Genomic DNA, 56,039 nt, shown 5'->3' on the forward strand with positions numbered 1-56,039 from the left:
CGTCCGCGAGGTGGTGCACGGGGCGCTGGAGATCGGCCTGCGCCATCTGACGCTCTATACGTTCTCCACCGAGAACTGGCGTCGCGACCCTGAGGAGGTCGACGCGATCCTCGACCTCCTGCGCGGCGAACTGACGGAGAACCCCTTCGGGGAACTCGACGTCCGGCTGCGCTGGCACGGCCGCGCCGGACGTCTGCCTCCGGATCTCGTCGATCTCCTGCATCTGCGGGAGCGCACCACCCGCGCCCGGACCGGCCTGACGCTGACGATGTGCATCGACTACGGCGGCCGGGACGAACTCACCCGCACGGCCGCCGCCCTGGCCCACCGGGCCCGCGCCGGCCATCTGGAGCCCGATCTGATCGCCGAGGACGACTTCGCACGCCATCTGCCCCTCGGGGACATGCCGGACGTGGACCTGCTCTGGCGCACCGGCGGCGAACAGCGCGTCTCGAACTTCCTGCCCTGGCACACGGCCTACGCCGAGCTCCACTTCACTCCGGGACTGTGGCCCGACGCCGACCGCCGCGACCTGTGGCAGGCGATCACCGCCTACACCCACCGCCAACGCCACCACGGCGCGACACCGGCCGCGACGGCGCCGGCCTCCGGCACTCCGGCCGCCTCTGCCGACGGACCGTCAACAGCCCGCCGTTCGGCGGCTCCTGCCGCGGGGCCGGGCGAGTGAACCGGGTGCGGGCCGCGGAGTTGCGGCGTCGTTCTCGCGCGCTCGCGAGTAGAAACGGTTCTGCGCGTGTAGCGCGCGGTGGGGCGGGTGGGACTCGAACCCACGGCCGACGGATTATGAGTCCGCTGCTCTAACCGGCTGAGCTACCGCCCCATAGCGGCGTGTCGCGTACATGTGTGCGCGCCGTCTGCCGCAGCATAGCCGCTCATACGATCTCCTGCTTCGGCTGGGCGGCTGCGCACGGCCTACGTGACCTTGAGGACTGCGCCGGGCGCCGCGCGGTTCCCGGGGCAGCGGATCGGACATGAAAAAGGACCCCTGAGAGGGGCCCTCGTTCAACCTGCTCCCCCGACTGGACTCGAACCAGTAACCTGCCGGTTAACAGCCGGCTGCTCTGCCAATTGAGCTACGGAGGAACGAGCTCCCCGGACTGGACTCGAACCAGTAACCTGCCGGTTAACAGCCGGCTGCTCTGCCAATTGAGCTACCGAGGAAGGTCTCGTTGTGCATCGAACGCACCTACCTGGGTATTCGCCAGGGGGCGCGCGTCCGCTGCGACACATACATTAGCGCAAGCAGGGGGGTGCTTCGCCAATCGGTACTCCCCGGCACCGACGCCGCACTGGAGACCTACGCAAGGAAAGGGTGGCCGCCATGCGTTACCGGCTCACGTTCGTCGCCGGAGTCGTCCTGGGTTACGTGCTGGGCACGAGGGCCGGGCGCGAGCGCTACGAGCAGCTGAAGAAGTCAGCCCGGCAGTTCGCGCAGAACCCCGCCGTGCGCAACACCGCGGAGACCGCGGCCCACCAGGGCCGGGAATTCGCGGGCAAGGCGTACCACGTGGTGAGCGACAAGGTGGGCGACCGCGTCCCCGAGTCGGTGGCGGACCGGGTCCGCCAGCTCCGCGACCGCGCCACCCACAACGGTGGCGAGGACGACTGGGGCACCAGCAATACCTGATCTTCTCGAGGCTGAGATCGGCGACGTCCTTCAAGGGGCGCGGGGAACTGCGCGACCAGCCACAACGAGCCCGCACCCGGAACCCGGCGACACCCCCCACGGCGCCCACGGCTCCAGCCGGCGCAGCGGTACGGCAGAATTTTGGCCATGGGGATAGTCGCCGGGTTGGACAGTTCACCCGATTTCACTCGTATCGTCGTCTGTGACACGGACTCCGGAGCCGTGCTCAGGCAGGGATATGCGCAGCATCCGGTGGAGGTTCCCGAGAGCGGCGGCCGGCCGTCGGACGTCGATCCGCAGGCCTGGCTGCTCTCCCTGGGCGAGGCCGCGGGCGGCGGGCTGCTGGAGGGCGTGCAGGCGATCGGCGTCTCGGCACAGCAGAACGCCGTCGTGCCGCTGGACGCGCAGGGCAACACCGTGCGGCCGGCGATGGTCGGGGGTGACAAGCGGACGCAGGTCGCCGCGGCCGACCTGGTCGACGCGCTCGGCGGGCGCGAGGCGTGGGCGCACGCGGTGGGCTGTGTGCCGCAGGCCGCGCAGCCGATCACGAAGCTGCGCTGGATGGCCCGGACCGAGCCGGAGAACGCGCGGCGCACGGCGGTCCTCCTCCAGGCGCACGACTGGCTGGTGTGGCAGCTGCTGGGCCGCCCGGTCCGCAGGACCACCGACCGCGGCGGGGCGTCCGGCACCGGCTACTGGTCCGCGGCGACCGGTGCCTACCGGCCCGATCTGGTCGAGCTGGCGCTCGGGCACCAGGTGATGCTGCCGGAGGTGATCGGCCCGGCGGACGCGGCCGGTACGACGCCGGAAGGGCTGATGATCTCCGTGGGGACCGGGGAGACCATGGCGGCGGCGTTCGGGCTGGGCATCGGCCTCGGGGACGCGGTGGTGTCGCTGGGCGCGTCCGGGTCCGTGATGGCCGTGCACCCCGAGGCGCTGGTCGACGGGTCCGGGATGATCACCGCGCTCGCGGACGCGACCGGCATGCACCTGCCCGTCGTCACCACGCTGAACGCCGTACGGGCGCTGCGCGGGGCCGCGGAGCTGCTGGGGCTGCCCGATCTGGAGAGCCTGTCCGACCTGGCGATGAAGTCGACGCCCGGGTCGCACGGACTGGTGCTGCTGCCCTATCTGGAGGGTGAGCGGACGCCGAATCTTCCGCACACCGCCGGGACCCTGGCCGGGCTCCGGCGCGAGTCGATGAAGGCGGAGCATCTGGCGCGGGCCGCGTTCGAGGGCATGCTGTGCGGGCTCGCGGACGCGCTGGACGTACTGCGCGGCCGTGGTGTGGAGGTGCGGCGGGTGTTCCTGCTCGGGCCGGCCGCCGAACTGCCCGCCGTGCAGGCGGCGGCGCCCATGCTGTTCGGGACGCAGGTCGTGGTGCCGCAGCCCGCGGACTACGCGGCGATCGGCGCCGCCCGCCAGGCGGCCTGGGCGCTCGGGGCGTCACAGGGCACGCTCGACGTGCGCAATCCGCCGGCCTGGCAGGGAGCGGTGGCGCAGGTGCTGGAGCCCGGGGACGAGCTGGCCGTGGGGCAGGCGGTGCGGCAGCAGTACGTGGCGGTGCGGGAGCAGACACACCCCGGAGCCCTCTGACCTTTGACCGCCTGTCGGGTTAATTCGGTTGAGGTAACGCGGGTGGAGTGTTCGACGATAGGGGCCAGGGGCAACCACTCGCCCCCGTCGCCCACTCCGAGAGAAGCAGCGTGCTCATACGACTTCTGCGCACCTACCTCAGGCCCTACAAGAGACCCATCGCCCTGCTGGTGCTGCTGCAGTTCCTTCAGACCTGCGCCACGCTCTACCTGCCCACGCTGAACGCGGACATCATCGACCAAGGCGTCGTGAACGGCGACACCGGCTACATCCTGGGCTACGGCGCCCTGATGATCGGCATCTCGCTGGTCCAGGTCGTGTGCAACATCGGCGCCGTGTACTACGGCGCCCGTACGGCCGCGGCACTCGGGCGGGACGTGCGCGCGGCCGTGTTCGACCGGGTGCAGTCCTTCTCCGCGCGTGAGGTCGGTCAGTTCGGGGCACCGTCGCTGATCACCCGGACGACCAACGATGTCCAGCAGGTGCAGATGCTGGCGCTGATGACGTTCACCCTGCTGGTGTCGGCGCCGATCATGTGCGTGGGCGGCATCGTGCTGGCGCTCGGTCTGGACGTGCCGCTGTCCGGGGTGCTGGTGGCGGTCGTGCCGGTGCTGGGCATCTGCGTGACGCTGATCGTGCGGCGGCTGCGGCCGCTGTTCCGGTTGATGCAGGAGCGGCTGGACTCGGTCAACCGGGTGCTGCGCGAGCAGATCACCGGCAACCGTGTGATCCGGGCCTTCGTCCGCGACGAGTACGAGCAGCAGCGCTTCCGCAAGGCCAACACCGACCTCACCGACGTCGCACTGGGCACCGGCAATCTGCTCGCGCTGATGTTCCCGATCGTCATGACGGTGGTGAACCTGTCGTCGATCGCCGTGGTCTGGTTCGGCGCGCACCGGATCGACAGCGGCGAGATGCAGATCGGTGACCTGACGGCGTTCCTGGCCTACCTGATGCAGATCGTCATGTCCGTGATGATGGCCACCTTCATGTTCATGATGGTGCCGCGCGCGGAGGTGTGCGCCGAGCGCGTCCAGGAGGTGCTGGACACCTCCTCCAGCGTCGTGCCGCCGACGTCGCCGGTGCGGGAGCTGCGCCGGCACGGGCATCTGGAGGTCCGCGGGGCGGGCTTCCGCTATCCGGGTGCCGAGGAGCCGGTGCTGCGCTCCGTGGACCTGGTGGCCCGGCCGGGCGAGACGACCGCCGTCATCGGCTCGACCGGCAGCGGCAAGTCCACCCTGCTCGGGCTGGTCCCGCGGTTGTTCGACGCGACCGACGGGCAGGTGCTCGTGGACGGCGTCGAGGTGGCGCGGATCGAACCGAAGCTGCTCGCCAAGACGGTCGGCATGGTGCCGCAGAAGCCGTATCTGTTCGCGGGGACCGTGGCGACCAACCTGCGCTACGGCAATCCGGACGCCACCGACGAGGAGCTGTGGCACGCGCTGGAGGTGGCGCAGGCCAAGGAGTTCGTGGAGCGGCTGGAGGGCGGGCTCGACGCCCCGATCGCGCAGGGCGGGACGAACGTCTCCGGTGGTCAGCGCCAGCGGCTCGCGATCGCCCGGACGCTGGTGCAGCGGCCCGAGATCTATCTCTTCGACGACTCCTTCTCCGCGCTCGACTACGCCACGGACGCCGCCCTGCGGGCCGCGCTCGCGCGGGAGACCGCCGAGGCGACCGTGGTGATCGTCGCCCAGCGGGTGTCGACCATCCGGGACGCCGACCGGATCGTGGTCCTCGACGAGGGCCGGGTCGTCGGCACCGGACGGCACCACGAGCTGATGGCGGACAACGAGACCTACCGGGAGATCGTGCTCTCCCAGCTCACGGAAGCGGAGGCTGCCTGATGGCGGGGCCCATGGGGCGGATGATGGCCGGGGGCGGCCCCGACCAGCGCTCGCTGGACTTCAAGGGATCGGGCAAACGGCTCCTCGCAGGCTTCCGGCCGGAGCGCGTGACCATCTGGGTGCTGCTGCTGTGCGTGGTGCTCAGCGTCGGCCTCAACGTCGTCGGGCCGAAGATCCTCGGCAAGGCCACCGACCTGGTCTTCGCGGGCATCGTCGGACGGGGCATGCCCGAGGGGGCGACCAAGGAGCAGGTCCTCGACTCCATGCGGCAGCGCGGGGACGGTGACGTCGCCGACATGCTGCGCGGCACCGACTTCACCCCGGGCGAGGGCATCGACTTCACGGCCGTCGGGCATGTGCTGCTGCTCGCGCTGGGCGTGTTCACGGTGGCCGGGCTGCTGATGGCGGTCGCCACGCGGATGGTGAACCGGGCCGTGAACCGGACCATGTTCCGGATGCGCGAGGACGTGCAGACGAAGCTGTCGCGGCTGCCGCTGTCGTACTTCGACCAGCGTCAACGCGGTGAGGTGCTGTCGCGGGCGACGAACGACATCGACAACATCGGGCAGACACTCCAGCAGTCGATGGGTCAGCTCATCAACTCGGTGCTGACCATCATCGGCGTGCTCGCGATGATGTTCTACGTCTCCTGGATCCTGGCCCTGGTCGCGCTGGTGACGGTGCCGCTGTCGTTCGTCGTGGCCACGCGCGTGGGCAAGCGGTCGCAGCCGCACTTCGTACAGCAGTGGCGTTCCACGGGCACGCTGAACGCGCACATCGAGGAGATGTACACCGGGCACGCCCTGGTGAAGGTGTTCGGGCGGCAGGAGGAGTCGGCGCGGCAGTTCGCCGAGCAGAACGACGCGCTGTACGAGGCGGGGTTCAAGGCGCAGTTCAACAGCGGGGTCATGCAGCCGCTGATGATGTTCGTGTCGAACCTCAACTACGTGCTGGTCGCGGTCGTCGGCGGGCTGCGGGTGGCCTCGGGCTCGCTGTCGATCGGTGATGTGCAGGCGTTCATCCAGTACTCGCGGCAGTTCTCCATGCCGCTGACGCAGGTGGCGTCCATGGCGAACCTGGTGCAGTCGGGTGTCGCCTCGGCGGAGCGGGTCTTCGAACTGCTCGACGCCGAGGAGCAGGACGCCGACCCGGTGCCGGGTGTGCGGCCCGAGGAGCTGCGCGGGCACGTGGCGCTGGAGCACGTGTCGTTCCGCTACGACCCGGACAAGCCGCTGATCGAGGACCTGTCGCTGAAGGTCGAGCCGGGGCAGACGGTCGCCATCGTCGGCCCGACGGGCGCCGGAAAGACGACGCTGGTGAACCTGCTGATGCGGTTCTACGACGTGACCGGCGGGCGCATCACCCTCGACGGTGTCGACGTCGCGCGGATGTCCCGGGACGAACTGCGGGCCGGGATCGGCATGGTGCTCCAGGACACCTGGCTGTTCGGCGGCACGATCGCGGAGAACATCGCGTACGGCGCGTCCCGGGAGGTGACCCGGGGCGAGGTCGAGGAGGCGGCCCGGGCGGCGCACGCGGACCGGTTCGTCCGGACCCTGCCGGACGGGTACGACACGGTGATCGACGACGAGGGGACGGGGGTCAGCGCGGGTGAGAAACAACTGATCACCATCGCCCGGGCGTTCCTGTCCGACCCGGTGATCCTGGTGCTGGACGAGGCGACCAGCTCGGTCGACACCCGCACCGAGGTGCTGATCCAGAAGGCGATGGCCAAACTGGCGCACGGGCGCACGTCGTTCGTCATCGCCCACCGGCTGTCGACGATCCGGGACGCGGACACGATCCTGGTCATGGAGAACGGGGCGATCGTGGAGCAGGGCGCGCACGGGGAGCTGCTCGCCGCGGACGGGGCCTACGCCCGGCTGTACCAGGCGCAGTTCGCGCAGGCGGTGGCTGAAGTGGACTGAGTCGCGTTCGAGGGGTGCCCCTGTGGTGCAGTGGGCGGCTGCGGGCCCGTTGCGGCTGGTCGCGCAGTTCCCCGCGCCCCTGGGCCCCTTCTGATGGATCTCCGTGGGAGTGCGTGCCGGGCGTCGCGACGCCGCGGAGATCCATCAGAAGGGGCCTGGGTACGTGCGGCTGACGCCCTTCACTCCAGATAGCCCCTCAGTTGGTCCGCGAAGGCGTGGTCCCGCAGCTTGTTGAGGGTCTTGGACTCGATCTGCCGTATCCGCTCCCGGGTCACGCCGAAGATGCGGCCGATCTCCTCCAGGGTGCGCGGGCGGCCGTCGGCGAGGCCGTAGCGGAGCTGGACGACCTTGCGCTCCCGCTCTCCCAGGGTCGACAGGACCGCTTCCAGGTGCTCCCTGAGCAGGAGGAACGCGGCCGACTCGACGGGGCTCGCGGCATCGCCGTCCTCGATGAGGTCGCCGAACGCGACGTCGTCCTCCTCGCCGACGGGCGCGTGCAGCGACACCGGTTCCTGGGCCAGGCGCAGGACTTCGCTGACCCGCTCCGGCGCCAGGTCCAGGTGGGCCGCGACCTCCTCGGGCGTCGGCTCGTAGCCCCGCTCCTGGAGCATGCGGCGCTGGACGCGGACGACCCGGTTGATGAGCTCCACGACGTGGACGGGGACCCGTATCGTGCGGGCCTGGTCGGCCAGGGCGCGGGACATGGCCTGCCGGATCCACCAGGTCGCGTACGTGGAGAACTTGTAGCCGCGGGCGTAGTCGAACTTCTCCACGGCCCGGATGAGGCCGAGGTTGCCCTCCTGGACGAGGTCGAGCATGGTCAGGCCGCGGCCGACGTAGCGCTTGGCGACGGAGACGACGAGCCGCAGGTTCGCCTCGATCAGACGGCGCTTGGCCATGCGGCCCATCACGACGAGCCGGTCCAGGTCGAGGGCGAGCTGACTGTCCAGGTCGGGGGTGAGCCGCAGCTTCTCCTCCGCGAACAGGCCGGCCTCGACGCGACGGGCGAGTTCGACCTCCTCGGCGGCGGTGAGCAGGGGGATACGGCCGATCTCCCGCAGGTACTGGCGGAACAGGTCCGAGGAGGGGCCGCCGGTCTCGGTGCGCACCGGCGGGGGTTCGACGGCTTCGGAGGGCTCCGCCGTCTCGACGGCCTCGGCGGGCGGCTCCTGCGGCTCGGGGTCCGACTCGGGGTGGTGCGCGGCGCGGCTCTGCGCCGGAACCGCGGACAGGGCGTCGGGATCCGTGTCCGGGGCGGTGCCGTCGGCGCCGGGGGCGGCACCGACGTCGGTCTGGGTGAGGGTCTGGGTCTGCACGGGGGCGACCTCCAGGATGATCGCTGCCAAGGAGGACGGCAGCGGTACTTCGGGGGCGGAGTCGACGGCCTCGCCGCTTTCCGTCCCGTACGCGATGAGCGGAACCGCGGGGGTCTTCGACCCGTCGGTGACGGGCAGGCCGCGCTCCGAGGACTCAGGCACCGGAACCCAGTGTGGGGTAAGACACATCACCGCCACGAGGGGCGTGCGATGACTTTTTGCTTCCGGTCCGTGACCGCGCGGTGACCTCAGAGCGCGGCGGCGCCGTGTTCCCGGAGGGTTTGGTCGTACTGCTGGAGGACCCACAGTTCGTTCTGTACGGCGGCGAGCTGGGCCGGGTCGCCGTGGGCGCCGAGGCGGGTGAGCCGGCCCGTGATGTCGCGGATGCGGCGCTCGACGGCCCGGCGGCGGACGGTCACCAACTGGGCGCCCGCGTACACCTCGTCGACTCCCTTCACGCCCTTGTGCAGCATGATCGCCTCGACGGCCAGCTCCGTCACCATCGCGCGGACCGTGTCGTCCGGGGCGGCCTCGCGGACCTTGACCAGGTAGTCCTGGGGGTCGGCGACGCCCAGTTCGGCGCCGCCCGCGTCCTGGATGGCCTGGCGGACGGCGGCGTAGGGCGGGGCGGTGAACTCGTCCACGCCGTACGCGTCGAAGGCCGGGGAGACCAACTCGGGGCGCTGGAGGGCGAGTTTGAGGAGTTCCCGCTCGGTGGCGAAGACCGGGTTGCGCAGGTTCAGGGCCGGGCCGCGCGAGAGGGCCGGCTGGGACGGGCCGGCGTACCGCTGCTCCTGGTGGGGCCGCTCGGGGGCCGGGCCCTTGCCGCCGCGGTCGCGGGCCCAGCGAGCCAGCTGGGCGACGCGCTTGACCACGAACTGGGTGTCGAGGATGCCGAGCATGCCGGCGAGCTGGACGGCGACCTCGTGCTGGGCGCCGCTGTTCTTGATGCGGGCGACGATCGGGGCGGCCTCGTCCAGCGCGGCCGCGCGGCCCGCGGGGGTGTCGAGATCGTAGCGGCCGACGATCTGGCGCAGGGCGAACTCGAAGAGCGGGGTGCGGGGTTCGACGAGGTCGGCGACGGCCTCGTCACCCTTGGCGAGGCGCAGGTCGCAGGGGTCCATGCCGTCCGGGGCGATGGCGATGTACGTCTCGGCGGCGAACTTCTGGTCGTCCTCGAAAGCGCGCAGGGCCGCCTTCTGGCCGGCGGCGTCGCCGTCGAAGGTGAAGATGACGCGGGCCGAGCCGTTGTCCATGAGGAGGCGGCGGAGGATCTTGATGTGGTCACCGCCGAAGGCCGTGCCACAGGTGGCGATGGCCGTCGTGACGCCGGCGAGGTGGCAGGCCATGACGTCCGTGTAGCCCTCGACGACGACCGCGCGGGACGCCTTGGCGATGTCCTTCTTCGCCAGGTCGATGCCGTAAAGGACCTGGGACTTCCGGTAGATCGCCGTGTCGGGCGTGTTGAGGTACTTGGGGCCGTTGTCCGCCTCGTAGAGCTTGCGGGCGCCGAATCCGACGACATCGCCGCCGATGTCGCGGATGGGCCACATCAGGCGGCCCCGGAAGCGGTCGATGGGACCGCGGCGGCCCTCCTGGGAGAGCCCGGAGAGGATCAGCTCCTTGTCGGTGAAGCCCTTGCCGCGCAGGTAGCGGGTGAGGTGGTCCCAGCCCTGGGGGCTGTAGCCGACGGAGAAGTGCTGGGCGGCGGCCTGGTCGAAGCCGCGCTCGGCGAGGAACTGGCGGCCGGTGTCGGCCTCCGGGCCGGTCGCGAGTTGTTCCATGTACCAGTCGGCGGCGATCTTGTGCGCCTCGACCAGGCGGATCCGCTCGCCGCGCTGGTGGGAGGGGTTGTAGCCGCCCTCCTCGTAGCGCAGGGTGATGCCCGCCTGGCCGGCCAGACGCTCGACCGCCTCCGAGAAGGTGAGGTGGTCGATCTTCATCACGAACGTGATGGTGTCGCCGCCCTCCTGGCAGCCGAAGCAGTGGAAGAACCCCTTGCTCGGGCTGACCTGGAAGGAGGGCGACTTCTCGTCGTGGAACGGGCACAGACCCTTCAGGTTGCCGCCGCCCGCGTTGCGCAGCTGGAGGTACTCGGACACCACGGCGTCGATCGGGACCGCGTCCCGTACCGCCTTCACGTCCTCGTCGTTGATCCGTCCTGCCACGCGGTGATTCTACGGGGCCGGACCGACACTCCTGGGGCGAGAGGGCTCTCCGGCCCCGGGGTCCCGGGGCTTGCCCCCGGCAATCGCGGCGCGGGGGCGCGTACCGGCACTCCCGACGGTTATGAGGAGGCGAGGCCGTCCAGCGGCACGTGCGGGTCGGCGAGCGCCTCGGTGTCGACCCGGGATGTCGAACGGATCAGGCGCTGGATCTTGTCTGTGACGTCCCACACGTTCACGTTCATCCCGGCCAGCACCCGGCCTTCCCTCACCCAGAACGCGATGAACCGACGCTTGCCGGCGTCCCCGCGGATCACCACCTGGTCGTAGCTGCCCGCGGGCGCCCAGCCTGAGTACTCCATGCCCAGGTCGTACTGGTCGGAGAAGAAGTAGGGCACCCGGTCGTACGTCACGTCCTGGTCCAGCATGGCGCGGGCGGCGGCCGGGCCGCCGTTGAGCGCGTTGGCCCAGTGCTCCACCCGCAGCCCGGCTCCGAAGAGGGCGTGGTGGAAGGAGGCCACGTCGCCGGCCGCGTAGATGTCGGGGTCGGAGGTGCGCAGCCGCTCGTCGACCACCACGCCACCGCCCCGCGCCCGGTCGGCGATCTCCAGCCCGGCCGCCTCCGCGAGAGCGACCCGCGGGGCGGCTCCGATCGCGGCCAGCACGTCGTGCGCCGGATGCTCCTCACCGTCGTCGGTGCGGGCCGCGAGGACCATGCCGTCCTGGCCGACGATCTCCGTCAGCCGCCTGCCGAAGTGGAACCGCACGCCGTGCTCACGGTGCAGCTCGGCGAAGAGCTGGCCGAGCTCCGGGCCCAGCACGCCGTGCAGCGGGGTCGGCCCGTGTTCGACGACCGTGACCTCCGCGCCGTACTCGCGGGCCGCCGCCGCGACCTCCAGGCCGATCCAGCCGGCGCCGGCGATGACGAGGTGGCCGTTGTCCCGGCCGAGGTTGGTCAGGACGTGCTTGAGGCGCTCGGCGTGGGCGAGGCGGCGCAGGTGGTGCACGCCCGCCAGGTCCGTGCCCGGGACGTCGAGGCGGCGGGGTTCGGCGCCGGTCGCCAGGAGCAGCTTGTCGTAGCGGACGACGGTGCCGTCCTCGCCGAAGCGGACCGTCTTCGCCGTCCGGTCGATCGCGTCGACGGTCTGGCCGAGGTGCAGCTCGATGTCGTGGGCCGCGTACCAGGCGGGCTCGTGCACGAAGACGCTGTCGCGTTCCTCCTTGCCGAGGAGGTAGCCCTTGGACAGGGGCGGGCGCTCGTAGGGGTGGTCGCGTTCGTCGCAGATCAGTATCACGCGGCCGGTGAAGCCCTCCGCGCGGAGCGTCTCGGCCGCCTTGGCGCCGGCCAGTCCGCCTCCGACGATGACGAATGTCTGATCCGCGTCGACCACTTGATGCCTCCTACGGGGATCCGGGGGGTGTCTCCCCGGAAAACACAGCGGGTGTCGCCACTTGCGAGCGTCCCGCACGGAGCGTGATGCGGGAAGAGGGAGTGACCCGATCAGGCCACGCAGGGTCACATTCGAGGGTGCGCGCGTCCCACCCGTCGCGTCAGTCCCGTCCCCACCCCGTCAGACGGGCGTGCAGCGAACGGGCGGAGGGGTCGGTGAGGGAGGCGATCTGGTCGACGATCACCCGCTTGCGCGCCCTGTCGTCGGCCGCCCGGCCGAACAGGGAGCGGAACTGCGGGTCCAGGCCGTCCGGGGCGCGGACGGTGAGCGCCTCGGCCAGTTCGGCGACGATGATCCGCTGGTCGGCGCGCAGCCGCTCCTGCTCGGCGCGCTGCATGACGTAGAGGTCGGCGACGGCCTTGAGGACGGCGCACTCCATGCGGGTCTCGCGCGGGACGACCAGCTCGGCGGCGTACCGGGTGAGCCGTCCGGCGCCGTACGCGGTGCGGGTCGCGGTCTCGGCGGCGAGACAGAAGCGGCCGATGAGCTGGCTGGTGGCGTCCTTGAGGCGGGCCTGGGCGACGGCGCTGCCGTCGTAGCCGTGCGGCCACCACTCCTGGGCGAGGAGCCGGTCCAGGGCCTCGGCGAGTTCGGCGGGGTCGGTGTCGGCGGGGACGTACCGGCCACGGGCGACCTGGAAGACGTCGCGGCGTTCGGGGTCGGCGTGCAGGCAGTTCGGGTCGATGTGGCCGGCGTGCAGGCCGTCCTCCACGTCGTGCACCGAGTAGGCCACGTCGTCGGACCAGTCCATGACCTGCGCCTCGAAGCACGTGCGGGTGCCGGGGGCGTCCTTGCGGAGCCAGTCGAAGACCGGGCGGTCGTCCTCGTAGACGCCGAACTTGTGGGAGGCCGGGTCGGTGGGGTGGGCGCCGCGGGGCCAGGGGTACTTGGTGGCGGCGTCGAGGGTGGCGCGGGTGAGGTTGAGGCCGACGGAGCCCTCCGGGGTGAACCGTTTGGGCTCGATGCGGGTGAGGAGTCTGAGCGACTGGGCGTTGCCCTCGAAGCCGCCGCAGTCGGCCGCGAACTCGTTGAGGGCCTGCTCGCCGTTGTGGCCGAAGGGCGGGTGGCCCAGGTCGTGCGAGAGGCAGGCGGCTTCCACGAGGTCCGGGTCGCAGCCGAGGGCCGCGCCCAGCTCACGGCCGACCTGGGCGCATTCGAGGGAGTGGGTGAGGCGGGTGCGGGGGCTGGCGTCCCAGGCGGGGCCCAGGGTGCCGGGCGTCACCACTTGGGTCTTGCCGGCCAGTCTTCTCAGGGCGGCGCTGTGCAGGACCCTGGCCCGGTCGCGCTGGAAGGCCGTGCGGCCGGGGCGTTTGTCGGGTTCCGGGGCCCAGCGGTCGACTGACGTCGGGTCGTAGGCGGGGGGATGTTGTGCGGTGCCGTCCATGGCTCGACAGTAAGCGCCTGTGCGTCTGCCGGGTTCTCTTTTCGGGCGGGTGCGGCTTGTCTCGGGCTGGTCGCGCAGTTCCCCGCGCCCCTGAGTACGTGCGCCGCCCCGCGTTCTACGCCGAAGCCAATGCGGGTACAGCGGTCGCGGCCGTCAGAGCCTCGTCGTAGCGGTGGAGGAGGAGTTCGGCCATCGCCGGGTGCGTGCCCAGGGGGGCCGCGGCGAGCCATGGGGCCTTCTGGGCGCACTCCGTGGCGAAGCGGCCGGGGGCCGTGAAGTAGGACGCCAGGGCGATGTGGCGGCGGCCGCGGGCGAGGAGGGTGCGGACGGCTGTTTCGACTGTCGGGGTGGCCGCCGAGGCGTAGGCCGGGATGACGGGGACGCCGAGGCGGGCGGCGAGGAGGTGGGCCGTGCGGGCGGTGTCCGTCTTCGCGTGCGGGTCGCGGGAGCCCGCCGCGGCGAGGACCACCGCGCTGGTGCGGCGGGGTGTCGTACCCCAGCCGGCCTCCGTCAGACGGGCCTGGAGCGCGTCGACCAGCAGGGGGTGGGGGCCCAGGGGCGCTGCCAGGTGGGTGCGGGCCGGGGAGGCCGCGGCCATCTCGGGGATGTCCTGCTTGACGTGGTAGCCGCGGCTGAGGAGGAGGGGGACGAGGACCGCCTCCCTGTCGCCGAGGGCGGTGAGCGTGTCGGGGAGCAGGGGTGCGTTGAGTTCGATGTGGCCCAGGTGCACCGGCACGTCGGGGCGCAGGGCCCGGACGCGGTCGAGGAGCGCGCTCACGGTGCTCAGCGCGCGGGGGTCGCGGCTGCCGTGGGCCACGACCACGAGGGCGGGCGGGGCCGGGTGGCGCGTGGCGGGCGGCGGGACGAGGCTGAGCTGACGGGGCATGCACCGATGGTCGCGGCGCCACGTTGCCTTCCCGTTGCGTGGGCGTCACGGGTGTTTTCCGGCGGTTCACGATGCGGGGCTGAGGGTGTGTGAGGTGGTTTCACCTGCGGTTTCCTTGTATCGAGTGAAGCTGGTCACGCGGGTGCGGATGAACCGGGCGGCCCGTGCGGGCGTCCCTGACTGTCGAGGGGCCGACCTGGGGAGGGACCGTCCGATGCGTCGTGTGACGTTCCACGGACCGCGGCTGCCGCGTTCCAGGCGGGGGCAGCGGAGGCTGGTGCAGGCCGTGATGGCCGGGTGCGTGCTCGCGCTGCTTCCGGCGACGTGGATGTACACCGCGGCGGGTGACCGGCTGCGTACGGCGGCGGATGTGCCGCGCACCGATGTGGCCGTCGTGTTCGGTGCCGGGCTGTGGGACGGGGAGCCCTCGCCGTATCTCGCGCACCGGCTGGACGCGGCGGCGAGGCTGTACCGGGAGGGGCGGGTCGAGGTGGTGCTCGTCACCGGGGACAACAGCCGTGCGGACTATGACGAGCCGGACGCGATGCGCGGGTATCTGACGCGGCACGGGGTGCCCGACGGGCGGATCGTCAGCGACTACGCGGGGTTCGACACCTGGGACTCCTGCGTGCGCGCGAAGAAGATCTTCGGAGTGGACGAGGCGGTGCTGATCAGCCAGGGCTTCCACATCCGGCGTGCGGTGGCCCTGTGCGAGGCGGCGGGGGTCACCTCGTACGGGGTCGGGGTGGACGCCGTGCACGACGCGACCTGGTACTACGGGGGCGCCCGGGAGGTCCTCGCCGCCGGGAAGGCCGCTCTGGACGCGGTGTTCCGGCCGGACCCCCGGTTCCTCGGTCCCCGGGAGCCGGGGGTGGAGAGGGCCTTGGCGACAGCCCAAGACCCTCTCGATTGACCGGGCCGGCGTCAGCGTCCGTGGAAGCGCGGGGGGCGTTTGTCCAGGAACGCCGTCATTCCCTCCTTCTGGTCTTCGGTGGCGAACAGGGCGTGGAAGACGCGGCGTTCGAAGCGGACACCGTCGCGCAGGCCGGTTTCGAGGGCCCGGTCGACACATTCTCGGGCCGCCCTGACCGCCGCGCCGCCGTAGGAGGCGATCGCCGCCGCCGCTTCGAGTGCCTCGGGCAGGACCCGGTCGTCCGGGACCACGCGGGAGACAAGACCGCAGCGTCCGGCCTCCCGCGCGTCCATGGTGCGGCCGGTGAGGACCAGGTCCATCGCCTTCGCCCGGCCGACGAGCCGGGTCAGCCGCTGGGTGCCGCCGATACCGGGGATCACGCCCAGTTTGATCTCGGGCTGCCCGAAGACGGCCGACTCCCCCGCGACGATCAGATCGCACATCATCGCCAGCTCGCAACCGCCGCCCAGCGCGTGACCGTTGACGGCGGCGATCTTCGGGGTGCGGAGGTCCGCGAACTCCTCCCAGGCGGCGAAGTAGTCCTCGGCCGCCATGTCGACGGCCGACTTTCCGGCCATCTCCTTGATGTCGGCGCCCGCCGCGAAGACGGTGTCCGAGCCGGTGACGACGAAACAGCCGACTTCGGGGTCCGCGTCCAACGGTCGGGCGAGGTCGAGGAGTTCGGACAGCAGCTCGGAGTTGAGCGCGTTGCGTACGTGCGGGCGGTGCAGACGTACGGTCACCACCCGGCCGTCGCGCTCCAGCTTCAGGTTGTTCATCGGCTTGCCCCTTCTACGAGTCCCAGATCGCTACGAGTCCCAGATCGCGCCGTACGCCGGGATGCCCCGCCGTTCCAGGCCGTGGACGACCTGCCAGGTCAGCTTCTTGTTGGAGATGCAGATGACCGCTTCGGCGCCGAAGTCCCGGTGGGCCTCGTGGGCGAGGCGCACCATGTCGGGTTTGCCGTGCCGGGAGGTGTCCCAGATCAGGGCGTCCGGCTGGACGGCGAGGATCTCGTCGACCAGGGCGTCGCCGTAGGTCGCGCGCGGGTCGCGGGTCGCCCAGACCAGCCGGGAGGGCACCTGGGCGGCGAGCAGATGGGGCAGGCAGGGGCCGATGCCGCTGCCGGTGGCGACGTAGACCACCTTCGTGAAGAGGACCTCGATGTTGGCGACGCCGGCCGTGGTGATGCCCTTGACCCACACCCGCTCGGGCAGGTCGTCGATGAAGGAGCCGGTCCAGTCGCCCGCCCGGGAGACCGTGAGCCGGAAGCCGGGCTCGCCGGGGGTGGGGACGTTGGCGAAGGAGTGCCATTCCCTCAGCGGGCTGCGGCTGATCGCGGTGGAGGAACCGGCGAAGGGGGTCTCGCCGTGGTCGAAGCGGGCCAGCACCACGTGGGAGGAGGGGCGTTCGAGGTGGACGTCCACCTTGCGCAGCCGCAGCCAGGGCAGGGCCACGCTGAAGGTGATCACGGCGAGCACGCCGACCTCCCAGGGACCCGGAGACGACATCAGTGTGTGCGCCCAGAACAGGCCCAGGGCCGTCCAGCCGCCGAAGCGGTGGATCTTCTCGAAGTGGTCGTGGTGGCGGGAGCGGAAGGGCGGCAGGGCGGTGGCGATGACGAGCGCGAGGAGGGCGATCAGCGTCCAGCCGACGGCCATGAGCGGGCCGTTCGGCGTCGTGATCGTCAGCGCCAGGAACCAGGCCGTGCCCGCCAGCGCCCCGCCGACGTGCAGTCCGCCGAAGTGGTACACCTTGCCCAGCGTCCAGCGGACCCGCAGTGGCCAGCTCGTCGGCGCCGACGTCGCCAGCCGGAACAGCAGGTTGATGACGTACTGCTGGCGTACGACGACGGCGAGGGCGAGGTTGGCGAGGGCCGCGTGTCCGAGGGTGGGCGCGTCGAGCGGCCGGGCGGTCGCCGCGAAGGCCCCGTTGACGAGCAGGACCAGGGCCGCCAGGCGGTGGTAGTGCATCAGGCGGGGGTGCTTGAGCAGGCGGCGGGGAGCGGGCAGGAGCGGCGGGAGTGCGTCGGTGGCCGGGTGGGGCCGGGGCGGGGACGTGGTCATCGTGCCACCGCCACGCGCTCCTCGATCAGGTGCAGCAGCGCCTGTTTGTCGATCTTGCCGCGGTCGGTCTCGGGGAGGAAGGCCAGCGGCAGGACCTGCTCGGGGACGCAGTAGTAGGGCAGGGCGTCCGCGACCGCGCGGCGGGCCGCGTCCGGGTCGACGTCCGCCGGGCAGACGAAGGAGACCAGGGTGCGGGCGTCGCGTTTCAGGGTGACGGCCCTGGTGCAGCCTGCGGCCGACTCCAGGACCGAGGAGACGGAGTCGAGCTCGACGCGGAAGCCGCGCACCTTGACCTGGTCGTCGGTGCGGCCGAGGTGCTCCAGCTCGCCGCCGGGGGTCCAGCGGCCGAGGTCGCGGGTGCGGAACATGCGGCGGCCGCCGCCGAGGAACGGGTCGGGGGCGTAGCGCTCGGCGTTGAGGGCGTCGTCGCCGAGGTAGCCGGCGGAGACGCAGTCGCCGCCGGCCCACATCTCGCCCACCTCGCCGATCGGCAGGGGACGGCGGTCGGCGTCGAGGACGTAGACCGTGTTGTTGGGGGTGGGTCGGCCGATGGTGAGCAGGGGGGCGGACGGGTCGTGGCGGCTCATCGTGTTGACGATCGTCGTCTCCGTCGGGCCGCAGCCGTTGAAGAAGGCGGCCTGCCGGGCCCACCGGTCGGCCAGCGGACGCGGGCAGGGCTCCCCCGCGACGGCTACCGTGCGCACCCGCGGGCAGGCGGCCGGGTCGAGGCCGGACAGCACGGTCGGGGTCGCGACGAGCACGTCCGCCGTGCGGGCCGCCGCGGCGAGGTCCCTGCCGCGGATGACGAGCGTGCCGCCCTGGGCGAGGCAGCCGAGGATCTCCCAGGCGGCCATGTCGAAGGCGATGTTGAGGAGCTGGGCGACGCGGTCACCGGGTCGGACGCCGAGACCGCCCGGGGCGGTGAGCAGGAGGTTGGCGACGTTGCGGTGGGTGACCTTCACCCCGTTGGGGCGGCCGGTGGTGCCGGAGGTGAACAGCACGTAGCAGCCGTCGTCGCCGGTGACGCGGACGCGCGGGGCCGGGGCGTGCGGCAGCGGCTCGTCGAGCGGGAGCAGCAGATGACCGTCGGGCAGCGGCACGCGGGGGGCGTGCTCGGCGAGCGTGAGGACGACCCGGGTGCGGGCGGTGCGGATGACGTGGGTGAGCTGGGCCGGGGGCGCGAGGCCGATGTCCTGCGGGACGTAGGCGGCGCCGGCCTTGAGGATGCCGAGCAGGCCGACCAGCATCGGGATCGAGCGGCGGACGAACAGGCCGACGTGGTCGCCGGGGCGGACGCCCTCGTGGACCAGCCGGGCGGCGAGGGCACCGGCGTACCGGTCGAGTTCGCCGTAGGTGATGCGGGCGCCCTGGTGCTCGGCGGCCACGGCGTGCGGGCGGGCCGCGGCGTGCCGGGCGACGGCGTGGTGCAGGAGCGGGTCGGGGACGGGGACGGTGGGGCCCCGGCCGTAGTGCCGGAAGAGCCGCTGGTCGTGGGGGGTCAAGTGGCGCAGAGGCATGGTCGGGTGGCCTCCTGGCTGTTTCGAGGTCGGATGGCCACCCGCGGCGGTGCCGCGGGTGGATGCAGCCGTGTGCGGCGGGCATGCCCGGGTGTCGAACGCGGTGCGGAGTCGTGCGAGCGCTGCGCGTAGCGAGAGCGTAGTGCGGCTGCTTCAACCCTCAACTAGGTCGGACCGGCCAAGAAAGGAACGCAATGAGCCACATGTGGCGTTTCCGGTCCCAGAGGCAACGTCTGCGCCGGTCGGCGACGACTTGAAGGAGGGCACGCCTGTCCTTCGCCGGGCAGCGGGCTCGCGCCTCACGCGGGCGGGGCGGTGGCGGGGAGGTTGCCGTCCCGGCCGCGTAACAGGGAACCGTCCCGGGCGTAACACGGCCGACGCACGCTGAACGGCATGCAGAGCACCGCGACGCCCACGCACTGCCCGTACTGCGCACTGCAGTGCGGGATGAACCTGACGCCCGCGCCGGACGGGACCGTCGAGGTGAGCGAGCGTGCGGATTTCCCGGTGAACCGGGGCGCGCTGTGCGGCAAGGGCCGTACGGCTCCGGCGGTGCTCGCCCGGAACGTCCGGCTGACCTCTCCGCTGGTCCGCGACGAGGGCGGCACGCTGGTGCCCGCCTCCTGGGACCGGGCGCTGCACCGGATCGCCGCGGAGCTGGGCCGCACGCGCGCGGAGCACGGGCCGGACGCGGTCGGGGTGTTCGGCGGGGGCGGGCTGACGAACGAGAAGGCGTACACGCTCGGCAAGTTCGCGCGGGTCGTGCTCGGCACGTCCCAGATCGACTACAACGGGCGTTTCTGCATGTCGTCGGCGGCGGCCGCCGGCATCAAGGCGTTCGGTCTCGACCGGGGGCTGCCCTTCCCGCTGGAGGACATCCCGAAGTCCGGCTGCGTGATCCTCGTCGGGTCGAACCTCGCGGAGACCATGCCGCCGTCGCTGCGGTTCTTCACCGAGCTGAAGGAGAACGGCGGGACGCTCATCGTGATCGACCCGCGCCGCACCAAGACCGCCGAGCAGGCGGACCTGCACCTGGCACCCCGGCCGGGCACGGACCTGGCCCTCGCCCTGGGTCTGCTGCACCTGGTGATCGCCGAGGGGCGGGTGGACGAGGAGTACGTGCGGGAGCGCACGGCCGGCTGGGAGGACGCGCGGGCGGCGGCGATGGCGCACTGGCCGGAGTACGTGGAGCGGATCACGGGGGTGTCCGTTCCCCAACTCCGCCAGGCCGTACGGCTGTTCTGCGATCCGGAGTCGGCGATGGTGCTCACCGCCCGGGGGCCCGAGCAGCAGTCCAAGGGCACGGACACGGTGGGCGCGTGGATCAACCTGTGCCTGGCGACCGGCCGGGCGGGCCGCCCGCTGTCCGGGTACGGCTGCCTGACCGGGCAGGGCAACGGGCAGGGCGGGCGCGAACACGGGCAGAAGGCCGACCAGTTGCCGGGCTACCGCAAGCTCGACGACCCGGCCGCGCGGGCGCATGTCGCCGAGGTGTGGGGGGTCGACCCGGACAGCCTCCCCGGGCCGGGGCGCAGCGCGTACGAACTGCTGGACGCGCTGGGCGGCGACATCCGGTCGCTGCTGCTGATGGCGTCCAACCCGGTGGTGTCGGCGCCGCGGGCCGCGCACATCGAGGAGCGCATCAGGTCGCTGGACTTCCTGGCGGTCTGCGACGTGGTGCTGTCGGAGACGGCGGCGCTCGCGGACGTGGTCCTGCCGGTCACCCAGTGGGCCGAGGAGACGGGCACGACGACCAACCTGGAGGGCAGGGTCCTGCTGCGGCGGCGGGCGATCACCCCGCCCGACGGGGTCCGCAGCGACCTGGAGGTGCTCCACGAACTGGCCGCCCGCCTGGGTGTGGAAAAGGGCTTCCCGACGGACCCCGAGGAGGTCTTCGAGGAACTGCGCCGGGCGTCGGCGGGTGGGGCGGCCGACTACTCGGGGATCACGTACCGCAGGCTGGTGGAGGAGGACGGGGTGTTCTGGCCGTGCCCGGCCGCCGCGGAGGTGGTCGACGCGGGCGACGACCCCGCCCGGGACACACCCACCGCGCACCCCGGCACGCCCCGCCTCTTCCTCGACCGCTTCGCCACGCCGGACGGCCGGGCGCGGTTCGTGCCCGTCTCGCACCGGCCGATCGCCGAGGAACCGGACGACGAGTACCCCGTGCTGCTCACCACCGGGCGGGTCGTGGCGCAGTACCAGTCCGGGGCGCAGACCCGGCGCGTGGCGGAGCTGAACGCCGCCGCGCCGGGGCCGTTCGTGGAGCTGCACCCGCGGCTGGCGGCGCGGCTGGGGGCGGCCGAGGGGGATCCCGTCGCCGTCGTGTCACGGCGGGGCCGGGCCGTGGCGCCCGCCAGGATCACGAACGCCATCCGGCCCGACACCGTCTTCATGCCCTTCCACTGGCCGGGTGAGGGCCGCGCCAACACCCTCACCAACCCCGCGCTCGACCCGACGTCCCGGATGCCGGAGTTCAAGGCGTGCGCGGTGCGGCTGGAGGCCGTCGAGAGGTAGGGGCGGGCAGGGGGCGGCAAGGGTCAGCAGGGGGCGGCTCACCGCGACCGCCTTCCAGGCCGCCGCCACCGGGTGCCGTCCTCGTCGACGGCGACGCCCCGGGCCTTCCGTCTCCTGGGCGGACGTGCGGCGCGGACGTGGGAGGTCCATGGCCCCGCCGTGCAGGGGCGCGAGGGCGCGAGGGCGCGAGGGCGCAGACTCGTTCCTGTGACCCTGCCCTTCTTCGTCTACGGCACCCTCCGCCCGGGGGAGGTCAATCACGACCTCCTGCTGCGCGGCCGCACCCGCTCCGAGGAACCGGCCCGGCTCCCGGACGCGGTGCTCTACCAGGGGCCGGGCTATCCGTACGCGGTCGAGGAACCGAGCGGCGGCCCGGTCGGCGGGGAGCTGGTCACCGCCCTGCCGGAGGCGTACGAGGGGCTGCTCGCCGAGCTGGATCGGCTGGAGGAGTACGCGCCGGGCGATCCGCGCAGTCTGTACGTGCGCGTCGAGCGGAAGGCCGTACGGGAGGCCGACGGAGTGGCCGTCCGGGCCTGGGTGTACGTGGCCGCGCCCGCCGTCGCCACGCGGCTGCGGGCGCGTGGGCGGACGATCGCGAGCGGGGACTGGCGGACGCGGGTGTGAGGGTGCGCGCCTTGGGGAGCGCGCGGGAGTGGAGGCGCGCGCGTTCGGGTGTGAGGGAGGCGCGAGCAGGCGGCCGGCATGCCTGAGGCGGGCTCAGCCGCCGTACGGCCGCCTGTGCCTGGCCTCTCGCAACGCCCTCCCCCACCACACCAGTTGGTCCAGCATGGCCTTCGCCGCCGCGTTCGGCCCGGACGGGTCGCGCAGAACGCCCCGGTCGTCGAAGGCGGCGCCTGCGTTGTGGAAGGAGACGGTGTCGCGGACGGTCACGGCGTGGAGCTCGGCGAAGACCTGCCGCAGGTGCTCGGCGGCACGCAGACCGCCGGACAGTCCGCCGTAGGAGACGAGGGCGACAGGCTTGGCCTGCCACTCGGTGAAGTGCCAGTCGACGAGGTTCTTCAAGCCTGCCGGGAAGGAGTGGTTGTACTCGGGGGTGAGGATCACGAAGGCGTCCGCGCGGGCCAGTTTCGGGGTGATGCCGGACAGCGCGGCGGTCGCCTCCGGGGTCGGTTCGAGGGACATCGGCAGCGCGGTCTCGGCGACGTCCACGACCTCGGCGACCAGGTCGTCCCGGTCCCGGACGCGGCCGAGGAGCCAGTCGGCGACGACCGGGCCGAAGCGGCCGTGCCGGTTGCTGCCCACGACGAGGGCCAGTCGGAGCGGATCGGTCGCGCTCTGTTGGGCGGCTGAGTCGGTCGTGGTCTGCAGGGTGGTTGAGTCGGTCACGGTCTGACGGGCGGTCGAGCCGGTCGCGGCCTCCAGGGCGGCTGAGTCGGTCGCGGTCTGCAGGGCGGCTGAGTCGGTCGCGGTCTGCAGGGCGGTCGAACCGGTCACGGCCTGACGGGCGGCCGAGCCGGTCACGGCCTCCAGGGCGGCTGAGTCGGTCGTGGTCTGCAGGGCGGTCGAGCCGGTCACGGTCTGACGGGCGGCTGAGCCGGTAGCGGTTGTGTTCATGCGGCACAGCCTCGTACCTCAACCATTCTTGAGGTCAAGCGCCGGTGCGCGCATCCGGGTCACCCGTTCACACGCGCTCCCCGCGCTTTTCCGCAACCCCACCCGCCGAACACCCGTGACCTGCCGAAACGAGAGCGAGCACGGCCCGGCGCCACAGCCCCTGACACCCATTCATCCCAATTCTGACGCCCCCTCAGCAAGCGCGTCCGTGCCGCTGCCCGTTACCTCGGAAGGGCAGGCGCACGACCGAACCGCCTCGAAGGGGAGCACCGATGCGACGTACCGCCCGGCCGTTGACCGCCACCGCGTTCGCCGTCGCCGCCGCGGCTCTCGCCGCGGCCCCCGCGCACGGCGCGTCCGCCGATGGCCTGGAGGTGTCCCCGGCCTCGGTCGTGCCGGGCGGTCAGGTCACGGTGCGCACGGCGGCCTGCGGCGACGGCGGCCCGGCGACGGGCGACGCCCGCGCGGTCGGGGCCGGTTCCCTCGTCCTGGCACCGGACGCGCACGGGCGGGACGCGACCGGGCGGTTCAGGGTGCCGCCGAGTGCGCAGCCGGGCACGTACGAGATCACCGCGACCTGTTCCCGCAGCGGTCGGCGGATCACCGGAGACCTGGTGGTCACGCTGACGTCGGTGCGCGGTCAGGTGCATCCCCGGGGGAGTGTGAAGACGGGGGTCGGCGGCGCCTTGGGCCCCGACCCCGTGCAGACCGCGGCCGGTGTGGCGGCTCTCGCCGTCGCCGCCGCGGGCGGTACCTGGCTCCTGCACCGCCGGGCGAGAGGCGACGGGATCTGACGGACACCCTCCGCTGTCCGTCGCCGGTACCGCATGTCCCCTCCCCCTCCGGGTCCGACGCCCCTCGCGGCCCGGAGGGGGGCACGGGGTGGGGCTCCCGGACCACCGAGGGAGATCAGGAAAGGGGTCGGGTATGCGCAGGTTCCCGCACGGCATCAGGTTCGGCGGCCCGGCCGACGCCGCCATGGCGGCCGTGACGGTGTTCGCCCTGTGCTCGGGGGCGTGGCTGCTGCGCGACGGAGCCGGGGCGCACGCCCCGCCGCAGCCGTCCGCCGCGCAGGCCCGGGCCGGGCTCGACGGCCGGGCCGGTGAGCGGCCCGCCGCGCCCGCGCTGCCGCCCTCGCCGCCCGACCGCATCCGCATCCCGGCGATCCGGGTGAACGCGCCGCTGACCGGGCTCGGCCTGACGAGGACCGGCAGTCTCGACGTACCGCCCGCCGCGGACGAGAACCTCGCCGGCTGGTACGAGGCCGGCACCACCCCCGGCGAGCGGGGCACCGCGATCGTCGCCGGCCACGTCGACACCGCCGACGGGCCCGCCGTCTTCTACCACCTCGGCGCCCTGACCAAGGGCAGCACGATCGAGGTGGACCGGCGGGACGGCGGCGTCGCGGTGTTCACCGTGGACGCCGTCGAGGTGTACGCCGCGAGGGACTTCCCCGACGAGAAGGTTTACGGCGCCGCCTCCCGGCCCGAGTTGCGGGTCATCACCTGCGGCGGCGGCTGGTCACGCGGCACCGGTTACCAGGGGAACGTCGTCGTCTTCGCTCACCTGACCGGCAGCCGGTGAGGCTCCCAGGACGTTGGCCCTCCCCCAGGCCCCCAGCGGCTCCAGCGCCTCGTTCAGGGACACGCCCCTCGGCGTCAGCGAGTACTCCACGCGGGGCGGAACCTCGTCGTACGCCTCGCGGTGCACCAGGCCGTCGGCCTCCATCTCCCGCAGGTGCGCGGCGAGCACCTTCTCGGTGACGCCCGGCAGCTCGCGGCGCAGCTCCCCGAAGCGGCACGGCCGCTCGTTCAGCGCCCAGAGGATCAGCACCTTCCACTTGCCGCCGATCACCTCCATCGCCGCGTCGATCCCGCACACGTACGCCCCCGGCCGCCGTCCTGTCGTCCCCATGCCCACCCTCGCCCTCCCGCTGCCTGGACCCTTCCCCCGGGGTAACCACCCACTTCGAAGTGCGTACTTGAGCAGGCGCTCCCCCTACGACGAGCCTAAACGCCATGACCGACACCGCAGTTGCCTTCTCCCGTACCCCTCTCACTCTGCTCGGCACCGGGGCCATGGGCACCGCCCTCGCCCGCGTCTGGCTGGCCGCCGGGCACGAGGTGACCGTCTGGAACCGCACCGCCGCCCGCGCCGAGCCCCTCGCCGCCGAGGGCGCCACGGTCGTCCGGACCGCCGCGGAGGCGGTGGCCGCGCACCGCCTCGTGATCGCCTGCCTGCTCGACGACGCCTCCGTGGGCGAGGCCCTCGACGGGGTCGATCTGGCCGGGCGGGACCTGGTGAACCTCACCACCGGCACCCCGGCCCAGGGCCGTGCGCGCGCCGCCTGGGCCGAGGCGCGCGGCGCGCGGTATCTGGACGCGGGGATCATGGCCGTTCCGCCGATGATCGGCGTGCCGGACTCCGGGGGCTACGTCTTCTACAGCGGTTCCCCCGAGCTGTTCGAGGAGCACCGCGACACCCTCGCCGTCCCGGCCGGCACCCGCTACGTCGGGGCCGATCCGGGCTTCGCCGCGCTGCACGACGTGGCGCTGCTGAGCGCGATGAGCGGCATGTTCGCGGGCATCACCCACGCGTTCGCGCTGATCCGCCCGGAGGACATCGCACCGAAGGACTTCGCACCGCTGCTGGTGGACTGGCTGACGGCGATGGCCCCGGCCGTGCACCAGAGCGCCGATCAGATCCAGAACGGCGACTACACCCGCAACGTCGTCTCCAACCTCGCGATGCAGGTCGCGGGCAACACCACCCTGCTGCGCACGGCCGAGGAGCAGCGGGTCAGCCCGGAGCTGCTGACGCCGTACACGGAGCTGATGGAGCGGCGGCTCGCGCAGGGGCACGGCGACGAGGACGGGACAGGCCTGGTCGAACTGCTGGACCTGCGAAGGGCCTAGGCCAGCCACTGCTCGTACGCCAGGTTCGCCACCAGGGCGAAGACGACCGTCAGCAGCACGATCCGGACGAAGCCGCTGCCCCGCTTCAGGGCGGTGTGGGCGCCGAGGGTGCCACCCGCGAGGTTGAAGAGGGCCATCAGGGCGGCCAGTTGCCACAGGACCGCGCCCTGCCAGGCGAAGGTGGCCAGCGCGCCGGCGTTGGTGCAGCAGTTGACGACCTTCGCGGTGGCGGAGGCGGTGACGAGGTCGAGGTGGAGGACGGCGGTGAGCGCGAGGACCAGGAAGGTGCCGGTGCCGGGGCCGATCAGACCGTCGTAGAAGCCGATGCCGAGGCCGGCGAGGCCGATCGCGGCGAGGATCCGGCGGCGGGTGGCCGGTCCGGTCGCGGGGGCCGTGCCGAAGGCGGGTCGCAGGATCACGAAGGCGGCGACCCCGAGCAGCACCACCATGATCACCGGCTTGAGGACGTCGGTGCTCATGCCGGCCGCGAAGAACGCCCCGGCGGAGGATCCGGCGAGGGCGGCCAGTCCGATGCGGACGGCGGTGCGGACGTCCACGGGCGCCTTTCGGGCGTATGTCACGGCCGCGCCCGTGGTGCCGACGATAGCGACGGCCTTGTTGGTGCCCAGCGCGTGCGCGGCGGGTGTGTTCGCCGGCAGTCCGAGCAGCAGCACCGGCAGCAGCAGGAGGCCGCCCCCGCCGACCACGGCGTCGATCCAGCCGGCGGCGAGGGCCGCGACGCAGAGCAGGACGATCATGGTCAGCGATATGTCGGGCATGATCACGACCCTATGCGGGCCGTCGCGACGCCGGTACGACGCACCTCACAGTCCGCCGTCACCGCACTTCAGGAACCCTCACACCCACCGCCCCGCCCCGCTGAGGGCAGCGTTCCCCGCGGGAAACAGAGATGAGGCTGCCGGGTAACACCGGCACCGCAAGGTCGAGGACATGACCTCGAATGAGCGTGTGGTGGTGATCGGCACCGGCCTCGCGGGCGTACGGCTCGCCCGGCGGCTCGGCGAGCTCGGCACGCCCGCGCTGCTGATCGGCGAGGAGGAGCACCTGCCCTACAACCGGGTGCTGCTCGCCGAGGTGCTGGCCGGACGGTACAGCCCCGAGGTGATCGCCCTCCCGGCACCGGCGCGGATCATGCGCGGCCGGGTCGTCGGTGTCGACCGCGGCCAGCGGACCGTCACCTGCGCCGACGGGACGGTGATCGGATACGACCGGCTCGTTCTCGCGACCGGCTCCAACCCCGTACTGCCGCCGCTGCGCGGGCTGTTCACCGAGCATCACGAACTGCCCGAGGGCGTCCACGCGTTCCGCACCATGGACGACTGCCTGGGCCTGTCGAAGGCGGTCCGGCCGGGGGCCAGGGCCGTCGTGGTCGGCGGCGGGCTCCTCGGGGTCTCCGCGGCCCGGGCGCTCGCCCTGCGCGGCGCCCAGGTGGTGCTCGCCCAGCAGTCCGAACGGCTGATGGAGCGCCAGCTCGACCCGTCGGCGTCGAAGCTCGTCACACGGCACCTGACCGACCTCGGCGTCGAGGTGCACACCGAGTGCCGCGTGCGGGACGTGCGCTGCGTCGGCGGCGCGGTCCGCTCCGTGGAGATGGCCGACGGCTACGCGCTCGACGCCGATCTGGTGGTCGTCGCCTGCGGTGTCCGCCCCCGGGCCGGTCTCGCGCAGGCCGCGGGGCTCGACGTCCGCAAGGGCGTGGTCGTCGACGACGAACTGCGCACCTCCGACCCGTACATCCACGCCGTCGGCGACTGTGCCCAGCACGCCGGTGTGCTCTACGGACTCGCCACTCCCGCGCTCGAACAGGCCGACGCGCTCGCCGCGCTGCTGGCCGGTGACACGACCGCCCGGTACACCGGCACCCGGTCACTGACGCGGCTCACGCTCACGGGGCACGACGGTCCCTTCGACCTCGCCGCGTTCGGCGAGACCGAGGCGCTCCCGGGCGACGACGTCGTCCAGCTCGCCGACGCCACCCGCGGCACCTACCGCAAGGTCGTCGTCCGCGACGACCGCCTGGTCGGCGGGGTCCTCGTCGGCGAACTCGGCACCGTCGGCGCGCTCGCCCGCGCCTGGGAGGGAGCAGAGCCGCTCCCCTCCGACGGCGGTCCGCTGCTCCACCTGCTCACCAACGATGGAGGCTCCTGATGACGGCCACCCTGGGGGCGAACCCCACGATCGTGCTCGTCGGCCACGGCATGGTCGGCCAGCGCTTCCTCGAAGCGCTGGCCGAGCGCGGCCTGACCGCCACGCACCGCGTGGTCGTGCTCTGCGAGGAGCCGCGCCCTGCCTACGACCGCGTCCAGCTGACGTCGTACTTCTCGGGCCGGACGCCCGAGGACCTGTCCATGACGGACATGGGGTTCATCAAGGACCACGGCATCGAACTGCACGTGGGCGACCCGGCGGAGAGCGTCGACCGGGAGGCCCGCCGGGTCACCGCCCGCTCCGGTCTCGTCGTCGACTACGACGTGCTGGTCCTGGCCACCGGCTCGTACCCCTTCGTGCCGCCGGTCCCGGGCAAGGACGCCGAGGGCTGTTTCGTCTACCGCACGATCGAGGACCTGCTCGCGATCGAGGAGTACGCGAAGAAGGCCCGGGTGGGTGCCGTGGTCGGTGGCGGTCTGCTCGGCCTGGAGGCGGCCGGCGCCCTCAAGGGTCTCGGACTCACTTCGCACATCGTGGAGTTCGCGCCCCGGCTGATGCCCGTCCAGGTGGACGACGGCGGCGGTGCCGCGCTGCTGCGCACCATCGAGGACATGGGCCTGAGCGTCCACACGGGTGTGGGCACACAGGAGGTGGTGGTCGGCGAGGACGGCTCGGTCACCGGCATGAAGCTGTCCGACGGTTCCGAACTCGCCACCGACCTGGTGGTGTTCTCCGCCGGTGTGCGCCCCCGCGACCAGCTGGCCCGCGACTGCGGTCTGACGGTCGGCGAGCGCGGCGGCATCACGGTCGACGAGCAGTGCCGTACGGTCTCCGACCCGCACGTCTTCGCGATCGGCGAGTGCGCGCTGGCGGCGGACGGCCGGGTGTACGGCCTGGTCGCCCCCGGCTACGAGCAGGCCGAGACGGCGGCGGCCACGATCGCCTCGGACGAGGCGTCCTTCACCGGCGCCGACCTCTCCACCAAGCTGAAGCTGCTCGGCGTGGACGTGGCGTCCTTCGGTGACGCGCACGGCACCGCCGAGGACTGCCTGGACGTCGTCTACTCCGACTCCCGTGCGGGCCTGTACAAGAAGCTGGTCATCGGCCGTGACGGCACGCTGCTGGGCGGCATCCTCGTCGGCGACGCGGAGGCGTACGGCACGCTGAAGGCGTTCACCGGCTCGGTCCCGCCCGTCGCCCCCGAGTCGCTCGTGCTGCCGGCCGGCGCCGGGGAGTCCGTCCGGCTCGGCCCCTCCGCCCTGCCGGACGACGCGATCATCTGCTCCTGCCACAACGTCTCCAAGGGCGCGATCCGCGGCGCGGTCACCGACCACCGGTGCACGACCGTGCCCGAGGTGAAGAAGTGCACCAAGGCCGGCACCGGCTGCGGCTCCTGCGTCAAGGTCCTCGGCCAGCTCGTCAACGCCGAGCTGGAGGCGAGCGGCGTCGAGGTCGACAAGGGCCTGTGCGGCTGCTTCTCGCAGACCCGTGAGGAGCTGTACGAGATCGTCCTCGCCCTGCGCATCAACTCCTACCAGGACCTGCTGGACCGCTACGGCCGCGAGCAGGCCCGGGGCGGTGACGGCTGCGAGGTCTGCAAGCCGACCGTCGGTTCGATCATCGCCTCCCTCGCCCCGGCGATCGGCGCGAGCGGCTACGTCCTGGACGGCGAGCAGGCGGCGCTGCAGGACACCAACGACCACTTCCTGGCCAACCTGCAGAAGAACGGCTCCTACTCGGTCGTGCCGCGGATCCCGGGCGGCGAGATCGCCCCGGAGAAGCTCATCGTGATCGGCGAGATCGCCCGCGACTTCGGCCTCTACACGAAGATCACCGGCGGCCAGCGGATCGATATGTTCGGCGCCCGCGTCGAGCAGCTGCCGCTGATCTGGGCCCGGCTGGTGGACGCCGGTTTCGAGTCCGGCCACGCCTACGGCAAGTCGCTGCGCACGGTGAAGTCCTGCGTCGGGCAGACCTGGTGCCGCTACGGTGTCCAGGACTCCGTCCGGATGGCGATCGACCTGGAGCTGCGCTACCGGGGCCTGCGTTCCCCGCACAAGCTGAAGTCGGCGGTCTCCGGCTGCCAGCGCGAGTGCGCCGAGGCCCAGTCGAAGGACTTCGGCGTGATCGCCACCGCGAGCGGCTGGAACCTCTACGTCGGCGGCAACGGCGGCGCGACCCCCCGTCACGCGGATCTGCTCGCGCAGGACCTGTCGGACGCCGAACTGGTGCGGCTGATCGACCGGTTCCTGATGTTCTACATCCGCACGGCCGACCGCCTGGAGCGCACGTCGACCTGGCTGGAGCGGATCCCCGGCGGCCTGGACCACGTCCGGGACGTCGTCGTGCACGACTCGCTCGGCATCTGCGACGAGCTGGAGCAACTCATGCGGGCGCATGTCGCGCACTACCGCGACGAGTGGGCCGAGACCGTCAACGACCCCGAGAAGCTCGCCCGGTTCGTGTCCTTCGTGAACGCCCCGGACACCCCGGACCCGGTCGTCGCCTTCGTGCCCGAGCGCGACCAGATGAAGCCCGACCTGCCGCTGCTGTCCATCGGCATGCGACCCGCCGCTGACGTACTGGAAGGAAGCGCCCAGCGATGACCCTGGCACCCGAGACCACTGATCTGAAGGTCGAACTGGCTCTGGACGGCGACTGGTTCGCGGTCTGCGACCTGAGCATGCTGCTCCCGGGCCGCGGGGTGGCGGCACTGCTTCCGGACGGCCGTCAGGCGGCGATCTTCCGGGACCGTTCCGGTGAGCTGTTCGCCGTCGACAACCGCGACCCGTTCACCGGCGCGGCGGTCCTCTCCCGCGGCCTGACCGGCACCCACCAGGGCCGCCCCTTCGTGGCCTCCCCCCTCCTGAAGCAGCGCTTCGACCTGATGTCCGGCCAGTGCCTGGACGACGAGACGGTACGGGTGACGGCCTACGAGGCGCGCGCGGCGTAGGGAGACCGGGCCTGAGAAACCGGCGTGCGAACACCCCTCTCCGGAGGGGTGTTCCGCCGTGCGCCGGGCGGAACTCGGGAGACGGCGTTCCACGCGGAGGCCGGTCGTCGCCTCAGCACGGTGACCGTGTAGTCGCCTTCCGCGGCGGCCGTGTCGTCGTCTTCAGCGCGGTGACCATGTCGTCGCGCACAGGGGAGTGTCCGTGTCGTCGCGTTCAGCGCGGCGGCCGAGTCGTCGCCTTCAGCGCGGCGGCCGAGTCGTCGCCTTCAGCGCGGCGGCCGTGTCGTCGCGGGTGAGTGCCGGGGCGTCGGGGAGCGGGGAGCGTCGGCGGCGCGTTCGCAGTGCGGCCAGTCACCGAAGTCGCGGTCACGGCTCCACAGCTTCCGGGCCGCCTGGATGTTCCACTCCGGCTCCAGCGCCTCGCGCGGTGTGCCGCCCAGCTCGCGCAGTCGGGCGTCGGAGATCTGGAACACGCCCCAGTTCCGGGTGCCGTTGGTGTTGGGGAGGATGTGCAGCGGATCGAGGAAGGACTGGCAGTCGGCGATGGCCACCGCCTTGTCCGGCACCTCGGGGAACACCTCCCGGACCCGCTGCCGCACCTTCCGCGGCGACCACACGTCCATCCGGACGCGCGAGGTGTACAGCGCCTTCTTCGTCGGCTCCCCGACGACTCCGTTGGGCTGTAGTCCGGCGAGCACCTGGAAGGCGGTGACGCGGCGCAGGGTCTGCGGCCCGAAGTTCCCGTCCACGCCGATGTCCGCGCCCTTGGCGTGCAGCAGGCGCTGCACCTCGCGCACGCACCCGTCGTGCTCACCCATCGCGATCACGGGCGGGCAGTTGACCGAGAACAACGGCCGGTCATCACCGGTGCCCCGTCCGCCGCCGACGGGTGCCCGGCCGTTCGACAGGGCCCAGGCGCAGACGCTGACGGCGGCGATGAGCGCGGCCGTGACGACGGAGGTACGCAGCCGGCGTCGGCGTGACCATCCGGCGGGGCGGGGGCCCGGCGCGGCGTCCGGCTCCCCGACCGGGTCCGCCCCCGGCTCCCCTACCCGGGTCGGGCCCGGCTCCCCTGCCCGGTCCGTACCCGGCTCCCCTACCCGGGTCGGGCCCGGCTCCCCTGCCCGGGTCGGGCCCGGCTCCCCTGCCCGGTCCGTACCCGGCTCCCCTCCCCGGGTCGGGCCCGGCTCCCCTGCCCGGGTCGGGCCCGGCTCCCCTGCCGGGTCGGCGTTCGAGCCCGTGCCCGTGCCGGTGCCCGTGGCCGGGCTCGCGGCCGGGCCCGTGTCTTCAGTCCGCTCCGCCGTTTCGTCGTCCGCTGTGTGTTCCTCGGCTTCCCCCGCACCGGCCGCTGCCGCCCGCGCCGCGTCCGCCAGCGCCCACAGGCGGTGCAGGGTGCGCAGTTCGTCCGGGGTCGCGCCGCAGACCGTGGCCAGCCGGTGCGCGCTCCCGTAGTCCTGCGGCACCGACGTGCCCCGGCAGTAGCGGTGCAACGTCGAACCGGCCAGCCCGGACTTCCTGGCGAGTGCCTCGTAGCTCAACCCGGACCGGCTCTTCAGCGAACGCAGGAGCGCGGCGAACCGCTCCGTTTCTGGGCACGCGGACAAAGCCTCTCCCCCCTCGGAATCCCCAACAGAACGCTGGTCGGGCGTCTTGTGCCGACACTGTGCCACCAAAGGCGTCCCATGGCCGTCCCAACGGTGTCGGAACGCGCCAGGCGGGCGCCGGGACGCCGTCCCGGCATCCCAGCAGGCCCTTTCGTCCTTGCCCGGCCCGGTCCTGCCTTGCCAGCGTCGGGCCGTCCGCTCCACCGTCCCACGACCTCCGAGGAGACCAGGCCCATGCGCCTTTCCGTACGCCGGAACTCTCGTACGAACTCGCTGCTCGCGGTTCTCACCGTCAGCGCCGCCGCCGTCACCGCCCTGGCCGTGCCGAGCTCCGCGTCGGCGGCCCCGGCCGCGCCCGCCGCGGTGGACTGCGCGTCCGGGCACGTCTGTTTCTGGACCGGCGCCAACTTCACCGGCAGCAAGTGCGCGTGGGATGTGGCCGACCCCGACTGGCGGAACGGTGCCATCAGGTGCTCCTGGGCCGCCACGACCAACGTGAAGTCGGTGTGGAACGCCGGCACCAGCAGCTCCAGCGGTGTCGCGTACTACCGGGGCGCCGACTACTCCGACCGCGTCGGCTGCACCCGCCAGCAGCACGGCGGCAACCTGGCCGGTACGTACAAGGTCCGCTCCCACCGGTGGATCTCGGGCAGCTGCGGATGATCCGGCCCCGCACGAACGCGGTGGCGTGCGCACCCGAGCGGGTGCGCACGCCACCGCGGCATGTCCGGCCGGGCGTCCACCTGCTCTCCAACGCCTCGCGCGTCCCCGTCGGACAGCACCGTCACGATCGAGCTGCGGCTGCGGACCCCGCCCCCGCGGGCGTTGCGCGACAGCCGCCCCCCGGCTGAGTCGATCCGCACGTCACCGACGAGGGCCCGGGCATGACGGAGGAGCAGCGGGCACGCGCGGGCCGGGCGGGGACCGTCCGAGGAAGCCACACGGTGACGGGCCGTGGGGCTCAGGCGGCACACAGCATGCCGCCCTCCGGCCACAGATTGTCCATGTCCCGTCAATCTAGTCCCCTTAGCGTCCTTTCCGCCTCCCCCCACGCACGACCCTGCCGTCGCCCGGCGGCGGGGCGGTACGGCACCTCTTGGAGTGAGAGTGGAACGTCGTAGCCTCCTGCGTGCGGCCGTCCTCGGCGGCACGTCGGCCGCTCTGGGCGGAACCCTGTGGCGCGGCGCCGCGTACGCGGCCCCGGCCCAGCCCGGCACCGGCCCCTACGGGCCGCTGGGTTCCCCGGACGCCAACGGCATCAGACTCCCCAGCGGCTTCACGAGCCGGGTCATCGCCCGGTCCGGCCGACGGGTCGGCAGCACGTCGTACACCTGGCACAACGCCCCGGACGGCGGCGCGTGTTACGCCGACGGCACGGGCTGGATCTACGTCTCCAACTCCGAGATCAACCCCTCGGGCGGCGCGAGCGCGGTGAGGTTCTCCTCGACCGGCACGATCACCGGCGCGTACCGCATCCTGTCCAACACGCGGCAGAACTGCGCCGGCGGCAAGACGCCGTGGAACACCTGGCTGTCCTGCGAGGAGGTGGACCGGGGCTACGTCTACGAGACGGACCCCTGGGGCGCGAAGGCGGCGGTGCGCCGCGACGCCATGGGCCGCTTCAAGCACGAGGCGGCGGCGGCCGACCCGGTCCGCCGGGTCGTCTACCTGACCGAGGACGTCACCGACGGCTGCTTCTACCGCTTCCGCCCGACGACCTGGGGCGACCTGTCCTCCGGCACACTGGAGGTCATGGTGGCGGGCACCGGCACCAGCGGCCCGGTGACCTGGTCCCGGGTCCCCGATCCCTCCGGCGCGACCGCCACCCGCCGGCAGGTCTCCGGCGCCAAGCGCTTCAACGGCGGCGAGGGCTGCTACTACGCGAACGACACCTGCTGGTTCACCACCAAGGGCGACAACCGCGTCTGGCAGTACGACGCCGCCACCCAGACCATCGAACTCGCCTACGACGACTCCCTGGTGACGAGCGGCACGGCTCCGCTCACGGGAGTCGACAACGTCACCGGCTCCGCCTCCGGCGACCTCTTCGTCGCCGAGGACGGCGGCACCATGGACATCTGCGTCATCACCCCCGCCGACGTGGTCGCCCCCTTCCTGCGCATCGATGGCCAGTCCGGCTCGGAGATCACGGGCCCGGCCTTCTCCCCGGACGGCACCCGCCTGTACTTCTCCAGCCAGCGCGGCACGAGCGGTTCGTCCTCGGGTGGCATCACGTACGAGGTGACGGGCCCGTTCCGCTCGTAGCCAACCGATCCGACTTCACACGAGCATCACGAGTTGGTCACCTTTCCCGCACGCGGGACCCCCCGGCTCTACGGTCATCCCCTCACGTATCAGCCTTGGGGGGATGACCATGAGCAATCCGTACACCGGCCCGCACAACACCCCGTACCCCGCACCGCCCCCGCGGCGGCCAGGCGGACCCGCGCCCCGCTGGGCCAGGAAGCGCTACGTGCTGCCCGCGCTCGGGCTGGCCCTGTTCATCGGCATCGGCATGGGCGCGAGCGGCGGGGAGACCGCGAAGGACGCGAAGCCCGCGTCCGCCGAGCCCCGGCCGACCGTCACCGTCACCGCGACGGCGACCACCACCGCGACGCCGCCCGCGAAGGAGCCTGAGCCCGCTCCCACCGTCACCGCCACGAAGACCGTCAAGGTCACCACCACAGTCACCGCACAACCGGCAGCGGGCGGCGGGGCCGACGACAGCGGCTCGGAGGGCGGCGGGGACGTGTACTACGCCAACTGCAGCGCCGTGCGCGCCGCGGGCGCGGCCCCCATCCACCGGGGTGAGCCCGGGTACGCCTCCCGTCTGGACCGGGACGGCGACGGGGTCGCGTGCGACACCTGAGCCCGATGCGCCGGTGACCATCGGCGGGTCCGGCCGTTCCACCGTTCGGGCAGCTCGATCCCGGCTGCCCAGCCGACGGAAGGAACACCACCGTGGACACGACCGTGCCCGCCCCGAACGCGCCGCGTGTGCTGCCCCGTGCCGAGTGGGTCAGGACACTGCCGCAGACCATCGTCGCGTCCTGCGTCCTGCTCCTCGACGCCGAGGACCGGATCCTGCTGCTGCGCTACGCCGGGGGCCAGCCCGCGGCGGGGCTCTGGGGACTGCCGGGCGGCATGCTCGACCCCGGCGAGGACCCCGTCGGTGCCGCGCGCCGGGAGCTGCACGAGGAGACCGGTATCGCCCTCCGGGGGGACCTGCGGTTCATCGGGTACGACCACCGGGCCGATGTGCTGGGCACCGGGCCGGTGATCGACTTCTACTTCCACGGCGGCCGGCTCCCGGCCGGGCAGCGCGTCCAGCGCAGCTCGGAGCACGACCAGCACGGCCTCTTCGCCCTCGCCGACCTGGAAGCCACCCCGCTGGCGACCCGGCTGCCCACCCTCGGCGCCCTGCTGACCGCGGCCCGCACCGGCACCGTCGTATGCCTGCGCGACGGCCTGCCGCGGTAAGCGTTCTCCAGGGGTCCTCAGGCATTCGTCAGGCGTTCCTCAGGCTCTGGACGGAAACGCGCGAGAGCGGGGCGGCACCTCCGCACAAGGTGCCGCCCCGCTCTCCTCCGTGCGCCGGAGCCGCCGCGATCGGTGAGGGTCGGGGACCGTCGACGGCTCCGGGTCCTGAGCGGCCCCGCACGGGCCGCGGTTGGCCTCGCGCGGGCCGCGGGGGTCTACCGGTGGTCGCTGCCCTGGGACTGGACCGCCGCCCGGCCCGCTTCCAGGCGGGCCACGGGGATGCGGAACGGGGAGCAGGAAACGTAGTCGAGTCCGACCTCGTGGAAGAAGTGGACCGACTCGGGGTCGCCGCCGTGCTCGCCGCAGACGCCGAGCTTGAGGTCGGGGCGGGTCTCGCGGCCGGCCTTGGCGGCCAGTTTCACGAGGGAGCCGACCCCGTCCTTGTCGATCGTCTCGAACGGGGAGACACCGAAGATGCCCTTCTCCAGGTAGGCGGTGAAGAAGCTCGCCTCCACGTCGTCCCGGGAGAAGCCCCACACCGTCTGGGTCAGGTCGTTCGTGCCGAAGGAGAAGAACTGCGCGGCCTCGGCGATCTGGCCGGCGGTCAGCGCGGCGCGCGGCAGCTCGATCATCGTGCCGATGGACAGCTTCAGCTGGGCGCCCGAGGCCGCCTCGACCTCCGCGATGACCTGGTCGGCCTCCTCGCGCACGATCTCCAGCTCCTGGACCGTGCCGACGAGGGGGATCATGATCTCGGCGCGCGGGTCGCCCTTGGCGGCCTTGCGCTCGGCCGCCGCCTCGGCGATCGCGCGGACCTGCATGGTGAACAGGCCGGGGATGACCAGACCGAGACGGACACCGCGCAGACCCAGCATCGGGTTCTGCTCGTGCAGCCGGTGCACGGCCTGGAGGAGGCGCAGCTCGTTCTCGTGCGGCTCCTGGCGGGACTCGGCGAGCGCGACGCGGACGGACAGCTCGGTGATGTCGGGCAGGAACTCGTGCAGTGGCGGGTCCAGGAGGCGGACGGTGACCGGGAGGCCGTCCATCGACTCGAAGAGCTGGACGAAGTCCTGCTTCTGGAGCGGGAGCAGCTGCTTGAGGGACTCCTCGCGCTCGGCGTCCGTGTCGGCCAGGATCAGCCGCTCCACCAGCTCGCGCCGGTCGCCGAGGAACATGTGCTCGGTGCGGCACAGGCCGATGCCCTGGGCGCCGAAGCGGCGGGCGCGCAGCGCGTCCTCGGCGTTGTCGGCGTTGGCGCGCACACGCAGGCGGCGCTTGCGGTCGGCGAAGGCCATCATCCGGTGGACGGCCTCGACCAGCTCGTCGGCGTCGTCGGCACCGGGGTGCATCCGGCCCTCGAAGTACTCCACGACCGGGGAGGGCACGACCGGGACCTCACCGAGGTAGACCTTGCCCGAGGAGCCGTCGATGGAGACGACGTCGCCCTCCTCGACGACGTGCCCGCCCGGCACGGTCATCCGGCGGCGCTTGGTGTCGACCTCCAGCTCCTCGGCGCCGCAGACACAGGTCTTGCCCATGCCGCGGGCCACGACGGCAGCGTGGGAGGTCTTGCCGCCGCGGGAGGTCAGGATGCCCTCGGCGGCGATCATGCCGTCCAGGTCGTCGGGGTTGGTCTCGCGGCGGATCAGGATGACCTTCTCGCCCGAGCGGGACCACTTCACGGCCGTGTAGGAGTCGAAGACGGCCTTGCCGACGGCCGCGCCCGGGGAGGCGGCGATGCCCCGGCCGACCTGCTGGACCTTCGCGTCCTCGTCGAAGCGCGGGAACATCAGCTGGGCGAGCTGGGCGCCGTTGACGCGGGTGAGCGCCTCGGCCTCGTCGATCAGGCCCTGGTCCACGAGCTGCGTCGCGATGCGGAAGGCCGCGCCCGCGGTGCGCTTGCCGACGCGGGTCTGGAGCATCCACAGCACGCCGCGCTCGATGGTGAACTCGATGTCGCAGAGGTCCTTGTAGTGGTTCTCCAGGGTCTGCATGATCTGCATGAGCTGGTCGTACGACTTCTTGTCGATGCGCTCCAGGTCGGCGAGCGGCACGGTGTTGCGGATGCCCGCGACGACGTCCTCGCCCTGCGCGTTCTGGAGGTAGTCGCCGTAGACGCCCTGGTGGCCGGAGGCGGGGTCGCGGGTGAAGGCGACGCCGGTGCCGGAGTCGGGGCCGAGGTTGCCGAAGACCATGGAGCAGACGTTGACGGCCGTGCCCAGGTCGTGCGGGATGCGCTCCTGGCGGCGGTAGAGCTTGGCCCGGTCGGTGTTCCAGGAGTCGAAGACCGCGTGGATGGCGAGGTCCATCTGCTCGCGCGGGTCCTGCGGGAAGTCCCGGCCGGCCTCGGTCTTGACGATCTTCTTGAACTTGGTGACGAGCTTCTTGAGGTCGGCGGCGTCCAGCTCGGTGTCGACCGTGACCTTCTTGGCCGCCTTGGCCGCCTCCAGCGCGTCCTCGAACAGCTCGCCGTCGACACCCAGGACGGTCTTGCCGAACATCTGGATGAGGCGGCGGTAGGAGTCCCACGCGAAGCGGTCGTCGCCGGCCTGCTTGGCCAGGCCCTGCACCGACTTGTCGGAGAGGCCGATGTTGAGGACGGTGTCCATCATGCCGGGCATGGAGAACTTGGCACCCGAGCGCACCGACACCAGCAGCGGGTCGTCGGCCTGGCCTAGCTTCTTGCCCATGCGGGCCTCGAGCGCGTCGAGGTGTGCACTCACCTCGTCACGCAGTGCCGCCGGCTCCTCGCCGCTGTCCAGGTAGACCTTGCAGGCCTCGGTGGTGATCGTGAAGCCGGGAGGGACCGGAAGGCCCAGGTTCGTCATCTCCGCGAGGTTCGCGCCCTTGCCGCCGAGGAGGTCCTTGAGGTCCTTGTTGCCCTCGGTGAAGTCGTAGACGAACTTCACGCCCTCAACGCTGGTGCCGTGCTCAGCTACGTGGGGATCTTTGTTTTCCGACACGGGTCTCGACTCCTCGAGGACGCGGTGGCTGCCCTGACGGCGAGGAACATACCCAGATCAAAGGCGTCTGGGTACGTCCATGCGCGCGTCATGTGCCTGTAACCACTCGTCCGCCAGCGGATCGAAAGTCAAAGCTCGGCAAGCGATCACGGGCATATGTTTTCACTTCTTGAACGCAAGCCCCTTCCCGATCCTCGCCGAACGCTCACATGAGCAGGGTTTCCGCCCATTTGATTTCGCTCGATGAACGATCAAACGGTGGCACTCAGTGCCACCCTTTGGAGAAGTGCAGTCGCCCATGATCCGCTCATCTGAGCGCAACCCTTATCAGGGGTGGCGAGAATCACGCTGCCACAGCCGACGGAATTTCACCATGCGGACGCGTCCCGGGACCGAAACACGGCCGTCACACCCCGAGCGCGCGCAGCCGCTCCTCGACCCGCTCGGGCGCGTAGAGGTGCTCCACGACCATGGCACCGGCCCCCACCAGCGCGGCCCGCTCGCCCAGCCGTGCGGTCACGACGTCCAGGTGCGCGGTGGAGCGGGGCAGGGCCCGCTGGTACAGCAGTTCGCGCACGCCCGTCAGGAAGGGAGTTCCGGCCAGATCCCCGGCGATCATCAGCACGCCGGGGTTGAGCAGCGTCACGACGGTGGCGAGGACGTCCCCCACCCGGCGCCCGGCTTCCCGGGCGAGTCCGATCGCGTCGGGGTGCCCGGACGCCAGCAGATCGCGCACGTCCGAGCCGGAGGCCGCCGGCACCCCGGCCTCCGCCAGCCGCCGCGCCACCGCGCCACCGCTGGCGACGGCGGCCAGACAGCCGTACGCACCGCACCGGCACAGCGCCTCGGCGCCCTCCGGCACCCGGATGTGCCCGATGTCGCCGGCGCCGCCGTCGATGCCCCGGAACACCGAGCCGTCCACCACGACCCCGGCGCCGATGCCGGTGGAGACCTTCACCAGCACGAAGGCCGAGCAGTCCGGGTAACCGGTGCGCTGTTCGCCGTACGCCATGAGGTTGGCGTCGTTGTCCACCAGCACGGGCACCCCGGCGGTGCCCGCCTGCTCGGTGAGCGCCCGGGCCAGCCGGCCCCTTATGTCGTAGCCGTCCCAGCCGGGCATGATCGGCGGCTGGACGACACGGCCGGTCTCGGTGTCGACCGGGCCGGGCACCGCCAGCCCGACCCCGCAGACCGCCTCGGCCCCGCGCCCGGTCTTCTCCACCAACTCGGCGCACCAGCGGCCGAGTTCACCGAGCACCGCGTCCGGTCCGTCCTCGACGGCCAGGGTGCCGGAGTGCTCGGCGAGGATCTCGCCGCTCAGGGACAGCACGGCCGCGCGCGCGTGCCGGGTGTCGAGGTCCGCGGCGAGGACCACCGCGTGCTCGTCGTCGAACTCCAGGGTGATGGAGGGCCGCCCGCCCAGCGGGGAGTCCACCGGCCCGCCGGCGCCCTCGCGCAACCAGCCCGCGCGGAAGAGCCGGTCCAGCCGCTGTCCGACGGTGGCCCGGGACAGTCCGGTCACCTGTTGCAGCGCACCCCGGGTCACAGCGCGGCGACTGCGCACCAGTTCGAGCAGATCGCCCGCGCTTGCCTGAACGCGTCCCGTCATGCGCACCCCCTTGTGTTTCCCAACCCTGCATTACATATTGGGTTTTGCGTGTTAAATAGACGTAACCCTACGGTAGCCCCTGCCGATCCCGGCCAGAGGTACGTCTTTGGGAGAGCCCCGAGTGGACCGCATCGCCCAGCTCAGCACGCGTCCCGCGGGGCGCGACATCGCATACGATCCGGCCGCCGCGCCGCCGTCCCTCCAGGTCAGGGCCACACAGGTCCTGGAGGGCAACTGGACGGGCACGTCCACCGTGCCTTCGCGCGGCCTGTATCCGCACCAGTGGTCGTGGGACTCGGCGTTCATCGCGATCGGCCTGCGGCACCTGTCGCCGTTACGGGCCCAGACGGAGCTGGAGACGCTGCTGGCGGCCCAGTGGGCGGACGGGCGCGTCCCGCACATCGTCTTCAACCCCTCCGTCCCCCACGACGCCTACTTCCCGAGCCCCGACTTCTGGCGCTCGTCGGCCGCCGGGCGCGCCGCGGGCGCCCCGCGCACCGTACAGACCTCCGGGATCGTGCAGCCACCGGTGCACGCGCTGGCCGCGTGGCTGGTGCACCTCGCCGACCCGGGCCTGTCCCGGGCGCGCGGCTTCCTCACCCGGGTGTACCCCCGGCTGGCCGCCTGGCACGGATACCTCCTGCACCGGCGCGACCTCGGCGGAGGCGGACTGGTGTCCGTCGTGCACCCCTGGGAACAGGGCATGGACAACAGCCCCTGCTGGGACCGTCCGCTGTCCCGGGTCACTCCCGCCCCGGCCCGCTCCTTCCGTCGTGCCGACCTCGGCCACGGCGCCCCCGAGGACCGACCGACGGATCTGGACTACGGGCGGTACGTGCGGCTGGCGGCCGACTACCGGGACCGCGGATACGCCGACGGTGGAATCAGCGGGGCGGCCCGCAGGGCAACGGGTGAGGGCGGTGGTGGGAGACGGGCGGGAGAGTTCGCCGTGGAGGACCCGGCGTTCAACGCCCTGCTCATCGCCTCCGAGTACGCCCTGGCCCACATCGCCCACGAGTTGGGGGTGGCCGGCTCGGCCCGGCAGGCCCGTGCGGAGCGCCTGACGGCGGCCCTGACGGAGCGGCTGTGGGAGCCGGCGGCGGGGATGTTCCTGTGCCGGGACGTGCGCGCCGGGGAGCTGATCCCCGAGCGGGGGGTCTCCGGGCTGGTCCCCCTGCTGCTGCCGACGCTGCCGCGCGACCTCGTGGCCACCCTGGTCCGCACGGTCTGCGGCCCGCACTTCGGCCTCGGCGGCACGACCCGCATGGTCCCGAGCTACGACCTGCTCGGCGAGGCCTTCGACCCGCACCGCTACTGGCGCGGCCCGGCCTGGTTCAACACCAACTGGCTGCTGGAGCGCGGGCTGCGGCTGCACGGCGAGCGGGGCCGGGCCGACGCCCTGCGCAGAGGCATGCTGCACACCGCCGGCGCCTCCGGTTTCGCGGAGTACGTCGACCCGTACACGGCACAGGCCTGCGGCGTCACCGGCTTCGGCTGGACCGCCGCGCTCACGCTCGACCTGCTGTACGACCGGCCCGCACGGGGCAGGAACGGCCTCGCGGCGACCAAGGGAGGGGACCGGGAATGACGGACCGGCATCATCTGCTCGTGCACGGCCGGACGTTCGCCGCCGTCGGCGACCGCGGCGACATCAGCGGCTACCGGGGCGGCAGTGCCCCGGACGGCATGTTCGTACGGGACGCCCGGCATCTGAGCCGGTGGCAGCTCACCGTCGACGGGGCGGTGCCCGACACACTGTCACCGGTGGCCGACGGGGACACCGCGCGCTGTGTGCTCGTCCCGCGCGGCGGCCGCGACGAACCGCCCGCGTACACGCTCTTTCGCGAACAGGCCGTCGGAGACTCCTCTTTCGTGGAGTCGCTGCGCGTCACCAGCAACCGCCCGGTGCCGACGACGGTCCACCTCGCGGTCACCGCCGACGCCGACTTCACCGACCAGTTCGAGCTGCGCTCCGACCACCGCACCTACACGAAGGCGGGCGCCGTCCGCTCCCGCCAGGTGCTCAGCCACGGCGTGGAGTTCACCTACCGGCGCGGTGAGTGGTGTTCCGTCACGACCGTGACGGCCGACCCCCGGCCGGACGCCGTGGAGGAGACCGGCACCGGCGCCCGGCGCCTGGCGTGGACCCTCGACCTGGAACCGCACGGCACCACCGAGCTGACCCTGCGGGTCATGGCCCGCCCGCACGGCGACCGGCGCGCCCTGCGCGTACCCCGCTCCCCCTCCGCCGCCCAGGAACAACTCCGTCTGAGGGAAGGTGAGTTCGTCCGGGACGTGGCGGTCCCGAGCGGATGGCCCGAGCTGGCCGCGGCCTGCACCCGGGGGCTCGCCGACCTCGCCGCCCTTCAGGTCCCGGCGAGCGGCCCGGACGGCGAGGACCTGCGCGTCCCGGCGGCCGGCGCCCCCTGGTTCCTGACCCTGCTGGGCCGGGACGCCCTGCTGACCTCGCTGTTCGCCCTGCCCTACCGGCCGGGCCTGGCCGCCGCCACCCTGCCCGCGCTCGCCGCGACCCAGGCCACCGGGACCGGTGCCGACGGCATCGCCCAACCCGGCAAGATCGTGCACGAGGTGCGGCACGGCGAACTGGCCCACTTCGGCCAGGTTCCCTACGGCCGCTACTACGGCTCGGTCGACGCCACCCCGCTCTTCCTCGTGCTGCTCGGCGCCTACACCGAGCACACCGGGGACACCGCCCTGGCCCGCCGCCTCGAATCCCACGCCCGGGCGGCCATCTCCTGGATGCTCGACCACGGCGGCCTCACCTCGCGCGGCTACCTCGTCTACCGGGCCGACCAGGGCGGCCTCGCCAACCAGAACTGGAAGGACTCCCCCGGTGCCATCTGCTCCGCCGAAGGCACCCGCCCGCACGGCCCGGTGACGGCTGCCGGCGCCCAGGGCTACGCCTACGACGCGCTGCGCCGCACGGCGGGGCTCGCCCGCACGGTGTGGCAGGACACGACCTACGCGCACCTGCTGGAACAGGCGGCCGGTGACCTGCGCGAGCGTTTCCAGCGGGACTTCTGGATGCCGGAGCACTCCTTCCCGGCCCTCGCGCTGGACGGCCGGGGTCGTCAGGTCGACGCGCTGGCCTCGGACGCCGGGCATCTGCTGTGGTCGGGGCTGCTGGACAAGGAGTACGGCGAACTCGTCGGCCGGAGGCTCCTCGAAGCGGACTTCTTCTCCGGCTGGGGCGTGCGCACTCTCGCGGCCGGGCAGCCGGCGTACCACCCGCTCTCCTACCACCGCGGCTCGGTCTGGCCGCACGACAACGCGCTGATCGCACTGGGCCTGGCCCGCTACGGACTGCACGACGAGGCACGCGCGATCGCCCGCGGCCTGGTCGACGCGGCGGGCGCGACCGGGCACCGGCTCCCGGAGGTCCTCGCGGGCTACGGCCGCGACACACACCCGGAGCCTGTGCCGTACCCGCACGCGTGCGTACGGGAATCGCGGTCGGCGTCGGCCCCGTTGGCGCTGCTCACGGCGGTCGGCGTGGTCTGAGGGCCGGTGGGTCCGGGGCCTGTCGTTCCGGGTCAGGTCGCGGGGAGACGGCGGCATCCTCACCATGCCGGTGAGCGGGGTCCACGTGCGTGCCGCCGCGAGGCGGAGGAGGGCGTCGACGCGGAGCGCCGGCAACCGGCGACAACGCCGCGGACGCGCGCACGTGGACCCCGCGTCCGCGACCTGACCCGGACGGCGAACCCCGGCGTTTGCCGGGTGTTTGCCGAGCGTCGGCCCGGCAGGCTGAACAGACCCGGTGGACACCCCGTACGGAACGGTGGCGGACCCGGCCCCCCATCCGGGTCCGCCCCCTCACCGGTCTTCGTACGGGAAGGACCTCCGGGTGCCTGTCTTCACGCGCTTCCACCAGTCGTCGCGGCCGGGCGACGACATGCCCGGGGACGGGGCCACCGGGCCCGAGGCGGAGCGTGACGCGGAGGCCGCGACGGCCGCGGCGGAAGCGGAGCGTTCCGGCGCCGGGAGCCGCCTCGCCCGTCTGCGGCACTGGCGCACCCGTCATCCCCGGGCGGCCCGCACACTCCGCCTGACCACCACCGCCCTCGCCGCCGCCCTGATCCTCGGGGCCCTGCTGCTGCCCAACACCCTCCCCGCGCTGAAAGCGGTCAGCTTCGCGCGCATCCCGGCGGAGGCGGTCCTCGGGGCCGTCGTGGTGCTCGCGCTGCCGCGTCGGCCGCGGCTGGCCGCGGCGGTGCTGTACGGGCTCGGCCTCACCGCGCTGACCACGGTGAACCTGCTCGACATGGGCTTCAACGAATACCTGGGCCGCGGCTTCAACGCCGCGCTCGACTGGGACCTGCTGCCCGACGCCCAGGCGTACGTCAGGGACACGCTGGGCGGGGGCGTCGCGACCGCGGCCGCCGTCGGCGCCGTGGTGCTCGTCCTGCTCGGGGCGGCCGTGATGGTCGCGGCGGCGGTCCGGCTCGCGAACGTGCTGGCCCGCCACCGGGTGCGGGCGACCAAGGGCGCCCTGATCGCGGGCACCGTCTGGGTCACCTGCTCCGCGCTGGGACTCACGCTGTCCGGCGGCCCGATCGCCTCCGAGCGCGGGGCCGGGGCGCTCAAGGTGCACGCGCAGCGGACGGTGGACTCGCTGCGGGACGAGGCCGCGTTCGTGAAGCAGTCGAAGGCGGACACCTTCGGCAACACCCCGCCCGCCGAACTCCTGCCGGACCTGCGGGGCAAGGACGTGATCTTCACGTTCATCGAGAGCTACGGCCGCAGCGCTATCGAGGACCCGGCCATGGCACCCGGCGTCGTCCGGACCCTCGACACGAGCACCAGAGTCCTGGAGAAGGCCGGCTTCGCGGCCCGCAGCGGCTGGCTGACCTCGGCGACGTACGGCGGCAGCAGCTGGCTCGGCCACTCCACGACCATGTCCGGCCTGTGGATCGACAACCAGCGGCGCTACCGCACGGTCACCGCCGGCGACCACCTCACCCTCACCAAGGCGTTCCAGAAGACCGGCGCCTGGGACACGGTCGGCGTCATGCCGGGCGTGCAGAAGGGCTGGCCGGAGGAGAAGTGGTACGGCCTCGACCAGCTCTACGACGCCTTCGACCTGGGCTACCAGGGGCCGAAGTTCAGCTGGTCGACCATGCCCGACCAGTACGCGCTGGAGGCGTTCCAGCGGCAGGTGCACGGCAGGAAGCGGGACAAGCCGCTGATGTCGTTCGTCATCCTGACCTCCAGCCACCAGCCCTGGGCACCCCTGCCGAAGATGGTCGACTGGGACGAGCTCGGCGACGGCTCGGTCTTCGACGCGATCGAGGAGGCCGGCAACCAGGCGTCGGACGTCATCACCGACACCACCAGGTCCCGCGAGGAGTACGGCAGGTCCATCCAGTACTCGCTCACCAGCCTCACCCAGTGGCTCCAGCGTTACGGCACCGACGACACCGTGCTGGTCTTCCTCGGCGACCACCAGCCCATCGCCCGGGTCAGCGGGAACGGCGCCGGCCGGGACGTGCCGGTGTCGATCGTCGCGAAGGACCCGAAGGTTCTGGACAAGGTCGCCGACTGGAACTGGACCCAGGGCCTCAAGCCGGACCGGGACGCGCCCGTGTGGCGGATGGACTCCTTCCGCGACCGCTTCCTGAAGGCGTTCGGCTCCACACCGCGCCCGTCCTGAGACGCCGTTTCGCCCTCACGGCCCAGGCCGGATTGCTTGATCCCGCCGAAGGGTGCGGCGACTTCGGAGACCAGACCGCGGTCGATGCCACCATGCGGCCCGCAGACGGGCGGCGACCCGGCGGGCGCGGTCGATGTGGGACGTCATCACGTACGACGCGAGGCCGGCTCGGTGTCGTCGGCCACCTCTTGGTCGGTCGGTCATGCGGCGATCAGCGGTCGCCCGGGGCAGAAGGCTGGACGGACGACAGGTCGTTCAGCCTCTTGCCTGTGGTGATGCTCAGCAGGGTGTTCAGAAAGCGGTGTACCCGCCGTCGACGGCCAGGACCGATCCGGTCACGTACGACGACTCCGACGATGCGAAGAAGAGGACCGCGTCGGCGACCTCTTCGGGGGTGGCGAGGCGTTGCAGCGGGATCTGGCTCTCGCGCTCGCGGCGGTAGGCCTCGGGGTCGGGGCGGCGCTGGAACGACGCCTCGATGATCGGGGTGGCAGTCAGCCCCGGAGCGACGACGTTGACGCGGATGTTGCGTGGGGCCCATTCGATCGCCGCACCCTTGGCCAGCATGATGAGACCCCCCTTGGCGGCGGAATACAGGACTTCCCCGGGCTTGCCGACCATGCCGAGCCGGGAACCGACGCAGACGAACGATCCCCCTGTCTCGGGCATCAGCGGCGCGAAGTGCTTCATCACCAGGAACGCGCTGAGCAGGTTGCTCTCGAGCACGTTCTTCGCGTCGTCGTAGGCCATCTCGGTGAGCGGACCGCTGGCTTGCAGACCATGGTTGAGGACGACGACGTCGACGGCGCCGAGGGACTCGGCGGCCTGCTTGGCCAGGTGCTCGACGAACGCCTCGTCATTGAGGTCTCCCGGAACGTACAGGTCCTCGGGCTCAGCACTGTCGAGCCGCTCCCGGCGGCCCGTGAGCAGCAGCCGGGCCCCCTCGCGGCGGAAGTGGGAACTCACCGCCTCCCCGATTCCACTGCTGGCGCCGGTCACCAGCGCCGTGATGTTGTCGAGTCTCATGTCATGCATTCCTTTCGGGCAGGTGGGGCCGGTCAGTTGAGGAATCCGCGGGCGTCGACCGGCCACCGCTGCAGCGACGTGCCCGTGCTGTCGGTGACGATCAGTTCCTCGAAACCGAGGACGACCGGGCATACGTGGTTCGGCACCACCGGTAGGACGGTGCCAACGCCGGGGCGGAACTCGCCGTCCGGCAGCGGGAGGAACCCGTGGTACTCGTTGAGCTTGGCCAGCACCGCCTTGGTGCCGGCGATGCGGCCGTAGCCGAGTTCAGGGCTGCCTTCACGGCTGAGGGCTTTGCTGCCCACATCGAGAATGACCTGGTTCGGGACCCAGTCGCTGACGACGGTGCCGGCGACGAACAGCGCGATCTGGTCGTCCGTGCAGGAGCCCAGCCGGGCGTTGTTCAGATCGCCGAAGACGTACTCGCCGGGGCGGATCTCGTTGATCACGCTGCTGGTGGAGTACTCGAGGGTGGGAGTGGAGCCGGCACTGACCACCTCAGCGGCGACCCCGACGTCGGCGAGGCCGCGTACCGCGGTGATGAGCGCGGCCTCCTGGTCCTGCGCGGCGCGCCGGCGAGCGTCCCGGCCGGCGCTGCCGTGACCTGGATAGGTGAAGACGCCCACCGGCACCAGACCGCGCTTGCGGGCGGCGAGCGCGAGGTCGCCCGCAGCCTCGGGCGGCGCCCCGGAACGACGGGCGCCACAGTCGACCTCGATGACGACCTGCAGCCGGTCCGGTTCATCTCCCATGGCGTCGGCGAGGGCCTCGATCGCCGGCAGGTTGTCGACGCCGACCCGCAGCCGGGCGGACTCGGCGAGTCGACGGATCCGGGCCTTCTTCGTTCCCGCGGGCCAGATCGGGTAGGCGAGGAAGATGTCGTCGAATCCGGCCGCGGCGAAGACTTCGGCCTCCCCGACATTGCCCGTGGTGATGCCGACCGCGCCGGCCTCGATCTGGCGTCGCCCGATCTCCACACACTTGTGCGTCTTGACGTGCGGCCTGACCTTCAGGTTGTGCTGGTCGGCGAAGCCCTGTACGCGGTCGATGTTGCCTTGCATGACGTCGACCAGCACGATCGGCGCAGGGGTGTCGATCCGCTCGACCAGAGCGTCGAGTGCTCGTTGCAGCCGGTTCACGCTGCCCTCCTCGTGGTTCCATCCGGGATGATCGAGGGCTGCGGCTGTCGGCCCCCCCTGCTACCGAACGCGCGCGACGCGCGCCGTCACGCGCGCTTGCCTACACCGCCGTCGGACCGCCCTGCACCGCGGTGCAGACCATCTGGATCTCGACCGGGCTGTTGACCGGTAGCCCGGCGACGCCGATCGCGGTGCGGGCATGCCGTCCGTTCTCGCCCAGCACCTCGATGAGCAGTTCACTGGCCGCGTTGGCGACCTTCGACTGCTCACCGAAGTCCGGCGTACTGGCCACGAAGACCAGCATCTGGACGATCCGGACCCGGTCCAGCTCGCCCACCGCCTGCACAGCGGCGGCGAGCGCGTTGAGCGCGGCATGGCGCGCGAGCTCCCGGGCCGTCTCCAGATCCACGTCCCGGCCGACGACGCCCCGGCCCAGCAGCAATCCGTCCTGGTAAGGCAGTTGGCCCGAAATGTGGATGCTGGAACCCACCGTCCGGTGGTGCACGTAGTACGGGTTGTCACGGAGCTCGGGAAGGGCCAGGCCCAAGGCCTGAAGCCGATCGGCAGCCGAGCCGGCGGGTGCTGCCGACGTCACCGGCCCGCTCACCGCGCCACCTCGGCGAACGGCACAGGGCACGCATGCGTCTTGATCATCTGCACTCGGGCCTCCTCTCGAGTAGCAGTGGCGGAAAACGCCGCAGGATGGCTTGAAACCACCATCAGATTGTCGTTTGTCGACCATATGAGTGCGTGTCGAGCACTGTCAATACAGACTTCACCAAGCCGCGAGGTTCACCTCATGCACGCGGAGCGTGCGCGTCCCCTTGATCCCTCGCCTGGGCTCCCAACCCCACGGGGAAATGGGCGGCCAGTTCCTGGAGGAACGCGTCGGTGTCGCCCTCCAGGGCGACCGCGGCCAGCCTCTCGTGCTCGCGGACCAGGAGATGCGGGTCCTCGCTGTACGTGCGGTGATCGACGTTGAGGTAGAGGCGCAGCTTCGTTTCCCAGCCATTCCAGAGGCTCTGCAGAACGCGGTGCCCCGAGAAGTCGTAGAAGAGCCGGTGGAAGCGAAGGTGCGCGTCGACACTGGCGGGGAGGTCGTTCTCCTCGATCGCCCGGCGGAGATCCTCGACGGTCTGCAGCAACCGTGGCCGCTCGGGACCACGCAGAGCCGCGGCCGAGAGCTCGGCGGCGTACGGCTCGACACGCAGCCGGACCGAGTCGATCTCGGCGATCTCATGAGCGCTCACCTCGACGACGAACGCCCCACGGTAGGGGATCCGTACGACGAGCCCTTCCTCCTCCAGCTTGGTCAGCGCCTCGCGCAGCGGGGACCGGCTGATCCCGAGATCCCCGGCGATGTGTGCCTCGCGCAGCTGCCCACCAGGAGGCACCGCCCCGTCGAGGATGGCGGCACGCAGGGTGCGGTACACGCCGTCCGGCGTCGTCGTCCGCTGCTGCTGCCACTCGAACTTGTGGTCCACCCCGACGCCCTTCCTGGCCCTTGCCGACCACTTGGTCGTTTGTCGACTGTACCTCCGCCGATTTTGGATCAGCACCTCACCTCGATGACCTGCGCCACAGGCCGACGTGATTGACAGCCGACGAGCGACCGGTCGACAATCGACCGGACAGATGGTCGACAATCGACCACGGTGCCGGATCGCCCCTGGAAGCACTGAGGAGAAGTCATGGGATTCGACGTCAAGCCCAAGTTCGTGACCTTCGACATGAACGGAACGCTGATCAGGTTCAGCATCAACGACGCGATGCGTGAGGTCCTGGGCGACCGGCTGCCCGCCGAGGTCGCCGACGAGTACCTGCGGATCTGCAAGGCGTACCGGATCGACGAGTGCACGGGCGCGTACCAGCCGTTCCACCAGATCGTCGCGCGTTCCATGGAGCGCGCCTCACTCCGGGTCGGTCTCGAGTACCGCGAAGACGACGCGCGGGCGGTCTACGAGATCATCCCCACGTGGGGCCCGTACCCGGGTGTCACCGAGGCACTGAACCGCCTGGCCGAGGAAGTCCCGCTCGTCATCATCACGAACAGCGACACCGCGCACGCCGTGCGCCTCGCGGAAAACCTCAAGGCCCCGTTCGAGCTCGTCATCAGCGCCGAGGAGATGGGTGTCTACAAGCCGCGCCTCGGCGCGTTCGAGTGCATGTTCGACAAGCTCGGCGTGACGCCCGACGAGCTCGTGCACGTCTCCGCGAGCCCGATGTATGACCTGCGCTCCGCGGCCCTCCTCGGGATCGAGAACAAGGTGTACGTCGACCGCGGCTTCGAGCACGACGAGCACTGGCTCGGCTACGAGCGCATCACCGACATCGCCGACCTCCCCGTCCTCTTCGGCCTGCCGCGTCCTGCTGCTGCCTGAGCGGAGACCGGTCCTCCCACATCACCGGCCGCCCACGTGGTCTCCAGAATCTGAAGAAGGACTCACCATGAACGCCCTTGCGGCATCCCCTCGCAACGGAGAGCTCGGCTTCTGGGTGGCCCAACTGGCCGATGCGAGGCCCTCGTTCCCCCGCTTCACCGGCCAGGACACCGTCGACGTGGCCATTGTCGGCGGCGGTTACACCGGCTTGTGGGCGGCGTACTTCGCCAAGAAGCTCGAACCGTCACTCTCGGTCGCGGTCTTCGAGGCCGAACAGGTGGGCTACGGCGCATCAGGACGCAACGGTGGCTGGCTCTCGGCGATGCCTCCGGGAAACCGTGCCACCTTCGCCCGCGCCGGAGGAGGGCCGGAGGCCGGCCGGGCGCTGCAGCAGGAGTTCGTCGCCGGTGTCGACGCGGTCCTGGGCATCCTCGCCGCCGAGGGCATCGATGCCGATCAGCACAAGGGTGGCGCGCTCGTGGCCGCCCACACTCGGGCGGGGCTGGGCCGGCTGATCGCCAGGCGTGACGCCGACCTGAAGTACGGGCTGAGCGACGACGAAGTCCACATGCTCGGCCGGGAGGAGTTCCGAAGCCGGATCAACATCTCCACCGTCCACGGCGGGCTCTTCTACCAGCACTGCGCGCGGTTCCACCCCGCCAGACTCGTCTACGGCCTCGCCCGCACCCTGACTTCCATGGGGGTCGGCATCTACGAGGGCAGCCGAGTGGACAGTGTCGCGGGCAAGACCCTCACCCTGGCCGACGGACGCGTCACCGCGGCCAGGACGTTCATCTGCACCGAGGGCTATTCGGGGCCGTTGCTCGGCCGCCGGAGCCTGATCCCGGTCAATTCCTCGTTGATCGTGACCAGGCCCCTGCCGGAGGAGGCATGGCAGCGGATCGGCTGGGACGGGCTGCAGTGCCTCAGCGACTCCGCGCACACCTTCATCTACGCCCAGCGGACCTCGGACGGCCGTATCGCCATGGGGGGCCGCGGTGTCCCCTATCGCTTCGGGTCCGGCACCGGAGGAGCCGGTGCGACCGCCCGGTCCACCATCGACCTGCTCTCGCACAAGCTCGGTTCCTTCTTCCCGGACATCCCCTTCGAGGTGGATCACGCCTGGTCGGGAGTCCTGGGCGTCACGCGTGACTGGAACGGCGGCGTGCGCTTCGACCCGGCATCGGGGATCGGATCGTCCACCGGCTACGCGGGACACGGTGTCACGTCGGCCTACGTCGGCGGCAGGACGCTCGTGGAGCTCGCCTTCGAGAGGGAAACCGAGCGGACCACCCTTCCCTGGGTCGGCTACCGGGCACGGAAGTGGGAACCGGAGCCCATCCGCTGGCTGGGCGTGCACGCCATGTACCGGCTCTTCGGTATCGCCGACCAGTGGGAAGAGCGCAGGGATTCCGGCAGGACCTCACTCCTGGCCAGACTCGGCAGCAGACTCGCCGGTCTTCACGAGTAAAGACAAGGAAACCGCTCTCATGGACGCACGACTGGCAGTCATCGGCCTGGGCAGCATCGGAAGCATGGCCCTGTGGCAGGCCTCCCGGCTGTCCGACTCGGTAGTGGGCTTCGAGGCCGCCACCCCCGCCCACGGTCGCAGTGCCGTGGGCGGAGACACCCGTCTGTTCCGCATGGTCTACCTCGGCAAGCCCGACTACTACCCTCTCATCCAACGCTCCCGCGGTCTGTGGGCCGAACTCGAAGCGGAAACCGAGCAGGACATCCTCACCCCTACCGGGGGCCTGTCCATCGGGACGGCGAACGGCACCTTCATCGCCGGCCTCCTCGACACCACGCGCATCACCGGAGCCGAGCACCGCGTGCTCAGCCGCGAGGACGTGGCGGAACGCTACCCCCAGCACAACCTCCGCCCCGACGACTGCGCCGTCTATGACCCCCACGCCGGCGTTCTGCGCACCGACCGCGCCGTCAGCGCCGCCGTCGCGGCGGCCCGGGCCAACGGCGCCACCGTCCTTCAGCAGACACCCGTGGACGGCATCACCGAAACCGAACACGGCGTGCTCGTCACCTCGGGCGACAGAACCTGGACGTTCGAGAAGGTCATCGTCGCCTCGGGCGGCTGGTCGCGAAGGCTCGTGCCCGACCACCTCAAGGCCGTCACGGAAACCCATCGGATCGTTCTGACCTGGTTCGTCGCCCAGGACAGCACACAGTTCTCGCCGGAGCGGTTCCCCGTCTTCAGCCGGCTGTACGGCGAGCGCTCCCTGTACGGCGCACCCGCCGTCGACGGCGTGACGGTCAAGGCATCGGTGGACGGACCACTGGACGGGCGCGGAAGGAAAACCCCCGACCCGGACCGCGTGCCCAGGGACATCACCCGGGCGGAGATCGAGAAGGTCACCGATATCGTCACCGAATTCCTCCCCGGCCTGACCCCCAGCGTCGTGCGCTCCGACGCCTTCCCCGACCTTTTCACCGAGGACAGGCATCCCCTCCTCGGCTGGCTGGACGAGAACAGCAGGGTGTACTGCGCCACCGGATTCTCCGGAAAGGGCTTCAAAATGGCTACCGGCTATGGCCACATAGCCGCACACGAGGCGCTCGGCAAGCAGACCGTCGATGGCCTGGACTTCGTGCGTCCGAACCGGTTCAGGACCAGCCCAAGGGCTGATCAGCCGCCCGAGGTGTCCAGCTCCGCGTCCTCGCCGACGCCCTCACAGTCGTAGGGGTCCTTCAGCCAGCCGTCCGGCAGCACCACCCGGTTGTTGCCGGACGTACGGCCCCGGGGCCCGTCGGCGCCGGCCGGCCAGGGCTGGTCGAGGTCCAGCTCGTCCAGGCCGGCGCGCAGTTCCTCCAGCGAGGAGGTGACGGCGAGGCGCTTGCGCATCTCGGAGCCGACGGCGAAACCCTTCAGATACCAGGCCACGTGTTTGCGGAAGTCGATCACACCCCGGGACTCGTCGCCGATCCACTCCCCGAGCAGGGTGGCGTGCCGGACCATGACGTCGGCGACCTCGCGCAGGGCGGGGCGGGCGATGTCCTGGGTGCGGCCCTCGAAGGCGGCGACCAGGTCGGCGAACAGCCAGGGCCGCCCCAGGCAGCCGCGGCCCACGACCACCCCGTCGCAGCCGGTCTCGCGCACCATCCGAAGGGCGTCCTCGGCCGACCAGATGTCACCGTTGCCGAGCACCGGGATCTCCGGCACGTGCTCCTTCAGCCGGGCGATGGCCTCCCAGTCGGCGGTGCCGCCGTAGTGCTGGGCGGCGGTGCGGCCGTGCAGGGCGATGGCCGTGACGCCCTCCTCGACGGCGATCCGGCCGGCGTCGAGGAAGGTGATGTGGTCGTCGTCGATGCCTTTGCGCATCTTCATCGTCACGGGCAGCTCGCCGGCGCCGCTGACGGCCTCGCGCAGGATCGCCCGCAGCAGGTTGCGCTTGTACGGCAGGGCGGAGCCGCCGCCCTTGCGCGTGACCTTGGGCACGGGGCAGCCGAAGTTCAGGTCGATGTGGTCGGCGAGGTCTTCCTCCGCGATCATGCGGACGGCCTTGCCGACGGTCGCGGGGTCCACGCCGTACAGCTGGATGGACCGGGGGCGCTCACTCGCGTCGAAGTGAACGAGCTGCATGGTCTTCTCATTGCGTTCGACCAGCGCCCTGGTGGTGATCATCTCGCTCACGAACAGGCCCTTGCCGCCACTGAACTCCCTGCACAAGGTGCGGAAGGGCGCGTTGGTGATACCGGCCATGGGGGCCAGGACGACGGGGGGCTGGACGGTGTGCGGACCGATCCGGAGGGGCGTGGACATGCCTCCATTGTGCCGTGCAATGAGACGGTAAAATTCATTAGTTAGCCACACTATCGAAGTCGGCGTACGATGGCGCGCATGCCCGAGCTCAGCCCCCGCCGCCGCCGCGGTCGCCTCGACGAGCCGGCAACTGGGCCAGACCCTGGGCGTGGCCGTGCTGGGCTCGGTGCTCGCCTCGGGTGTGGGCTCCTCCTCGTACCGCGAGACGTTCGTGTCCGCGGCCCGGCCCGGTTGGTGGATCCTCGCGGCATGCGGCTTCGCCGTGTTGGCCCTGGGTGCGGTGACGAACGGGCGGTGGGCGCGGGGGACCGCCGAGCGGGCCGCGGCGAGGCTGGAGACCGCGGAGGTACGACAGGCCGTCGGGACGGGCGGCTGAGCTGCGTCACAACGCGGCCGTCCTCGCACCGCCGGCGATGGTGTTCTTCGTGTTCTCGCTGCCGGCCCGCGCCCGGTCGCCCGGTACGGCACCCGCGCGGTGACGTCCGGTGCCGCGCTCCAGGGCGTGGACCTGGCCCTGATGGCGCCGGCCGCCTGGCGGTTCCGGCCGCACCCGGGCTTCGTCGAGCTGCTCCCGGGCGCGGCGGTCGCCGGTGCGGGCCGGGCACTGCGGCTCCCGGTCGTCCACCGGGTCGTCTTCGGTGAGGTGCCGCCCGCCCGTGCGGGTGCGGGCGGGCGGGCGGCGTGACGATCACCACCCAGCAGTCGGCGCCACCGCTCGGTGTGGCGACCCCGGGCACGCGGTTCCTGTCCTTGGTCCCGGCGACGGGCCTGCGGGAGGCCCTGGTCACGACCTCGCTGGTGCACCTCGGCGGCGTGGTACCGACGGGGCTGCTGAGCCTGCGGCCGCCCCGCACCGTCGTCCGAGGTCTCTCACGGCCTGATAACTCACATCCGGGGAAACCCCGTTGATGGCGGTCTTGCTGCACACTCCTTGCTGCGAGCAGACCGGAACGCCGGATGTCTCGACGTGGGAGGGGCCATGACGCAGATCGACACGAGCAAGGTCAGCCGGTGGGACCAGCACGGCCGGGAGCACGTGGTGCGGGTGCAGCGCACGGGTGTGCAGCGCGCGATCCGGTGCGACACCTGCGGCTGGCGCCGAGGTGCCCAGTTCCTGCCCTGGCTGAAGGCGGAGGAGCATCTGCTGGAGGCCCACCAGGCGACGGTGGACCCGACGGCGGCGTGAAGGAGAGCCGGCCGAAGCGGTACGCCGGGCGGGCTGGTCGTCGTGCGGCGGGTGGTGTCACGGAGTCGGGGTGGGGGCGAGGACGTCCGCGAGGAGCGCGCTCTCCGCGCCTGCGCAGTCGTAGCGCGTATGCGCGACGATGCTCTCGTCGGTCGCCGCCTCCTTGTTGCCGACCGCCCGCGCGATGTCGAGGAGCACGGTGGTGGCGGTCGACGAGAGGGACGTCGGCGGCTAGGCCCCTTCTGATGGATCTCCGTGGGAGAAGGAGCGGCGTTCGGTGCGTGCTCTGGGGGTCCCCCCTGCTCGAAGAGCTTGGGGGAGTGCCGCCTGGAAGCCCTCGTAGCGGAGCTACTTGGGCC

Annotated in this window: 45 protein-coding genes, 3 tRNA genes and 2 pseudogenes (1 of these 50 running past the window's edge); 27 read left to right on the forward strand and 23 right to left on the reverse strand. The window is 71.9% G+C overall.

What is annotated here, in order from left to right:
- Positions 1–688, forward strand: partial view of a polyprenyl diphosphate synthase gene (gene uppS, locus QNO09_RS11695; RefSeq protein ID WP_349636962.1) — the end only. Its footprint begins 1,205 nt before the window's first position; the window shows 688 of its 1,893 coding nt (coding positions 1,206–1,893); the start codon falls outside the window, past its left edge; it ends in the stop codon at positions 686–688.
- 79 nt (positions 689–767) lie between these two features.
- Here the strand turns inward: uppS and QNO09_RS11700 are convergent.
- From QNO09_RS11700 to QNO09_RS11710, 3 genes are all read right to left on the reverse strand, one after another.
- Positions 768–841, reverse strand: a tRNA-Ile gene (locus QNO09_RS11700).
- Positions 842–1,031: 190 nt separating this feature from the next.
- Positions 1,032–1,104 (reverse strand) — tRNA-Asn (locus QNO09_RS11705).
- Between the two features lie 5 nt (positions 1,105–1,109).
- Positions 1,110–1,182 (reverse strand) — tRNA-Asn (locus QNO09_RS11710).
- A 160-nt stretch (positions 1,183–1,342) separates the two neighbouring features.
- Between QNO09_RS11710 and QNO09_RS11715 the strand changes: the two genes are divergently transcribed.
- The 4 genes from QNO09_RS11715 to QNO09_RS11730 all read left to right on the forward strand — a co-directional run bounded on the left by QNO09_RS11715 (position 1,343) and on the right by QNO09_RS11730 (position 7,016).
- Positions 1,343–1,648 carry a YtxH domain-containing protein gene (locus QNO09_RS11715; RefSeq protein ID WP_283970057.1) on the forward strand — a complete coding sequence of 102 codons (306 nt, stop codon included), beginning with the start codon at positions 1,343–1,345 and terminating at the stop codon, positions 1,646–1,648.
- 147 nt (positions 1,649–1,795) lie between these two features.
- The gene (locus tag QNO09_RS11720) at positions 1,796–3,244 is read left to right on the forward strand and encodes an FGGY family carbohydrate kinase (RefSeq protein ID WP_283970058.1); all 1,449 of its coding nucleotides are present in this window, start codon (positions 1,796–1,798) and stop codon (positions 3,242–3,244) included.
- Between the two features lie 110 nt (positions 3,245–3,354).
- The gene (locus tag QNO09_RS11725) at positions 3,355–5,088 is read left to right on the forward strand and encodes an ABC transporter ATP-binding protein (RefSeq protein ID WP_283970059.1); all 1,734 of its coding nucleotides are present in this window, start codon (positions 3,355–3,357) and stop codon (positions 5,086–5,088) included.
- Positions 5,088–7,016: an ABC transporter ATP-binding protein gene (locus QNO09_RS11730; RefSeq protein WP_283970060.1), complete on the forward strand. Its 1,929-nt coding sequence runs from the start codon at positions 5,088–5,090 to the stop codon at positions 7,014–7,016. Before QNO09_RS11725 ends, QNO09_RS11730 begins: the two co-directional genes overlap by 1 nt.
- Before the next feature lie 179 nt (positions 7,017–7,195).
- On the opposite strand, the gene QNO09_RS11735 is transcribed toward QNO09_RS11730, so the two are convergent.
- The 5 genes from QNO09_RS11735 to QNO09_RS11755 form a co-directional block, all read right to left on the reverse strand.
- A complete protein-coding gene (locus QNO09_RS11735; protein WP_283970061.1) occupies positions 7,196–8,494 on the reverse strand; it encodes an RNA polymerase sigma factor in 1,299 nt (432 codons plus the stop codon).
- 86 nt (positions 8,495–8,580) lie between these two features.
- Complete coding sequence (gene dnaG, locus QNO09_RS11740) at positions 8,581–10,500, reverse strand: DNA primase (protein WP_283970062.1); 1,920 nt, start codon at positions 10,498–10,500, stop codon at positions 8,581–8,583.
- Between the two features lie 119 nt (positions 10,501–10,619).
- Positions 10,620–11,888 carry an NAD(P)/FAD-dependent oxidoreductase gene (locus QNO09_RS11745; RefSeq protein ID WP_283970063.1) on the reverse strand — a complete coding sequence of 423 codons (1,269 nt, stop codon included), beginning with the start codon at positions 11,886–11,888 and terminating at the stop codon, positions 10,620–10,622.
- A 160-nt stretch (positions 11,889–12,048) separates the two neighbouring features.
- The gene (locus QNO09_RS11750) at positions 12,049–13,332 is read right to left on the reverse strand and encodes a deoxyguanosinetriphosphate triphosphohydrolase (RefSeq protein ID WP_283970064.1); all 1,284 of its coding nucleotides are present in this window, start codon (positions 13,330–13,332) and stop codon (positions 12,049–12,051) included.
- A gap of 115 nt (positions 13,333–13,447) precedes the next feature.
- Positions 13,448–14,218, reverse strand: a complete 771-nt coding sequence (locus QNO09_RS11755; RefSeq protein ID WP_283970065.1) for a sirohydrochlorin chelatase — start codon at positions 14,216–14,218, stop codon at positions 13,448–13,450.
- Between the two features lie 214 nt (positions 14,219–14,432).
- On the opposite strand from QNO09_RS11755, the gene QNO09_RS11760 reads away from it, so the two are divergent.
- The gene (locus QNO09_RS11760) at positions 14,433–15,131 is read left to right on the forward strand and encodes a SanA/YdcF family protein (protein WP_283970066.1); all 699 of its coding nucleotides are present in this window, start codon (positions 14,433–14,435) and stop codon (positions 15,129–15,131) included.
- 11 nt (positions 15,132–15,142) lie between these two features.
- Here QNO09_RS11760 and QNO09_RS11765 read toward each other — a convergent pair whose 3' ends face one another.
- Genes QNO09_RS11765 through QNO09_RS11775 form a run of 3 tightly spaced genes read right to left on the reverse strand, consistent with a single transcriptional unit; the run spans position 15,143 to position 18,714 of the window.
- Entirely contained in the window at positions 15,143–15,910 is a 768-nt protein-coding gene (locus QNO09_RS11765) for an enoyl-CoA hydratase-related protein (RefSeq protein WP_283970067.1), read from the reverse strand.
- Between the two features lie 30 nt (positions 15,911–15,940).
- Positions 15,941–17,197 (reverse strand): FNR domain-containing protein, encoded by a 1,257-nt coding sequence (locus QNO09_RS11770; RefSeq protein WP_283970068.1) that lies wholly within the window; start codon positions 17,195–17,197, stop codon positions 15,941–15,943.
- On the reverse strand, positions 17,194–18,714 hold the full coding sequence (locus tag QNO09_RS11775) for an amino acid adenylation domain-containing protein (protein WP_283970069.1): 1,521 nt from the start codon (positions 18,712–18,714) through the stop codon (positions 17,194–17,196). The genes QNO09_RS11770 and QNO09_RS11775 overlap by 4 nt, the downstream gene beginning before the upstream one ends.
- 393 nt (positions 18,715–19,107) lie before the next feature.
- On the opposite strand from QNO09_RS11775, the gene QNO09_RS11780 reads away from it, so the two are divergent.
- Together QNO09_RS11780 and QNO09_RS11785 are read left to right on the forward strand one after the other, a co-directional pair.
- Positions 19,108–21,231, forward strand: a complete 2,124-nt coding sequence (locus QNO09_RS11780) for a molybdopterin oxidoreductase family protein (protein ID WP_283970070.1) — start codon at positions 19,108–19,110, stop codon at positions 21,229–21,231.
- A gap of 207 nt (positions 21,232–21,438) precedes the next feature.
- The gene (locus QNO09_RS11785) at positions 21,439–21,855 is read left to right on the forward strand and encodes a gamma-glutamylcyclotransferase family protein (protein ID WP_283970071.1); all 417 of its coding nucleotides are present in this window, start codon (positions 21,439–21,441) and stop codon (positions 21,853–21,855) included.
- A gap of 93 nt (positions 21,856–21,948) precedes the next feature.
- On the opposite strand, the gene QNO09_RS11790 is transcribed toward QNO09_RS11785, so the two are convergent.
- Positions 21,949–22,578 (reverse strand): NADPH-dependent FMN reductase, encoded by a 630-nt coding sequence (locus tag QNO09_RS11790; RefSeq protein WP_502962280.1) that lies wholly within the window; start codon positions 22,576–22,578, stop codon positions 21,949–21,951.
- Positions 22,579–23,078: 500 nt separating this feature from the next.
- Between QNO09_RS11790 and QNO09_RS11795 the strand changes: the two genes are divergently transcribed.
- Together QNO09_RS11795 and QNO09_RS11800 are read left to right on the forward strand one after the other, a co-directional pair.
- Positions 23,079–23,600 (forward strand): GVDTG sorting domain-containing protein, encoded by a 522-nt coding sequence (locus QNO09_RS11795; protein ID WP_283970072.1) that lies wholly within the window; start codon positions 23,079–23,081, stop codon positions 23,598–23,600.
- Positions 23,601–23,733: 133 nt separating this feature from the next.
- Positions 23,734–24,390 (forward strand): class F sortase, encoded by a 657-nt coding sequence (locus QNO09_RS11800; RefSeq protein WP_283970073.1) that lies wholly within the window; start codon positions 23,734–23,736, stop codon positions 24,388–24,390.
- Here the strand turns inward: QNO09_RS11800 and QNO09_RS11805 are convergent.
- The gene (locus QNO09_RS11805) at positions 24,328–24,720 is read right to left on the reverse strand and encodes a winged helix-turn-helix transcriptional regulator (protein ID WP_283970074.1); all 393 of its coding nucleotides are present in this window, start codon (positions 24,718–24,720) and stop codon (positions 24,328–24,330) included. The genes QNO09_RS11800 and QNO09_RS11805 overlap by 63 nt on opposite strands.
- Before the next feature lie 104 nt (positions 24,721–24,824).
- Between QNO09_RS11805 and QNO09_RS11810 the strand changes: the two genes are divergently transcribed.
- On the forward strand, positions 24,825–25,721 hold the full coding sequence (locus QNO09_RS11810) for an NAD(P)-dependent oxidoreductase (RefSeq protein ID WP_283970075.1): 897 nt from the start codon (positions 24,825–24,827) through the stop codon (positions 25,719–25,721).
- Here QNO09_RS11810 and QNO09_RS11815 read toward each other — a convergent pair.
- Complete coding sequence (locus tag QNO09_RS11815) at positions 25,718–26,500, reverse strand: sulfite exporter TauE/SafE family protein (RefSeq protein ID WP_283970076.1); 783 nt, start codon at positions 26,498–26,500, stop codon at positions 25,718–25,720. The two genes, QNO09_RS11810 and QNO09_RS11815, sit on opposite strands and share 4 nt — an antisense overlap.
- A 172-nt stretch (positions 26,501–26,672) precedes the next feature.
- Between QNO09_RS11815 and QNO09_RS11820 the strand changes: the two genes are divergently transcribed.
- Genes QNO09_RS11820 through nirD form a run of 3 tightly spaced genes read left to right on the forward strand, consistent with a single transcriptional unit; the run spans position 26,673 to position 30,843 of the window.
- A complete protein-coding gene (locus QNO09_RS11820; RefSeq protein WP_283970077.1) occupies positions 26,673–27,890 on the forward strand; it encodes an NAD(P)/FAD-dependent oxidoreductase in 1,218 nt (405 codons plus the stop codon).
- A complete protein-coding gene (gene nirB, locus QNO09_RS11825) occupies positions 27,890–30,496 on the forward strand; it encodes a nitrite reductase large subunit NirB (protein ID WP_283970078.1) in 2,607 nt (868 codons plus the stop codon). The genes QNO09_RS11820 and nirB overlap by 1 nt, the downstream gene beginning before the upstream one ends.
- A complete protein-coding gene (gene nirD / locus QNO09_RS11830; protein ID WP_283970079.1) occupies positions 30,493–30,843 on the forward strand; it encodes a nitrite reductase small subunit NirD in 351 nt (116 codons plus the stop codon). The genes nirB and nirD overlap by 4 nt, the downstream gene beginning before the upstream one ends.
- 266 nt (positions 30,844–31,109) lie before the next feature.
- Here nirD and QNO09_RS11835 read toward each other — a convergent pair whose 3' ends face one another.
- Positions 31,110–32,447, reverse strand: a complete 1,338-nt coding sequence (locus QNO09_RS11835) for a helix-turn-helix domain-containing protein (protein WP_283970080.1) — start codon at positions 32,445–32,447, stop codon at positions 31,110–31,112.
- Between the two features lie 234 nt (positions 32,448–32,681).
- Here QNO09_RS11835 and QNO09_RS11840 point away from each other — a divergent pair, with 234 nt between their 5' ends.
- From QNO09_RS11840 to QNO09_RS11855, 4 genes are all read left to right on the forward strand, one after another.
- The gene (locus QNO09_RS11840; RefSeq protein ID WP_283970081.1) at positions 32,682–33,110 is read left to right on the forward strand and encodes a peptidase inhibitor family I36 protein; all 429 of its coding nucleotides are present in this window, start codon (positions 32,682–32,684) and stop codon (positions 33,108–33,110) included.
- 444 nt (positions 33,111–33,554) lie between these two features.
- Positions 33,555–34,712: an alkaline phosphatase PhoX gene (locus tag QNO09_RS11845; RefSeq protein WP_283970082.1), complete on the forward strand. Its 1,158-nt coding sequence runs from the start codon at positions 33,555–33,557 to the stop codon at positions 34,710–34,712.
- A gap of 109 nt (positions 34,713–34,821) precedes the next feature.
- Positions 34,822–35,316, forward strand: coding sequence for an excalibur calcium-binding domain-containing protein (locus tag QNO09_RS11850; protein ID WP_283970111.1), 495 nt, complete (start codon positions 34,822–34,824; stop codon positions 35,314–35,316).
- A gap of 92 nt (positions 35,317–35,408) precedes the next feature.
- Positions 35,409–35,927 (forward strand): NUDIX hydrolase, encoded by a 519-nt coding sequence (locus QNO09_RS11855; protein ID WP_283970083.1) that lies wholly within the window; start codon positions 35,409–35,411, stop codon positions 35,925–35,927.
- Positions 35,928–36,142: 215 nt separating this feature from the next.
- On the opposite strand, the gene ppdK is transcribed toward QNO09_RS11855, so the two are convergent.
- Both ppdK and QNO09_RS11865 read right to left on the reverse strand, forming a co-directional pair.
- Positions 36,143–38,890, reverse strand: coding sequence for a pyruvate, phosphate dikinase (ppdK, locus tag QNO09_RS11860; protein WP_502962278.1), 2,748 nt, complete (start codon positions 38,888–38,890; stop codon positions 36,143–36,145).
- Positions 38,891–39,296: 406 nt separating this feature from the next.
- Positions 39,297–40,499 carry an ROK family protein gene (locus QNO09_RS11865; protein ID WP_283970084.1) on the reverse strand — a complete coding sequence of 401 codons (1,203 nt, stop codon included), beginning with the start codon at positions 40,497–40,499 and terminating at the stop codon, positions 39,297–39,299.
- Positions 40,500–40,620: 121 nt separating this feature from the next.
- Between QNO09_RS11865 and QNO09_RS11870 the strand changes: the two genes are divergently transcribed.
- The 3 genes from QNO09_RS11870 (at position 40,621) to QNO09_RS11880 (ending at position 46,170) form a co-directional block, all read left to right on the forward strand.
- Complete coding sequence (locus QNO09_RS11870) at positions 40,621–42,087, forward strand: MGH1-like glycoside hydrolase domain-containing protein (RefSeq protein ID WP_283970085.1); 1,467 nt, start codon at positions 40,621–40,623, stop codon at positions 42,085–42,087.
- Complete coding sequence (locus QNO09_RS11875) at positions 42,084–44,021, forward strand: amylo-alpha-1,6-glucosidase (RefSeq protein ID WP_283970086.1); 1,938 nt, start codon at positions 42,084–42,086, stop codon at positions 44,019–44,021. Before QNO09_RS11870 ends, QNO09_RS11875 begins: the two co-directional genes overlap by 4 nt.
- Before the next feature lie 391 nt (positions 44,022–44,412).
- Positions 44,413–46,170 (forward strand): sulfatase-like hydrolase/transferase, encoded by a 1,758-nt coding sequence (locus tag QNO09_RS11880; protein ID WP_502962281.1) that lies wholly within the window; start codon positions 44,413–44,415, stop codon positions 46,168–46,170.
- 291 nt (positions 46,171–46,461) lie between these two features.
- Here QNO09_RS11880 and QNO09_RS11885 read toward each other — a convergent pair whose 3' ends face one another.
- The 4 genes from QNO09_RS11885 to QNO09_RS11900 form a co-directional block, all read right to left on the reverse strand.
- Positions 46,462–47,196, reverse strand: a complete 735-nt coding sequence (locus QNO09_RS11885; protein ID WP_283970088.1) for an SDR family NAD(P)-dependent oxidoreductase — start codon at positions 47,194–47,196, stop codon at positions 46,462–46,464.
- A 32-nt stretch (positions 47,197–47,228) separates the two neighbouring features.
- Entirely contained in the window at positions 47,229–48,335 is a 1,107-nt protein-coding gene (locus QNO09_RS11890) for an alanine racemase (protein ID WP_283970089.1), read from the reverse strand.
- Between the two features lie 100 nt (positions 48,336–48,435).
- On the reverse strand, positions 48,436–48,942 hold the full coding sequence (locus tag QNO09_RS11895; protein WP_283970090.1) for a RidA family protein: 507 nt from the start codon (positions 48,940–48,942) through the stop codon (positions 48,436–48,438).
- Between the two features lie 190 nt (positions 48,943–49,132).
- Entirely contained in the window at positions 49,133–49,819 is a 687-nt protein-coding gene (locus tag QNO09_RS11900) for a GntR family transcriptional regulator (protein WP_283970091.1), read from the reverse strand.
- 207 nt (positions 49,820–50,026) lie between these two features.
- Between QNO09_RS11900 and QNO09_RS11905 the strand changes: the two genes are divergently transcribed.
- The 3 genes from QNO09_RS11905 (at position 50,027) to solA (ending at position 53,415) form a co-directional block, all read left to right on the forward strand.
- On the forward strand, positions 50,027–50,716 hold the full coding sequence (locus QNO09_RS11905; RefSeq protein WP_283970092.1) for a haloacid dehalogenase type II: 690 nt from the start codon (positions 50,027–50,029) through the stop codon (positions 50,714–50,716).
- A gap of 67 nt (positions 50,717–50,783) precedes the next feature.
- A complete protein-coding gene (locus tag QNO09_RS11910) occupies positions 50,784–52,187 on the forward strand; it encodes an NAD(P)/FAD-dependent oxidoreductase (RefSeq protein ID WP_283970093.1) in 1,404 nt (467 codons plus the stop codon).
- Positions 52,188–52,206: 19 nt separating this feature from the next.
- Complete coding sequence (gene solA / locus QNO09_RS11915) at positions 52,207–53,415, forward strand: N-methyl-L-tryptophan oxidase (protein ID WP_283970094.1); 1,209 nt, start codon at positions 52,207–52,209, stop codon at positions 53,413–53,415.
- Here solA and dusB read toward each other — a convergent pair.
- On the reverse strand, positions 53,361–54,494 hold the full coding sequence (gene dusB / locus QNO09_RS11920) for a tRNA dihydrouridine synthase DusB (RefSeq protein WP_283970095.1): 1,134 nt from the start codon (positions 54,492–54,494) through the stop codon (positions 53,361–53,363). The genes solA and dusB overlap by 55 nt on opposite strands.
- Positions 54,495–54,579: 85 nt before the next feature.
- On the opposite strand from dusB, the pseudogene QNO09_RS11925 reads away from it, so the two are divergent.
- From QNO09_RS11925 to QNO09_RS11935, 3 genes and pseudogenes are all read left to right on the forward strand, one after another.
- Positions 54,580–54,870, forward strand: a pseudogene (locus QNO09_RS11925) (MFS transporter); the annotation flags it as partial.
- Between the two features lie 22 nt (positions 54,871–54,892).
- A pseudogene (locus QNO09_RS11930) lies at positions 54,893–55,403 on the forward strand (MFS transporter); the annotation flags it as partial.
- A gap of 70 nt (positions 55,404–55,473) precedes the next feature.
- Complete coding sequence (locus QNO09_RS11935; RefSeq protein WP_283970096.1) at positions 55,474–55,680, forward strand: hypothetical protein; 207 nt, start codon at positions 55,474–55,476, stop codon at positions 55,678–55,680.
- Positions 55,681–55,737: 57 nt separating this feature from the next.
- Here the strand turns inward: QNO09_RS11935 and QNO09_RS11940 are convergent, their stop codons facing one another.
- A complete protein-coding gene (locus QNO09_RS11940; RefSeq protein WP_283970097.1) occupies positions 55,738–55,878 on the reverse strand; it encodes a hypothetical protein in 141 nt (46 codons plus the stop codon).
- Positions 55,879–56,039 lie beyond the last annotated feature (161 nt).

The organism is Streptomyces sp. 378, from assembly GCF_030124145.1.
Taxonomy (GTDB): Bacteria; Actinomycetota; Actinomycetes; order Streptomycetales; family Streptomycetaceae; genus Streptomyces.

Coding starts and splice junctions, on each gene's coding strand:
- QNO09_RS11800 (WP_283970073.1), top strand. CDS start 23,734: ATGCGCAGGTTCCCGCACGGCATCAGGTTCGGCGGCCCGGCCGACGCC.
- QNO09_RS11905 (WP_283970092.1), top strand. CDS start 50,027: ATGGGATTCGACGTCAAGCCCAAGTTCGTGACCTTCGACATGAACGGA.
- QNO09_RS11840 (WP_283970081.1), top strand. CDS start 32,682: ATGCGCCTTTCCGTACGCCGGAACTCTCGTACGAACTCGCTGCTCGCG.
- QNO09_RS11820 (WP_283970077.1), top strand. CDS start 26,673: ATGACCTCGAATGAGCGTGTGGTGGTGATCGGCACCGGCCTCGCGGGC.
- QNO09_RS11935 (WP_283970096.1), top strand. CDS start 55,474: ATGACGCAGATCGACACGAGCAAGGTCAGCCGGTGGGACCAGCACGGC.
- QNO09_RS11780 (WP_283970070.1), top strand. CDS start 19,108: ATGCAGAGCACCGCGACGCCCACGCACTGCCCGTACTGCGCACTGCAG.
- QNO09_RS11910 (WP_283970093.1), top strand. CDS start 50,784: ATGAACGCCCTTGCGGCATCCCCTCGCAACGGAGAGCTCGGCTTCTGG.
- QNO09_RS11755 (WP_283970065.1), bottom strand. CDS start 14,218: ATGCCCCGTCAGCTCAGCCTCGTCCCGCCGCCCGCCACGCGCCACCCG.
- QNO09_RS11805 (WP_283970074.1), bottom strand. CDS start 24,720: ATGGGGACGACAGGACGGCGGCCGGGGGCGTACGTGTGCGGGATCGAC.
- QNO09_RS11765 (WP_283970067.1), bottom strand. CDS start 15,910: ATGAACAACCTGAAGCTGGAGCGCGACGGCCGGGTGGTGACCGTACGT.
- QNO09_RS11815 (WP_283970076.1), bottom strand. CDS start 26,500: ATGCCCGACATATCGCTGACCATGATCGTCCTGCTCTGCGTCGCGGCC.
- QNO09_RS11750 (WP_283970064.1), bottom strand. CDS start 13,332: ATGGACGGCACCGCACAACATCCCCCCGCCTACGACCCGACGTCAGTC.
- nirB (WP_283970078.1), top strand. CDS start 27,890: ATGACGGCCACCCTGGGGGCGAACCCCACGATCGTGCTCGTCGGCCAC.
- QNO09_RS11880 (WP_502962281.1), top strand. CDS start 44,413: ATGCCCGGGGACGGGGCCACCGGGCCCGAGGCGGAGCGTGACGCGGAG.
- solA (WP_283970094.1), top strand. CDS start 52,207: ATGGACGCACGACTGGCAGTCATCGGCCTGGGCAGCATCGGAAGCATG.
- dusB (WP_283970095.1), bottom strand. CDS start 54,494: ATGTCCACGCCCCTCCGGATCGGTCCGCACACCGTCCAGCCCCCCGTC.
- nirD (WP_283970079.1), top strand. CDS start 30,493: ATGACCCTGGCACCCGAGACCACTGATCTGAAGGTCGAACTGGCTCTG.
- QNO09_RS11775 (WP_283970069.1), bottom strand. CDS start 18,714: ATGCCTCTGCGCCACTTGACCCCCCACGACCAGCGGCTCTTCCGGCAC.
- QNO09_RS11715 (WP_283970057.1), top strand. CDS start 1,343: ATGCGTTACCGGCTCACGTTCGTCGCCGGAGTCGTCCTGGGTTACGTG.
- QNO09_RS11810 (WP_283970075.1), top strand. CDS start 24,825: ATGACCGACACCGCAGTTGCCTTCTCCCGTACCCCTCTCACTCTGCTC.
- QNO09_RS11760 (WP_283970066.1), top strand. CDS start 14,433: ATGCGTCGTGTGACGTTCCACGGACCGCGGCTGCCGCGTTCCAGGCGG.
- QNO09_RS11865 (WP_283970084.1), bottom strand. CDS start 40,499: ATGACGGGACGCGTTCAGGCAAGCGCGGGCGATCTGCTCGAACTGGTG.
- QNO09_RS11795 (WP_283970072.1), top strand. CDS start 23,079: ATGCGACGTACCGCCCGGCCGTTGACCGCCACCGCGTTCGCCGTCGCC.
- QNO09_RS11730 (WP_283970060.1), top strand. CDS start 5,088: ATGGCGGGGCCCATGGGGCGGATGATGGCCGGGGGCGGCCCCGACCAG.
- QNO09_RS11720 (WP_283970058.1), top strand. CDS start 1,796: ATGGGGATAGTCGCCGGGTTGGACAGTTCACCCGATTTCACTCGTATC.
- QNO09_RS11770 (WP_283970068.1), bottom strand. CDS start 17,197: ATGACCACGTCCCCGCCCCGGCCCCACCCGGCCACCGACGCACTCCCG.
- QNO09_RS11850 (WP_283970111.1), top strand. CDS start 34,822: ATGAGCAATCCGTACACCGGCCCGCACAACACCCCGTACCCCGCACCG.
- QNO09_RS11885 (WP_283970088.1), bottom strand. CDS start 47,196: ATGAGACTCGACAACATCACGGCGCTGGTGACCGGCGCCAGCAGTGGA.
- QNO09_RS11875 (WP_283970086.1), top strand. CDS start 42,084: ATGACGGACCGGCATCATCTGCTCGTGCACGGCCGGACGTTCGCCGCC.